The sequence below is a fragment of the Plantactinospora sp. CA-290183 genome (genome assembly GCF_050936375.1).
Taxonomy (GTDB): domain Bacteria; phylum Actinomycetota; class Actinomycetes; order Mycobacteriales; family Micromonosporaceae; genus Plantactinospora.
In genome coordinates this window covers 1-43,425 of the sequence record NZ_JBNJMX010000027.1, presented here as the reverse complement: position 1 = coordinate 43,425, position 43,425 = coordinate 1, and the positions used below count along the sequence as shown (strand labels likewise).

Here is a 43,425-nt window from a genome sequence, read left to right as displayed (position 1 = left end):
GCGACAACAGCCCGGTCGTGCACGGCGCCTCGGCGAACCACTCCTACGCCCGGCCGGGCACCTACACCGCCCGGCTGACGGTCACGGACAGCGCCGGAGCCACCATGTCCGCCCACCTGGCCGTCACGGTCGGCTGAGGGGTAAGGAAGGGCCCCCGCTTATCGCTTTTTGTATAGGAAGGGGCCCTTCCTAACACCCGGGGGCGGGTCCGGCGCGTGGCGAGGGACACAGCCGTACCCGCCCTGACCAGTTGGAATGTCCGGCCGACGGTTGAGTAGGCTGAGCACGACCATCCAGAGCGACCGAGAGACCTGGCTCGTCGACGTCGCAGCAACCCCCCACCACGGGTGCGGGTGCTACCGCCAGGACCGATGGAGGAACCCTTCGTGCGTAGGTCCCAGATCGAGCCGGCGAGCCGGCTGCACGTCACCTGGCACCGGTGGCGCCGACACGTCGATCTCTGCCGTACCAGCACCATGCTCTGTCGCGGCCACGGCTGACCCACGCCCGCCGGGACGTGCTCCGCGCCGCTCCGGCTGATCGCGACCGCCGATCGGCGGCACTGAACCATCTCCCCATCACCCCTGAGGCGGCACCGTCGGCACGGCCCGTACCGGGTCGTGGCCGGCGCACTGCCGCCCGACATGTCACGGAGTTTCCGCACATGCGCCTGAAATCTGTTCCCGCCCGACTGCTCTCGGCCGTCGCCGCCGTCACCCTGCTCGGCGCCGCCGCCGCGTGCGGCTCGTCCGACACCGGCTCGGCCGACAATCCGTACGACCTGCTGCAACCCGGCACCCTGCGGGTCGGCACCCTGACCGACGCCCCGCCGAACGTCTTCCTGAAGGACGGGAAGTTCACCGGCTTCGACAACGACCTGCTGACGGCGGTCGCGGCGAAGATCGGCCTGAGGGTGGAGTTCGTCGGCACCGAGTTCTCCGCGCTGCTGGCCCAGGTCAACAACCACAAGTTCGACGTCGGCAGCTCCTCCATCACCATCACCGAGGCCCGGAAGAAGACGGTCGACTTCGGCAACGGGTACGACTTCGGCTACTTCGGACTCGACGTACCGGCCGGCTCGCCGATCACGGGCTTCGGGCAGTTGCCGGGCAAGCGCGTGGTGGTGGTCCAGGGCACCGTCCAGGACGACTACGCCACCAAGGAGGGTCTGGACCCGGTGCGGGTGCCCGACTACAACGGCGCGATCAACCAGCTCAAGGCCAAGACCGCCGACGCGTGGATCGCGCCGGCCGAGATCGGCGAGAAGTCCGCACAGGACAGCGGCGGGAAGATCGTGCTGGTCGAGAAGCAGCTCAGCTCGGCGCCGACCGCCTTCGCGGTGGCCAAGGGGAACGACGCGCTGCGCGAGGCCCTGGACAAGGCTCTGGACCAGGTGATCCAGGACGGCACCTGGAGCCGGTTGCAGGACCAGTACTACCCGGGGCGGCCGATTCCGCAGAGCTTCAAGCCGGGCAGCGGCACGGTGTCGTACCCGCCGGTCAAGGCCGGCTCGGCCCCGGCGAGCCCGGCGGCCGGCGGGGGTAGCCCGGCCGCGTCCGCCAGCCCGGCGGCCTGACCCGGTGGGCGGCCGGTTCACGGACCCGCGGGACGGGTGAGGCGATGGAGACCCTGAGGACGCTGTGGGAGACGTTCTTCGACCTGGAGTCGATGCGCGAGGCGCTGCCCGAGATGCTGACGGTGGGGCTGCGCAACACCCTGCTGCTGGCGCTGATCTCGGCGGTCATCGGCACGCTGCTCGGCATGCTGCTGGCCGTCGCCGGCCTGGCCCGGACCCGTTGGCTGCGCTGGCCGGCGCGCGTCTACACGGACGTGTTCCGGGGCCTGCCGGCCGCCGTCACCATCCTGCTCATCGGGGTCGGGTTGGCGCCCCTCGGGCTCGCCTGGTGGGGCCCCAACCCGTACCCGTTGGGCATCCTCGCGCTGTCGCTGATCGCGGCGGCGTACATCGGGGAGATCTTCCGGTCCGGCATCCAGAGTGTGGAGGCCAGCCAGCTGGAGGCGACCCGGGCGCTGGGGCTGTCCCACGCCGCCGCCATGCGCCTGGTGATCATCCCGCAGGGCGTACGCCGGGTCCTGCCGGCCTGGGTCAACCAGCTCATCGCGCTGATCAAGGACTCCAGCCTGGTGTACTTCCTCGGCCTGGTGGCGAGCCAGCGGGAGCTGTTCCGGATCGGCCAGGACTACGCGGCGAACACCGGCAACGAGTCGGCCCTGCTGCTCGCCGGCCTCTGCTACCTGGCCATCACCGTGCCGCTGACCCACCTGGTCAACTGGGTCGACCGCCGGCTGCGGGACGGGCGGGCCGGCGGGCCGGAGGACGACGACCCGGTGGCGCTGGCCGGCGGGACCGCGCTGCCCGCCGGCGGGAGAGGAGCGACGCATGCCTGAGCACGGTCAACCGGCCCGGCTGGACGTGGCGGAGACCGGGGGCACGTACGAGTCGGTGAGCGTGGCCACCCGGGACGTGCACCTGGCCTTCGGCCGCAACCAGGTGCTGCGCGGGATCGACCTGGAGGTCGGACGCGGTGAGACCGCCTGCGTGATCGGCCCGTCCGGATCCGGGAAGTCCACGCTGCTGCGCACGATCAACCGGCTGCTGGAGCCGGACCGCGGCGACGTCCTGCTGGACGGGGTCAGCGTGCTGGACCAGGACCCCGACGCGCTGCGCCAGCGGATCGGCATGGTCTTCCAGCAGTTCAACCTCTTCCCCCACATGACGGTGCTGCGCAACGTGACCCTGGCCCTCCGGCAGCTCAAGCGGCTCTCGGCGGACGAGGCGGCGGAGGTGGCGCTGCGCCAGCTCGACGTGGTCGGGTTGCGGCACAAGGCGGACTCCCGTCCCGGCCGGCTCTCCGGTGGGCAGCAGCAGCGGGTGGCCATCGCCCGCGCGCTGGCGATGTCGCCCCGGGTGATGCTCTTCGACGAGGCGACCTCCGCACTCGACCCCGAGCTGGTCAAGGGCGTGCTGTCGCTGATGGCGGACCTGGCCGGGCAGGGGATGACGATGGTGGTCGTCACCCACGAGATGGGCTTCGCCCGGCAGGTCGCCGACCAGGTCGTCTTCATGGACCGGGGCCGGGTGGTCGAGGCCGGCGAGCCCGCCGCGCTGTTCGAGACCCCGCGCAGCGAACGCCTCCGGCAGTTCCTCTCCCAGGTGCTGTAGCTCGGACGTCGGATCGGTCACCGTCCGCGCAGGGCGTCGGCGAGGTCACCGAGGTACCGGGCCACGGGGCCGAGGGAGAGGACCCCGCTTCCGGCCCCGGCCAACTCGCCGGCGGCGGGCAGGAGTTCGCAGTGGACCCGTTCCATCGTGGTCCGGTCGCGCAGGGCGAGGGCGGCCCGGGCGGCGAGGCAGAGGCGTGCCTCGCGGAGCAGGTCGTGCGGCGACTCCGGCAGGGTCAGCAGCGCCGCGGCGGCCTCGTCGCGGCGACCTGCGGAGAGCAGGAGCAGGGGCCGGACCCACGGCTCGTACGGCCCCCAGCTCCCGCTCGCCCCCTCGTCCGGGTCCCCGGCGATCCGGATCTTCTCCACGTCTGCGATGGGCCCGGTCAGGCGCAGCGACAGCAGCGCGAGCGGAAGCAGCCCGTCGGCCATGCCCGGCATTCCGCTGGCGGCGAGCCGGGCGTACGCGGCGCGGTACCCGGCTTCCGCCTCGGCCGGGTGCCCGTCGACGGCCAGGCGCAGCGCGGCGTACAGGTCGGTGAAGACGCCCACCAGTGGCAGGTCGTACCGGTCGGCGAGCCGGTCCGCGGCCGTGGCGTGCGCGTCCGCGGCGGCGAAGTCGGCCAGCGCGCCGTGTGCCTGGAGCAGGATGAGGTGACCGAGGACCTCGAAGGTCACCAGCTCGTGCCGGGCGGCCAGGTCGACCAGTTCGGCGCCGATCCGGGCCCGCTCGGCGGCCAGCCCGGCCCGCTGGAAGGTGTGCATGAACCGGGCGTTGAGAGCCAGGGCCAGCAGGGCGGGAGCGCCCGTCCGCCGGGCGATGGCCTGCGCCTCGCGGGCCGCGCGCTGACCGCGGTCGGTGGTGGTGCCGCGCAGTTCCAGGGCGAGGCTGCTCAGTAGCCGGCTGCGCTGTTCCGCCCGATCCTCGCCGAGCAGGGCCAGGGTGTGTTCGGCGGCCCGGACTATCCGCCGGGAGAGTTCCGCGTCGTCATTGCGGGTCCAGATGGCGGGTACGTCGAAGGCGCCGATCACGCTCGCGGTCAGCTCGGGATCGTCGAGCCGCTCGGCCCCGGTGACGCCCTCGGCCCGGAGTCGACGTGCCTCGTCGAGGTGGCCGGTCACGGCCAGCGCCCGGCCCAGCCCCGTGACGGCCGCCAGCCGCTCGCGTACCTGGCCGTCGCCGGCCCGGTCGTGGGCGGCGACGGCCTGCCGCCACAGCCGGGCCGCCTCGTGCGGGTTGCTGCGCCGCTCGGCCTGCTCGGCCGCCAACCGTGCGTAGCGGGCGGCGCGGGGCGCGGTGCCCCGGCTCGCGGCCCGGTCGAAGTGGTGGGCGAGGGTGGTGACGTCGTCGGGGTGCAGCCGTTCCACAGCCTCGGCGGCGACGGCGTGCCAGCGGGCCCGGCGCAGCGCGGACAGGTCGTCGTAGAGCGTGTCGCGGACCAGGATGTGGGTGAACCGCGGCCGCCCGTCGGGGGCCTGTTCGGTGAGGAAGCCGGCCCGCAGGGCGCGGTCGAGGGCGTCGAGGACCGTCGCCTCGTCGCCCGCCACCTCCACCAGCAGATCCGGGTCGATGTCCCGGCCGATCACCGCCGCCTGCCGCAGCACCGTCTGCGCCGGCTCCGGAAATCCCGCCAGGCGGTGCCGGATGACGTCCCGCACCCCGGCCGGGACCTGCCGCAGCGCCCCGCTGCCCTCGGCGGCGAGCAGCCGCGCCAGCTCCCGGACGAAGAACGGGTTCCCGCCGCTGCGCCGGTGGATCAGCTCGGCGGTCGGCTCGTCCAGGGACTGACCGGCGACGGCCCGGACGAGTTCACCGGTGGCGGTCTCGGGCAGCCCGCCCAGGTAGACCCGGACGGGCTCGGTCGGGGCGAGCCGGGCGAGGCCGGCGGTCAGCTCCGGGGTGATCTCGGTGGCCCGGTACGTGCCGACGACCAGCACGGGCCCGGTGACCGGTTCCGCCCCGCCGACCAGCATGCCCAGCAGGTCCAGGGTGCCCTCGTCGGCCCGGTGCAGGTCGTCGACGACCAGCAGCAACGGCCGGTGGCCCGCCACCGCCGCCAGGCGCGACACGACGGCGCGACGCAGGTGGAAGCGGGCCACCGCCGGGTCTTCGGCCGGCTCCGGATCGGGTTGCCCGGACCCGGCCGCCGGCTCCTCGGCGGTCAACGCGTCGATGATCTGCGTCCAGGGCCAGGCGACCGGTGCGTCGTCGTACTCGGGGCTGCGGCCCCACGCCGTGGTCCAGCCGCGGACCGCCAGCCGTCGGGTGAGCGCCTCGGCCAGCGCCGTCTTGCCGGCACCCGCCTCCCCGGACAGCAGGGCGAGCGCGGGAGCGCCGGACCGGGCCACGCACTGGCCCGCCTTGTCCAGGCGGGCCAGTTCCTCGTCACGGCCGACGAGCTGCCGCGGCTCGTCCCGACCGGCCGTGGCGGGTGGCCGGAGGTACGCCGGCTGTGCCGGCAGGTCACCGACCGAGGGCGCGGCGGGCGGGTTGAGGTGTGGCGCCTGGGCGAGGATGTCGGCCTGGAGTTGCCGCAGGCGGGGGCCCGGGTCCACGCCGAGTTCCGCCGCCAGGGTCTGGCGGGCCCGGCGGAGTGCGGCCAGCGCCTCTCCCTGCCGGCCGGACCGGTACAGCGCGGTGGCCAGCAGTTGCCAGGTGTCCTCGCGCAGCGGATGGCTGTCGGCATGGGCCTGGAGTTCGAAGGCGGCCTCGGCGGTGCGTCCCAGCGCCAGCTGCGCCTCCGCGCGGCGCTCGACGGCCAGCATCCGCAGCTCGTCCAGCCGGTTGATCTCCCCGCGAGCCCAGCCCTCCCCGGCGAACTCGGCGTACGCGGGCCCGCGCCAGAGGGCGAGCCCGTCCTCCAGGCAGGCCAGCGCGGGCGCCGCCCGCCCCGCCGCCAGCAGCAGGGCGGACTCGCCGACCATCGCCTCGAACCGCCAGGCGTCCACCGCGTCCGGTGCGGCCCGCACCGCGTAGCCGGGCGGCGCGGTGACCAGGAGCCGAGCCGGCTGCCGCGGCGACCGGTCGGGCTCCAGGCTCCGGCGCAGGTCGGACACGAAGGTACGGATCGCCGCCACCGCACCGTCCGGGGGCACGTCCCACAGGTCGTCGACGAGCCGGTCCACCGACACGACCCTGCCCCGGGCGACCAGCAGGCGTGCCAGCACCGCACGGTGGCGCAGACCCCTCAGCGCGACGGGGCCGAGGTCGGTGGCGGCCACCACCGGTCCCAGCACGCCGAAGGCCACCGCCTGCGCCGTCGCCCGCCTGGTCATGGCCCCAATGTACGCAGCCGCTCGCCGTCGACTCATCCACTGCTGACCCGCTGCTGATCGCTGCCCGGCAACCTCGAATCCGTACGGCGCCGGAGGGCGGCCGGGGGCTTCCCGGCTGGCCGTCGGCGCGAAGGACGCCCGGCACAGGGGCGACAACCGGCACAGGAAGGCCTTTTCGTGGAACCCAGGATCACTGGATTCGACTACCAGCGCGTCACCGTCGGCGAGGGGGTGACGCTGAACGTCGCCGTCGGCGGCTCTGGCAGCCCGATCGTGCTGCTGCACGGCTTCCCGCAGACCCACCTCATGTGGCGGCACGTCGCGGCCGACCTGGCCGCCGACCACACCGTGATCTGCCCGGACCTGCGCGGCTACGGAGCCAGCGACAAGCCCGCCGACACCGACGGGGTCACGTACGCCAAGCGGACCATGGCGGCGGACATCGTGGCGCTGGCGCGGGCGCTCGGATACGAGCGCTTCGCCCTGGCGGGACACGACCGGGGTGCCCTGGTGGCGATCCGGGCCGGCCTCGACCACCCCGAGGCGGTGACCCAGCTGGCCTCGCTGGACGTGTTGCCCACCCTGGACATGTGGGACGTGCTGCACGGCCCCACCGCGGCCGTCGGTTTCCACCTCTACCTGATGGCCCAGCCGCCGGGCCTGCCCGAACAGCTGATCGGCGCCAGCGCGGACGCCTTCTTCGGCTACTTCCTGGACCTCTGGGCGCGGAACCCGGAGGCCATCCCCGCCGAGGTGCGCGCCGCGTACCTGAGGGCGTCGCGCGAGGCGGTCACCTCGATCGTCGCGGACTACCGGGCGTCGGCCGGCGTCGACGTCGCGCACGACCGGGCCGACCGGGCGGCCGGGAACCGGCTCGGGATGCCGGTGACCGTCCTTCAGCAGGACTGGGGCGGTGCCCTCGGTTTCGACGCGGCCGCGCTGTGGCGGGAGTGGGCTCCGGACCTGACGCACCAGACCATCTCCTGCGGCCACTTCATGGCCGAGGAGGCTCCCGCCGAGGTGGTCAAGGCGCTGCGTTCGCTGCTGGCCAGGTAGGCGGCGGGCGGCACATCCCCGGTTGGGCGTGATGCCTGCGAGGCATATTTATGCCGCAGAGGCATCACGCTCGATCGCGGTGTCACCTTCCGGGCGGCTGCGGAGGAACGGAACATTGACAGTGCTCTCTCGGAGGTTCAGAGTGTCCGAGAGAGCGCTCTCTCTCCACGCCACCGTCTCGATCCCGCGACCCCCACGACATACCGCGGGCCTCACCACAGGGAGCACCGATGGCCCAGGCTCTGCCCCCACCCGTCCACCGCCGGCGTCACCTCGACCGATGGCGCGTCCCGGCGCTCACCGCCGCCCTCCTCGCGCTGCTCGGCGGCTACCTGGCCGTGGCCGGCACGTCCGCCGCCGCCGCCGAGACCCTGCTGTCGCAGGGCAAGCCCGCCACCGCCTCCTCCACCGAGTCCGCCGCCACCCCGGCCACCGCCGCGGTCGACGGCAACACCGGCACCCGCTGGTCCAGCGCGTTCGCCGATCCCCAGTGGCTCCAGGTCGACCTCGGGGCCACCTCGCCGATCAGCCGGGTGGTCCTCAACTGGGAGGGCGCCTACGCCCGCACCTTCACCATCCAGACCTCGACCAACGGTTCGACCTGGACGACCGTGCACACCACCACCAACGGCACCGGCGGGACGCAGAACCTCACCGTCGCCGGCAGCGGTCGCTACGTCCGGCTGCACGCGACCCAGCGGGCCACCGGGTACGGGGTCTCGCTCTGGGAGTTCCAGGTCTACGGCGAGACCGGCGGCACCCCGCCGACCACCCCGCCACCCGGCACTCCGCCCCCCGGCGGCAGCGTGCTGCTGTCGTACCAGAAGCCGGCGGTCGCCTCCACCAGCCAGAACGACGGCGCCTGCTTCGAGTGCCTACCGGCACGGGCCTTCGACAACGACCCGGCCAGCCGGTGGGCGACCAGCGCGACCACCGGGTGGGTCGACCCGGGCTGGATCTACGTCGACCTCGGCGCCACCGCCACGATCAGCCAGGTGGTGCTCCAGTGGGATCCGGCCTACGCCACGGCGTACCAGATCCAGGTCTCCGCCAACGCCAGCACCTGGAGCACGATCTACGCCACCACCACCGGCCGGGGCTTCAAGGAGACGCTCAACGTCACCGGCACCGGTCGCTACGTCCGGATGTACGGCACCGCCCGGTCCAGCACCTACGGCTACTCGCTCTACGAGTTCAAGGTCTTCGGCACCGGCGGCAACCCGACCGCCCCGCCGCCGATGCCGCCCGACCCGACGTTCCCGGCCAACCAACTGGTCTGGAGTGACGAGTTCAACGGCGCGGCCGGCAGCAAGCCCGACCCGGCCAAGTGGACGATCGACCCGGGCACCGGCCAGAACAACGAGATCCAGTACTACACGAACAACAACAACGCCCAGATGAACGGCAGCGGAGCGCTGGTCATCGAGGCTCGCCGGGAGACCGCCGGCGGACGGGACTACACCTCGCACCGGATGAACACCGGCGGCAAGTTCACCGTCCAGTACGGCCGGATCGAGGCCCGGGTCCAGGTGCCCAAGGGCAACGGCCTGTGGCCGGCGTTCTGGATGATGGGCGCCGACTTCCTCACCGGCCGCCCGTGGCCGTACAACGGCGAGATCGACATCATGGAGGTCCTCGGCCGCAACACCCTGGAGGGCTACTCCACGCTGCACGCGCCGCAGTACAACGGCGGCGGCGGCTACGGGCAGAAGTACCCGGCGCCCGGCGGGGTGGACTTCGCCGCCGGCTTCCACGTCTGGGCCGCGGAATGGGACAGCCGGGGCATCACGTTCAAGGTGGACGGCCAGACGGTCTTCTACGCCAGCAAGGAGACCGTCGAGTCGACCCGTGGTCCGTGGGTCTTCGACCACCCCTTCTATCTCATCCTCAACCTCGCCGTCGGCGGTGACTTCCCGGGTCCGGTCGATGCGAGTACGCCGTTCCCGGCCCGGATGCTCGTCGACTACGTACGCGTCTACCGCTGAGCGGTCCGGACGGGCGGCCGGTGCCGGGCACCGGCCGCCCGTTCGGGTACGACCGCCGCCCCCCAGGGTGTCCGTCGTTCCGGTGCCGCGCTCCCGGAAATGTCCGGTCAATGTCCGGTTGCCGTCCTGGCCGGCCGGTTGACCATGGGACAGGGTGTACTCAGACAGGGAGCGGCGACACGCGGATCGAAGCTCACGGGGGGCCTCGACACGCGTGTCGCCACCCCCGCCGCCGGTCCGACGCCGCCACCAGCGCAACGGCGGTGTCGGGTCAGGGGCCGTTGACGCCGGCCAGTCGGGCGCGCATGTCGGCGGCGTCGGCGGAACCGAGGTCGGTGTAGAGGGCCAGGGCCCGGCTGTAGTGGTGGCGGGCGTGGACGGGGTCGGCGAGGGCGCGGTAGGCGAGCCCGAGCCCTGCGTGCGCGCGGGCCTGTTGGTCACGGCCGCCGGTCTCGGTCGCGTTGACCAGGGCGGCGGTGTGATGGGTGAGAGCGGCAGCGGGGTCGCCCGCCGCCTGGGCGGCTTCGCCGAGGCCGTTGAGGGCACTGGACTCACCGCCGCGCTCGCCGATCTCCCGGAAGAGGGCGAGGGCCCGGGTGTGGTCCTCGGTGGCCGGTCCGGACCGGCCCGACCGGGTGTGCAGGGTGCCCAGGCAGTCCAGCGTGGTGGCCTCGCCGCGCGGATTGCCGAGGTGGCGGTAGAGGTCCAGGGCCGCCCGGAGACGCTCGGCGGCCGGCTCGGGCTGCCCCAGCAGGAGCTCGATCTTCCCCAGGTTGTGCAGCGCGTTCGCCTCCCCGGTGCGGTCGCCGGTCTGCCGGAACAGGGCCAGGGCCAGGCCGAGGTGGGTCGCCGCCGGCTCGGGTCTGCCGGACAGGTGCTCGACGATGCCGAGGTTGCTCAGCGCCCGGGCCTCCCCGGTCCGGTCACCGGTCTGCCGGGCCAGCAGCACCGCCTGCCACTGGTAGTCGGCGGCCGCCGGATAGTCGCCCAGCCGCCGGTGCACCACGCCGAGACTGTTCAACGCCCGGGTCTGGCCGCCGCGGTCGTCGACCTGCCGGGACAGGGCCAGGGCCTGCTCGAAATGCTGCACGGCCGGCTCGGACTCGCCGATCCACAGCCGGGCGGCGCCGATGCCGAGCAGCGCACGGGCCTCCCCGGCCCGGTCGCCGCTCTGCCGGGCGGCATCCCGGGCGTGGGTGTGCACGGCCAACGCCTCGCTGTGGTGGCCACCGTCGAGGTAGCGGTACAGGACGGTCGAGAGTCTCACCGCCCGGGGTCGCCAGTCACGGGCGCTGGTGTCGACGGCGACCCCCACCAGGCAGGCCCGTTCGCTGTCCAGCCAGCGGCGGCTGGCATCCGCGCCGTCCAGGTCCGGCATCGCGGCGGCGGTTTCCGGGACCTGGGGGCGGTGCAGCGCCTCGGCCGGGTACAGGTGGTCCATCGCCGACGCGGCGGCGGCGACGTAGTAGTCGAAGAGCCGGCCGAGGGCCGTCGCGGGAGCGTCCGTGGGGTGCCCGTACCGGGTTTCGGCCGTGGCCAGGCTGGCGGCGTAGGCGCCGAGCAGGTCGTGCATGCCGTACCGCCCACCGCCGGTGGGGTGCACGAGGTGGGCGCGGACCAGCACGTCCAGCAGCTCGCGGGCGGTGTCGAGATCGGTGCCGGCGAGGGCGGCGACCGCGTACGCGTCGTAGTCGGGGCCGGGGTGCAGGCCCAGGAGCCGGAAGAGACGGCTCGCGTCCGGCGGCAGGTGCCGGACCGACCAGGAGAACACCGAGCGCACGTCGGCGTGCGGGGCACCGCCGGGATCGAGCAGGCTCAGCCGCCGCTTCCGGTCGGCCAGTTCGGCCACCAGGTCGGTGAGCGGGCGGGTGGGGCGGGAGACCGCCAGCTCTGCCGCGACCCGCAGGGACAGCGGCAACCGAGCGCACTGCGCGGCCAGGGTGGCGGCCGCCGTGGGCTCGGCCTCCGCCCGGCGGCCGATCAGCCGGCGCAGGAAGGCGATCGCGTCCGCGTCCGGCAGGAGATCGAGGTCGAGGCGCCGGGCGCCGTGCACGGCGACGAGCCCGGCGAGGCTGTCCCGGCTGGTGACCAGGACCGCGCAGGACGCGGTGCCGGGCAGCAGTGGTCGGACCTGTTCCACCGACGACGCGTTGTCGAGCAGGATCAACATGCGCCGATCGGCGAGCTCGGTGCGGTAGCGGGCGGCCCGCTCGGCCATGTCCACCGGGACGTCCCGGGCGGCCACTCCGAGCGCGCTCAGGAAACCGGCCAGGGCGTCGCCGGCGTCCACCGGCCGGTCGGTGTCGTAGCCGCGCAGGTTGACGTACAGCTGCCCGTCGGGGAAGCGGCCCCGGGACCGGTGCGACCAGTGGACCGCGAGGGCGGTCTTGCCGACCCCGGCCGTACCGGAGACGGCCGAGATGATCAGGGCGGTCGGTTCGTCCGCCACGCCCGCGACCAGCTCGTCCAGGAGCGCCAGTTCCGCGCCCCGACCGGTGAACGCGGACACGTCCGGCGGCAGCTGCGCCGGCACCCGGACGCTGGCGGCGGGCTGCGCCGGCACCGGGGCGCTGACCGGTGGCGCGGTGCTGCCGTCCCGGGCCGACTGGCAGAACCGGTCCCGGTCCTCGCCGGTCAACCCGAACGCGTCGGCGAGCAGGCGTACGGTCGGCGGTCGGGGGGCGGCGATCCGACCGGCCTCCAGCCTGCCGATGGCCCGCACGCTGAGGCCGGTCCGGGCGGCGAGGTCCTCCTGCGTGAGACCCAGTCGATGCCTGTGCGCACGAACGATGCCAGCGAACACTGCCGTCATCGTACGGGACATCGACCCGGCCGCCCGCGTCGAGGACCACCGGTGCGGTCAGAACGGGGTGACCCCGGCCGGCAGGGTCGAGTGCTCGGCGGCGGTCCGGACGTAGTCCAGCAGGATCCGCCGGAACGCCCGGGCGGCGTGGGTCGGCTCCACCTCCCGGCGTCGGGCCAGCGCGATCGTGCGCTGTACGCCGGGCGGGGCGAGCGGGGTGACCCAGAGTCGCGGCCGCCGGGCGACCACGATGCCCGGTACCAGCGCCGCCCCCAGCCCGGCCTCGACGAAGCTGAGCACCGCGTCCATCTCGCCGCCGTCGACCGCGAGCGACGGTTCGAAGCCCGCCTCCCGGCACGCCTGGATGGTGACGTCGCGCAGGTCGTAGCCCTGGCGGAACATCACCAGCGGCTGGTCGCGCAGGTCGGCGAGGCGTACCGTGCCGGTCGGACCGGCCATCGGCAGCGGGTTGACGGAGGCGACCACGAGGTTGTCCCGCAGGATCGGCTCGGTCCGCAGCGCCGGGTCCGGTCCGTGCCCGGGTTGGATGATCAGCGCCAGGTCGAGTTCGCCGCGCAGCAGGTCCCGGACCAGGTCCTGGGAGCCGCTCTCCTCGACCCGCAGGTCGACGGTGGGGTGGGCGTCGCGGAACCGGCGCAGCACCGCCGGGGCGAGCGAGGTGGCCAGGCTCGGGGTGGCGCCGAGGCGTACCCGACCACGGCGTAGCCCGACGAGCTCCTGGACCTCGCGGCGGGCGGTGTCGACGTCGGCCAGGATCCGTCTGGCGAGTGGCAGCAGCACCTCGCCGGCGGCGGTCAGCCCGATGTTGCCGCGGATCCGTTCGAAGAGCGGCGCGCCCAGGTCCGCCTCCAGCACGTGAATCTGCTTACTCAGCGAGGGCTGGGTGATGCCCACTATGTCCGCCGCATGGGTGAAATGGCGGGTTTCTGCGACGGCGACGAAGTACCTCAACTGCTGGAGCTGCACTCGCATAGCTTACAGCTATCGAAACTGCGCCTTCGATGCATTGGACGACTAACCCGAGGTCTCCTAGCGTCAGGAGGGTGGCGGTAACGGCGCGGTCCCCGATCCGGTCCAGCATCGGGCTGAAGGCCGTGATGGCGGTGACGGGCATCCTCCTGGTGCTCTTCCTCATCGCGCACATGCTGGGCAACCTGAAGATCTTCGTCGGTCCGACCTCGTTCGACCACTACGCGCACTGGCTCCGGGAGATCGGCGCGCCGGTGCTGCCCGACACCTGGTACCTCTGGATCCAGCGGGTCGTGCTCGGCGTCGCCCTGGTCGCGCACATCGTGGCCGCGACCGTGCTGGCCCGGCGGGCCCGGGGCGCCCGACCGGTCCGGTACGCACACCGGCCGAAGGTGCAGGGCAGTTACGCGGCCCGCACCATGCGCTGGGGCGGGGTGATCATCGCGCTTTTCGTGGTGTACCACCTGCTGGACCTGACCACGGGCGACCTGAACCCGATCGGTGACCCGCGCCGGCCGTACGCGAACGTGGTCGCCGACTTCGCCCCCGAGCGCTGGTACGTGACCCTGGTGTACGTCCTCGGGATCGTCACGCTCGGCTTCCACCTCCGGCACGGCGTGTTCAGCGCGCTGCGCAGCCTCGGCCAGCAGACCCCGCGGGGCGAGCGCCGCTCCCGGGCTGTCGCCCTGGGCTTCGCCGTCGCGCTCTGCGCTATCTGCTCGTGCCCTTCGCCGTTCTCGCCGGACTGGTGCGCTGAGCACGATGCGGCGGCTCACCGGGGCACCCCTCACCACCGGATTGGGACAGTACGGCGAGACGCCCACGACAGCCGAACGTGGACGCGACCCCAGTTCAGCCATGGCGACCTGATCAGCGACCAGTTCCCCGGACGGCCTGATCGAGATCCGCCGGCAGCGCCGCCGGCCTGGGCGCCAAGCTGGCCTGGTCTCAACAACCGGCAAGCTGATGGTGATCGGCTGTTCGTCGGCCTGGCGGATCGGCCGCGGCCACCCTCGGCGAGCTGGGCTACCGGGTCAAGTCCTACTGCTACCAGGACAGCCCGCGCCGGGCCCACTCGATCGCGGCGCAGGGCGGCATCAACGCGGCCAAGAACTACCGCAACGACGGCGACTCGATCCACCGGCTCTTCTACGACACCGTGAAGGGCGGCGACTTCCGCTCCCGGGAGTCGAACGTGCACCGGCTCGCCGAGGTCTCGGTGGAGATCATCGACCAGTGCGTGGCCCAGGGCGTCCCGTTCGCCCGGGAGTACGGCGGCCTGCTCGACACCCGCTCGTTCGGCGGCGCGCAGGTGCAGCGCACCTTCTACGCCCGGGGCCAGACCGGCCAGCAGTTGCTGCTCGGGGCGTACCAGGCGCTGGAGCGGCAGGTCGCGCTGGGCCGGGTGGAGATGCACACCCGGCACGAGATGCTGGAGCTGATCGTCGTCGACGGCCGGGCCCGGGGCATCGTGGTCCGGGACCTGGTCACCGGCGAGATCACGACCGAGTACGCCGACGCGGTGGTGCTCGCCACCGGCGGGTACGGCAACGTCTTCTACCTCTCCACCAACGCCAAGGGCTGCAACGTCACCGCCACCTGGCGGGCGCACCGCAAGGGCGCCTACTTCGCCAACCCCTGCTACACGCAGATCCACCCCACCTGCATCCCGGTCTCCGGCGGCCACCAGTCGAAGCTGACCCTGATGAGCGAGTCGCTGCGCAACGACGGCCGGGTCTGGGTGCCGAAGCGGGCCGGCGACGACCGGGCGCCCCGGGAGATCCCGGAGGACGAGCGGGACTACTTCCTGGAACGGATGTACCCGTCGTACGGCAACCTGGTCCCCCGGGACATCGCCTCGCGGGCGGCGAAGGCCGTCTGCGACTCGGGCCGGGGCGTCGGCACGACCGGGCTCGGCGTCTACCTGGACTTCGCGGACGCGATCGGCCAGCTCGGCCGGTCCACCATTGCCGACCGGTACGGCAACCTCTTCGAGATGTACCAGCGGATCACCGGCGAGGACCCGTACGAGGTGCCGATGCGGATCTACCCCGCGGTGCACTACACGATGGGCGGGCTCTGGGTGGACTACGACCTCCAGTCGACGATCCCGGGGCTCTTCGTGATCGGCGAGGCGAACTTCTCCGACCACGGCGCCAACCGGCTCGGCGCGTCCGCGCTGATGCAGGGCCTGGCGGACGGCTACTTCGTGCTGCCCAGCACGATCGCCGACTACCTCTCGGCGGGGCCGTTCGCGCCGCTGGACGAGAAGCACCCGGCGGTGGTGGCCGCCCGCGAGGACGTCGCCGACCGGGTGGCCCGGCTGCTCGCGGTGGACGGCGACCGCACGGTCGACTCGTTCGCCCGGGAACTGGGCCAGATCATGTGGGACCACTGCGGCATGGAGCGCAGCGATCCCGGGCTGCGCAAGGCGCTGGCCGAGATCCGTGCCCTGCGCGACCAGTTCTGGCAGCGGGTCAGGGTGCCCGGCGACGGCGAGGGGCTCAACCAGGCGCTGGAGAAGGCCGGCCGGGTGGCCGACTTCTTCGAGCTGGCCGAGCTGATGTGCGTCGACGCGCTGCACCGTGCCGAGTCGTGCGGCGGGCACTTCCGGGCCGAGAGCCAGACCCCGGAGGGCGAGGCGCACCGCGACGACGACCACTTCGCGTACGTGGCCGCCTGGGAGTTCGCCGGCGCCGACCGGCCGCCGGTGCTGCACCGGGAAGACCTGGTCTTCGAGTACGTCCACCCCACCCAGCGGAGCTACAAGTGAACCTGACCCTGCGCATCTGGCGGCAGCGCGGCCCCGACGACCCCGGCCGGATGGTGACCTACCCGGTCGCCGACATCTCCCCCGACATGTCGTTCCTGGAGATGCTGGACGTGCTCAACGAGCGGCTGACCCTGGACGGCGAGGACCCGGTCGCGTTCGACCACGACTGCCGGGAGGGCATCTGCGGCGCCTGCGGCATGGTGATCAACGGCGTGGCGCACGGACCGGAGCGGGCCACCACGGCCTGCCAGCTCCACATGCGACACTTTTCCGACGGCCAGACCGTCGACATCGAGCCGTGGCGCGCCAGGGCCTTCCCGGTGGTGAAGGACCTCGTCGTGGACCGGGAGGCGCTGGACCGGATCATCGCCGCCGGCGGCTACGTCACCGCGCCGGCCGGAAGCGCGCCGGAGGCGCACGCCCAGCTCGTCCGCAAGTCGGACGCGGACGCGGCGTTCGAGTCGGCCGCCTGCATCGGCTGCGGCGCCTGCGTCGCGGCCTGCCCCAACGGTTCCGGGATGCTCTTCACCGCCGCCAAGGTCACCCACCTGAGCCTGCTGCCGCAGGGGCAGCCGGAGCGCAACACCCGGGTCGTCGGGATGGTCGACGCGCACGACGCGGCCGGGTTCGGCGGCTGCACCAACATCGGCGAGTGCACGGCGGTCTGCCCGGTGGAGATCCCGTTGACCACCATCGGCCGGCTCAACCGGGACTACCTGAAGGCGACCCGGGACCGCGACGGCGCCCCCGGCACCTGAGGCCCGGCGGACGGCGGCCGGCGCCGGCGGGCCTGCGGATGCCACCGGATTCGCTATCGTGACCCGGCGGCACCGCGTGCGATCGGCGGCTCCTCCGGCGGGCGACGCGTCGCCGGCCGGAGCCGATCGGCGCAACCGACTCTCGACGGGAGAACGACGTGGCCATGGTGAATCGCAGGACCGCGCTGGGCATCGGCACCGCGGCCACCGCCGGTGCCGTGCTCGGCACCACCGAGGCGGCGTCGGCGGCACCGGGCCGCCCCCTCGCGCCGGCGACCCTTCCGGCCACCAACATCGACTTCCCCGGCGACCGGGTGGCGGAGGTCTACCGGCGGGAGATGCGGCGGGCCGGCGGCACCTGGTACTCGTACCTGAGCGTGGCCGGGGCGGACGGAGCTCCGCTGGTGGCCGTGCAGGAGCGTGCGGACACGGTCGTCGAGGCGTACAGCGTCAACAAGATCGCGGTCGCCACCGTGGTGCTCGACAAGGTCGACAAGGGCCTGCTCAAGCTCACCGACCGGGTCGAGGTGAGCACCGCGATCGTGGTGGCCGGCGGGGACGGCATCTTCAGCCTGGACGGCGCCTACCCCAGCTCGGTGACGCTCGGACACGTGCTCGCCGCCCTGCTGACCGTCTCGGACGACACCGCCGTACGGCTCTGCGGGTCGGTCTGCCCGGCCGCCGAGGTCAACCGGGTGCTCGTGGAGAAGGGCTTCCCGAACACCCAGGTCGAGCCGGTGGCCAACCCGAACCGCTTCTTCCTGGGTACGAGCACGGCGCGGGAGACCCACGACCTGCTCCAGGCGCTGGTGCGGGGCACGCTGCTCTCCGCCGCCTCCACCACCTTCCTGCTCAACCTGCTGCGCGCCCCGATCGCGTTCAACGACGGCATCCGGCGCACCATGTCCTCGGCGCAGCGCGGCCGGGTGGCGACCAAGGCCGGCTGGTTCGCCGACGCCCGCCACGAGGCCGGGATCATGTTCGACCCGGCGGGGTCGCCGGTCCTCACCTACGTGATGTTCTCCGACGGGCAGGCCGACGCGGACAACTTCGGCTCGACGCACCCGGCGGTGCAGGCCCGCGCGGCGATGGGCCCGGCGTTCCTCAACGCCATCAGCGGCGTGACCAACCCGGCCCTGCCCGCGCGGCGGGTGCCCCCGCAGCGCCCGAGCAACGGCGGCTGACCCCGCCGCAACCAGCCTGTCGATCCTCCGTCGAGCTTCCGGTGCGGCCGGGGCGCGGGCCCGCTCCGGCGTACCCTTCTCTGCGGGGGACGAGGGGGTGAGGCAGCGCGTGGGCGGACGGAGCGGTGCCGACGGCGGGGGCCGCCGGGCCCGGCGCGTCCTCGCGCTGGCCGCCCTGGTCGGGGCGGCGGCCTGGGCGGTCCGGGACGTCCCGGCCGCGCTCGGGCGGCAGCCCGACGGGGCCCGCGCCGATCGGGTGCGGCGGTCGCCGCAGTTCCGCGCCGGAGCGTTCCGCAACCCGGTCAGCACCCGGACCGTGCTGCCCGGGGCCAGCGGCGCCACGCTGCGGGAGCTGCTCTTCGGCGGCCGGTCCCGCCGACCTTCCGGCGCCGTCCCGGTGCACGTCCCGGCCGCCGTCGATCCGGCGACGGCGCCCGCCGGCGAGCTGAGCGTGCTCTGGTACGGACACGCGTCCGCGCTGGTGGAGATCGAGGGGCGCCGGGTGCTAGTCGACCCGGTCTGGAGCCAGCGGTGCTCTCCGTCGGCGCGGCTGGGTCCCCGCCGGCTGCATCCGCCCCCCGTGCCGCTGGACCGGCTGCCCCGGGTGGACGCCATCCTGATCTCCCACGACCACTACGACCACCTCGACATGGCGACCGTACGGGCGCTGCGGCGCGGGCAGTCGGCGCCGTTCCTGGTGCCGCTCGGGGTCGGCGCCCACCTGGAGCGGTGGGGCGTGCCGCCGGAGCGGATCATCGAGCTGGACTGGACCGAGCGCGCCTCGGTGGCGGGCCTGGAGTTCGTCGCCACCCCGGCCCGGCACTTCTCGGGCCGGGGCTTCGTCCGGGACCACACGCTCTGGGGCTCGTGGGTGATCGCCGGACCGACCCGCCGGGTCTTCTACTCCGGCGACTCCGGCTACTTCGAGGGTTACGCCGAGATCGGCGCGGCGTACGGCCCGTTCGACGTGACCCTCATCCAGGTGGGTGCGTACGCCACCGCGTGGCCGAACGTCCACCTGTTTCCGGAGGAGGCGGTCACCGCCCACCTGGACCTGCGGGGCGGCCTGCTCATCCCGGTCCACTGGGCGACGTTCAACCTCGCGCCGCACGCCTGGGCCGAACCGGTGGACCGGCTCTGGGCCGAGGCGAAGGCCCGGGACGTGCGGCTGGCGGTCCCCCGACCCGGTGAGCGGGTGGTCGTCGACCGGCCGGCGCCGGTGGACGGCTGGTGGCAGGCGCTCGGCTGACCGCTCATCCACTGTGGATTTGCGTGACATAGCACACCGGACGGATGCCGCACCGGGCCGGCCGTACGGTGACCATAAATTGGGCTGCAATCACGCTACGTGACAATGAATCGATGCCGCCGCGCCGTCGTCGCCGGACCACGCACGCCCCGCTGAGTGGGGCGGGTTGAACGGACAGTGCGCTTGCCGTACCGTCCTGACTCGACACTGAGCGCCACTGATCCGGCCTGCCAGCCGGTCCGCCGGCCGAGGATGATGGATGACCGACTACCCGGGTCAGCAGAGCGAGCGGCTGGCCGACGAACTGTTCCTCATCGCCCATGACGACTACAGCGGCAAACCGCTGACGGCCGCCAACCCCCTGGACACCGCACTGGCCGGGGCCATTCTCGGGGAGCTGATCCTCGACGAACGGGTCGGCATCGCCCGCTCCCAGGTCTACGTCGCCGACCGCCGGCCCTGGCGCGAGCCGGTCAGCGACCGGGTGCTCGCCGAGATCGTCCGGCGCGGCGACGGCCACCTGGCCCGGTCCTGGCTGGAGTTCCTGGCTCCCCGGGTCCGCGACCACGTCGGGGACCGGCTGGTCAACGCCGGCGCGGTCCGCCGCACCACCGTCCGCGGGCTCAACCTCCGGACCCGGATCCACTGGCCCGGCCTCGACCCCAACCGGGTCGCCCGGCCCCGGGTGCGACTCACCGCCATGCTGGAGCGCTCGGAGCAGCCACTGGACGCCCGTACCGCCACCCTGGCCGGGCTGGTCCGCGCCGGTGGCCTGATCCGCGCCCTCATCCCGACCGACCGGTCGATGCTGGCGGAGCGGATAGCCGCCGCCCGCCGCCTGCTGCCGACGGAACTGGCCGAGTTGCTGAACGCCGTCGAGGCGGTGCTCGGCAACGCCCCGGCGACCGCCCGACGCTGAGTCGAGCCACCCCGACGCCCCGGCCCGGCCGGCCGGACCTGTGAACCCGGGCCGGCCGGATCCCGGGCCGGGCGCGTCGCGACGCCGCGAGCGCCGGCCGCACCGACACCTCCGGGTGTACGGCACAATGCTTGCCGGAACCCGGTGGCAAGGCCGGGACCCGGCGCAACAGGCCGGGCCCCAGTGGAAAAGGCGGATCAGGATCGTGACAACCTCCGTGCACCAGCGCCCAGTGCACCAGCGGATCGCCGAGGAGCTCGGCGTACACGAGCGGCAGGTGCGGGCCGCGGTCGACCTGCTCGACGGCGGGGCCACCGTGCCGTTCATCGCCCGGTACCGCAAGGAGGCCACCGAGTCGCTCGACGACACCCAGCTGCGCAACCTGGAGGAGCGGCTGCGCTACCTGCGCGAGCTGGAGGAGCGGCGCGCGGCGGTGCTGGACTCGATCCGCGGCCAGGGCAAGCTGGACGAGGCGCTGGAAGCGCAGATCATGGCCGCCGACTCGAAGGCGCGGCTGGAGGACATCTACCTGCCGTACAAACCGAAGCGGCGGACCAGGGCGCAGATCGCCCGGGAGGCGGGCCTGGAGCCGCTGGCCGAGTCGCTGCTCGCCGACCCCGGCCAGGACCCGCGGAGCACGGCGACCGCCTTCGTCAACCCCGACGGCGGGGTGGCCGACCCGACCGCGGCCCTGGACGGCGCCCGCGCCATCCTGGTGGAGCGGTTCGCCGAGGACGCCGACCTGATCGGTTCGCTGCGCGAGCAGATGTGGTCGCGGGGCCGGCTGGTGTCCCGGGTACGCGACGGCCAGCAGGAGCCCGGCGCCAAGTTCTCCGACTACTTCGACTTCTCCGAGCCGTTCACCCGGATGGCCTCGCACCGGATCCTGGCCATGTTCCGGGGCGAGAAGGAGGGCGTGCTCGACCTGACCCTGGACCCGGAGGAGGCCCCGGCGCCCGAGGACGCCGTCGTCGGCCCCACCCGCTACGAGCTGGAGATCGCCGCCCGCTTCGGCGTCGCCGACCGCGGCCGGCCCGCCGACCGGTGGTTGGTCGACACGGTGCGCTGGGCCTGGCGTACCCGGATCCTGATCCACCTCGGCGCGGACCTGCGGATGCGGCTCTGGCAGGCGGCCGAGGACGAGTCGGTCCGGGTCTTCGCGGCGAACCTGCGCGACCTGCTGCTGGCCGCGCCGGCCGGCACCCGCCCCACCATGGGGCTGGACCCGGGGCTGCGCACCGGGGTGAAGGTGGCGGTGGTGGACGGCACCGGCAAGGTCGTCGGCACCGGCACGATCTATCCGCACGAGCCCCGCCGGCAGTGGGACGCCGCCATCGACGTACTGGCCCGGCTCGCGAAGGAACACCGCGTCGAGCTGGTCGCGATCGGCAACGGCACCGCCTCCCGGGAGACCGACAAGCTCGCCGCCGACCTGATCGCCCGGCACCCCGAACTGAACCTGACCAGGGTGATGGTCTCCGAGGCCGGCGCCTCGGTCTACTCCGCCTCCGAGTACGCCTCCCAGGAACTGCCCCAGCTGGACGTCTCGCTGCGCGGTGCGGTCTCGATCGCGCGCCGGCTGCAGGACCCGCTTGCCGAGCTGGTCAAGATCGACCCGCGCTCGATCGGCGTCGGGCAGTACCAGCACGACCTCTCCGAGCTGAAGCTCTCCCGCTCGCTCGACGCGGTGGTGGAGGACTGCGTGAACGCGGTCGGCGTCGACGTCAACACGGCGTCCGCGCCGCTGCTGACCCGGGTCTCCGGGATCGGCTCCGGGCTGGCGGAGAACATCGTGCTGCACCGCGACGCCAACGGCCCGTTCCGGACCCGGCAGGCGCTCAAGCGGGTCGCCCGGCTCGGGCCGAAGGCCTTCGAGCAGTGCGCCGGCTTCCTGCGCATCCCCGGCGGGGACGACCCGCTGGACGCCTCCAGCGTGCACCCGGAGGCGTACCCGGTGGTCCGCCGGATCCTCACCTCGACCGGCGGCGGGCTCGGCACGCTGATCGGGAAGACCAGCGTGCTGCGCGGCCTGAAGCCGACCGACTACGTCGACGAGACCTTCGGGCTGCCCACCGTCACCGACATCCTCCGGGAGCTGGAGAAGCCGGGGCGCGACCCGCGACCGGCGTTCCGGACGGCGACCTTCGCCGACGGGGTGGAGAAGATCGGCGACCTGAAGCCGGGAATGCTGCTGGAGGGCGTGGTCACCAACGTGGCCGCGTTCGGCGCCTTCGTCGACGTCGGGGTGCACCAGGACGGTCTCGTGCACGTCTCGGCGATGTCGCGGACGTTCGTGAAGGATCCGCGCGACGTGGTCAAGTCCGGCGACGTGGTACGGGTCAAGGTGCTCGACGTCGACGTACCGCGCAAGCGGATCTCGCTGACCCTGCGGCTGGAGGACGAGGCCGAGGGTCGCCCGCAACGGGACCGGGACGCCCCCCGCGACGGCCAGCAACGCCCGGGGCGCGGCGCCCAGGATGCCGGCCGCACGGGTGGCCGGTCCGGTGACGCTGCCCGGTCCGGTGGTGGCCGGTCCAGTGGCGGTGGCCGGTCCGGCGGCGGCGGTGGCGGTGGCGGTGGCCGGTCCGGCGGCGGTCAGGGCGGCGGCTTCGGCGGCGGGGCACTGGCGGACGCCCTGCGCCGGGCCGGCCTGGACAAGGGACTCGACGGAGGCCGCTCCGGCCGCTGACCGCGACGCCTCCGGCGGCGGATGCCCCGTCCGCGCCCGCCGCCGGATCACCCCCGACCCTGCCCCCGGCGGACCGCGCGGGTCACGGTCGGGGCGGCGACCCGGGTACGGCGTCCCCGCCGTGGCGCTTCCGCAGCGGTACGAACGGGAGTCGTCGGGTCGCGCCCTCGGTCCGACGGGAGGCGACCCGGTGCCACCACAGCCGCTGTACCAGCAGCGTCAGCACCCCGGCCAGCACGATCGCGGCAAGGTTGATCAGCAACTGGGCGATCGAGCCCATCGCCGCGCCCAGCGTGCCGTAGGCGGTGGCGACCGCCGCGTTCGCCGCCGCCGGCACGGTGGTGACGGAGATAAGCACGCCGACCAGCGAGCCGGACCGGTTGGCGGTGACCGAGAGCATCCCGGCGACCCCGGCCAGGAAACCGACCACCCAGGAGAGCGCGTCGGGGCGCCAGATGAAGTCGGTCAGCGGCCGGGGCCGCAGCAGCATCGACCGGTCGATCAGACCCACGGCGTCCAACGTCCAGGTGCTGAGCACGGTCACCGCCATCGCCACGAGGAATCCGCCGGCCAGCGCCAGGGCCGAGCGCCGCAGGATCGGGCGCCGCCACCGGACCAGCGCCACGCTCAGCGCCGCGAGCGGGCCGAACTCCGGACCGACCACCATCGCACCGACGATCAGGATCGGCTGGTCGAGCAGGACCCCGATGCCGGCGATCATCGTGGCGACGGTGAGCAGCAGCAGGTACGTGACCGAGAGCTGCGTCTCCTCACCGGTCTTCTGCGCGATCTCGTCCCAGACCACCGCGTCCGGACCCAGCCCGGGTGCGGCCCGTTCGGCCCGTTCGGCGGCGGCGGAGAGGGTCACGTCCACCCCGTCCCCGACGACCGCGCCGGAGCGGTCCACCCCGAGCGCCCGCAGCGCGTCCAGGACGGTGTCCGCCCCCTCCCGGACGACGTCGCAGAGCACCACGTCGCCCGGGGGCGTACGGGCGGCGCCGGGGAGCACGATGAGGTGGGTGACCGCGGGATCGGCGGAGAGCAGCGCCACCACCGCGCCGGACTGGTCGGTCGGCACGATGATCCTCAGGTGCAGCACCCACCCACTCCCCTCGGCCCGGCCCACCCTGGCGGGGCCGGTCGGGACGACTCTAGTGGTCGCCCGGTTCGACCGCCGGGTGTGCCGGACGGTCCCACCGGCCCGCCGACGGCGGGTTGTCCCGCTGCCCGGCCGCCGCGCCGGCCCGGCGTACCGCGAGAGTCTCCCGGATCCGGCGGCGGGCCGCCCGCCAGCGTCGCTCGTTCCAGCCGGCCGGCCGGCCAACGTGGGCGATCATGGCCACTTCCGATGCCCCCGGTCGTTCCATCATGCTCGGCACCATACGGAGCAGGTTGTCGAGATTTCGTAAAGGAAGTGGTGAAGAAGTCGTGCCTCGGCCCCCGCGAGCCGGCCCCGACGGCTTCCGCATGCCGACTTCATCACTTCTTCACCGCTCTGCGGCTCTAATCGACCCCGCCATGAGCAGGCAGAATGGGGAATCATGAGCGCGCGGATACTGGTCGCCGAGGACGACCCGAAGCAGGCCAACCTGGTCCGGCTCTACCTCGAACGCGAGGGGCACAGCGTGCTGGTGGTCGGTGACGGCCGCGCCGCCCTGGAGCAGTGCCGCACCCGCCGCCCGGATCTGGCGGTCCTCGACGTGATGATGCCGGTGCTGGACGGGCTCGACGTCTGCCGGATCCTGCGGGCCGAGTCGACCCTGCCGATCCTGCTGCTGACCGCCCGGACGACCGAGGACGACGTGCTGCACGGGCTGGACGTCGGGGCGGACGACTACCTCACCAAGCCGTACAGCCCACGGGAGCTGGCCGCCCGGGTACGGGCCCTGCTGCGCCGCGCCGGCGTGCTGAGCGGGGGCAACCAGACCGTGTTGCGGGTGGGTGACCTGGAGGTCGACCCCGGCCGGTTCGAGGTACGGATCGGCGGCCGGCTCGTCACGCTGACCGCGAAGGAGTTCGGCATCCTGGAGGTGCTGGCCGGCGAGCCGGGCCGGGCCTTCACCCGGGCACAGATCATCGACCGGGCCTTCGGTTTCGACCACTACGTGCTCGAACGCACCGTCGACGCGCACGTGATGAACCTGCGACGCAAGATCGAGGCCGATCCCGCCGAACCGCGCTACGTCCAGACGGTCTTCGGTCGCGGTTACCGGCTGGCGGAGCCGCCCGCCGGGCGGGGCCCCGGCGCCCGGGTGCCGGACGAGCGGGCCGGGACGGACCGCCGGCCGTGAGCTTCCGGTTCCGGGTACTCGGTCTGATCATGCTCGTCGCGGTCAGCGCGACCGCCGCGACCGCCTGGCTGACCCTGCACCAGGCCTCCCGGCAGCTCGACTCGGAGACCGCCGACCGGGCACAGCTCGACCAGGTCACCGCGGCGCTGACCGACTACGGCCGCCGGCACGGCACCTGGGAGGGGGTACGGGATCTCGTCGTGGGGCTGCGGGAGCAGACCGGCCAGCGGATCCACCTGGTCACCGAGTCGGGCCAGGTGATCGTGGACACCGACCACGAGGAGCACCGTTCGGCCCGGAGCCTGGGTCCGATGAACGGCTTCGTCAACCCCCGGCCCACGCTCGACCTCTCCGACGTCCGGGAGAACGCGGCGGCGATCACCGCCAAAACCATCCAGCGGTACCGGACCGACGTGCGGATGGCGGCCTGCCTGACCCGCAGGAACGTCACCGTGACCCAGACGGCCGACGAGTACGGGGTGCCGCACTTCGAACCCGACGTGGGCGCTCCCGCCGCCTCCCAACTGATCAAGCAGTGTGAGCAACTGACCTTCGAGTCGCCCCGGGCGCTCGACGATGACCTGGCCCGGGTGGCCCAGTGCCCGCCCGTCAACGGGCCGGAGCCGGGGCACGACTGCCTGGCGGAGGTGTTCAGCGCCCGGACCCACGAGTTCGCCCCGGCGCCGGCCCGGGTCTTCCTCGGCGTCGGCGACCAGGGGCGGTCCCTGGTCGCGGCTCCGCTGCTCACCGCCGCGGCCGGGGTGGCGGCGGTGGCGGTCATCGCGACGGCCCTGCTCAGTCACCGGGTGCTCCGGCCCATCGGTACCCTCACCGCCGCGTCGCAGCGGCTCGGGCGCGGTGACCTGTCCAGCCGGGTTCCGGTGGAGGGCAACGACGAGCTGGCCGAGCTGGCCCGCTCGTTCAACCGGATGGCCGATTCGCTCCAGCGCGGGGAGGAGCGCCAGCGGCGGCTGGTGGCGGACGTCGCGCACGAGCTGCGTACCCCGCTGGCGAATCTGCGGGGCTATCTGGAAGCGCTCTCCGACGGGGTGGTCAACCCCGATCCGGAGCTGTTCGCCTCGCTACACGAGGAGGCCGTACTCCAGCAGCGCATCGTCGACGACCTCCAGGAACTCGCTCTCGCCGAGGCGGGGAGCCTGGCGTACCACCGGGGGCCGGTCGACGTCGCCGAGCTGCTGGAGACCTGCCGCACCGCCCACCGGGCCGGGGCGGAGTCGGCGGGAGTCTCGCTGACCGTCAGCGCCGGGTCGATCTCGGTCTACGCCGACCCGGACCGGCTGCGGCAGGTGCTCGGAAACCTGATCACCAACGCGCTCCGGGCCACCGGTCGGGGTGGCAGCGTGACCCTCAGTGCCGAACGCTCCGACGACACGGCGGTGGTACGGGTCTCGGACACCGGGTCGGGGATCGCCGCCGAGGCCCTGCCGCTGGTCTTCGACCGGTTCTGGCGGGCCGACTCGGCCCGTGGCCGCGCGACCGGTGGCAGCGGGCTCGGCCTGGCCATCGTCCGGCAGATCGTCACCGACCACGGCGGCTCGATCCGGGTGGCCAGCCAGGTCGGGTTGGGCACGACCTTCACCCTCACCCTGCCGGTCATGCCGGCCTGAGGGTGGCGGGCAACCGGTCAGACTAGCCGGATCATGCGGCGCTCTGGCGGGATATCGCCGGCATCGTGCGCCGTACCCGAATTCTCGGTGAGAACCGCCGAAAAACCGGGGTCGAGCCGTTAGAGCCATAGTTGAGCCTGGTAGAACCGGTTCATCCCCCTAAGTGGCTTTTGCGTTCGGAGGCACTCCCCGTGACTTTCCGCCGGTTCCCGCGCCCTGCTGCCCACCCCCGCCCGGCGGGTGCCGCCACCCGATGACCGCCGAGATACTGCTGTCACCCCCCGACATCGGGGCGCTGGAGGAGTCGTACGTCCTGCGGGCGATCCGCTCCGGGTGGGTCGCACCCGCCGGTCCCGAGCTGGCGGCGTTCGAGCGCGAGGTCGCCGACCGGGCCGGCACCCGGCACGCGGTGGCGGTCAGCTCCGGGACGGCCGCCCTGCACCTCGCGCTGCTGACCCTGGGCGCCGGCCCGGGGACGGTGGTCCTGGTACCCACGCTGACCTTCGTCGCGACCGCGAACGCGGTGGCGTACACCGGCGCCGAGCCGGTCTTCGTCGACTGCGACCCGACCACCGGGAACATCGACATCGGACTGCTGGCGGAGCTGCTCAACCGGCTGCCCGCCGCCGGCGAGCGGATCGCCGCGGTGATCCCGGTGGACATGTTCGGCGCCTGCGCGGACTACACCGCGCTGCTGCCGATCTGCGCGGCGGTGGGCGTGCCGGTGATCGAGGACGCCGCCGAGGCGCTCGGTGCCACCTACCGGGGACGCCCGGCGGGATCCTTCGGCCGGGTCGCGGCCCTCTCCTTCAACGGCAACAAGATCATCACCACCTCCGGCGGCGGCATGCTGGTCTCCGACGACGGCCCGCTGCTCGACCGCTGCCGGTACCTGGCGACCCAGGCCCGCCAGCCGGTGCCGCACTACGAGCACACCGAGATCGGCTACAACTACCGGCTCAGCAACGTGCTCGCCGCCCTCGGCCGGGCGCAGTTGGCCCGGCTCGACGAGATGATGGCCCGCCGCCGGGACCTGCGGGAGCGGTACGCCAAGCTGTTCGCCGCGGTGCCCGGCGTACGCCTGCTCGGCGACCACGACCCCGGAGCCAACTGCTGGCTCAGCGTCGTCGTGGTCGACCCGGACCGGGCCGGCTGGCACGCCGCCGAACTCGCCGCCCACCTCGCCGACCGGCAGATCGAGACCCGGCCGGTCTGGAAGCCGATGCACCTGCAACCGGTCTTCGCCTCGGCCCGGTCCGCGCTGACCGGCGCCGCCGCGCGGCTGTTCGAGCAGGGCCTCACCCTGCCCAGCGGATCCGCCCTGACCGAGCCGCAGATCGGTCGGGTCCTCGACGCCGTCAGCGCGTTCCTGGAGGCCCGGCGGTGACCGCCGCACCGGACACCCTGGACGCCGGCGGATCCACCGCCCCCGGCGCCGGTAGCGCCCCGACGGTCGCCGGGGACCGCGCCGGCCGGCTCGGGTACGAGCGCGGCAAGCGGCTCCTCGACCTCGTCGCCGCAACCCTGCTGCTCGTCCTCACCGCGCCGCTCGTGGTGGCGGTGGCCGTCGCGATCGCCGCGACGATGGGGCGGCCGGTGCTGTTCCGGCAGGTCCGGCCCGGCCGGCACGGTGAGCCGTTCGAGCTGGTCAAGTTCCGCACCATGCGCCCGGCGGACCCCCCGGCCGGCGTGCTCGGCGACCGCGAGCGGCTGACCGGGCTCGGCCGCTGGCTGCGCTCCACCAGCCTGGACGAGCTGCCCACGCTCTGGAACGTGCTCCGTGGCGAGATGAGCCTGGTCGGACCCCGCCCCCTGCTGGTGGAGTACCTGGACCGGTACACCCCCGTCCAGGCCCGCCGGCACGAGGTACGGCCGGGCATCACCGGACTGGCCCAGGTGCGGGGCCGCAACGAGTTGCCGTTCCCGGAGCGGTTCCGGCACGACGTGTGGTACGTCGACCACCGCAGCCTCGGCCTGGACCTGCGCATCCTCGTCGAGACCGTCGGCGCGGTGCTCCGGCGGCGCGGCATCACCGCGCCCGGTAGTCCCACCGCCGGCGAGTTCGTCGGCACCGGCCAGCTACCGGGCCAGGCCTCCGCGCCGGAACAGGACACCGCCACGGTGGGCGGCGGCGCCGGGCCCGACCCGTCGGGGCACCGCGGCGCGCCGGCGGATCGGTCCACCGGATGACCCGGGGCAGCCGGATGCCGCTGGACCTCGTCATCGTGGGCTGCGGCGGCCACGGCCGGGAACTGCTCGACATCGTCCGGGCGGTCAACGCGGCGTCGGTCACCGGGCCCCAGTGGCGGATGCTGGGCTTCCTGGACGACTGTCCGTCCGAGCTGAACCAGAAGCGGCTGCACCGGCTGGGGGTGCCGTACCTCGGGCCGGTCGAGTGGCTGCGGGAGGCCACGCCGGGCACGCACGTCGCGGTCGGGCTCGGCGATCCCCGGGTACGGCGCACGGTCGGGCAGCGCGTCGACACCTACGGGCTGCCGGTGGCGAGCCTGGTGCATCCCGCCGCGACCCTCGGGCCGGACACCGTGGCCGGAGACGGCCTGGTGGTCTTCGCCGGCGCGCGGGTCACCACGAACGTCACCCTCGGCCGGCACGTACACCTGAACCAGAACTCGACCGTCGCGCACGACTGCGTGCTGGCGGACCACGTCTCGGTCAACCCGCTCGCCGCGGTCTCCGGGGACTGCCGGCTGGAGGCCGGGGTGCTGATCGGCGCCGCCGCCGCCGTGCTCCAGGGCCTGCGGGTGGGCGCGGACGCGACCGTCGGCGCCAGCGCCTGCGTCGTCCGGGACAGCCGCCGGCCGGCGCGGTGGTCAAGGGAGTGCCGGCGAGGTGAGCAGCGCGCCCGAGCCCGTCGGAGAGGAGGGACCAGCGGTGCGGCGACGACTTCGGATCGCGGTCCTGCTGAAGACCAACAGCGGCGGGATGTGGATCCTGCCGCAGGTGACCGAGCTGCGTCGCCGGGGGCACGAGGTCGTCGTCGTGCTGCCGCCCGGCTCCGGCCGGCTGACCGCGGAGCTGACCAGGCACGGCTTCGACGTGCTCGGCTCGCCCTTCGACTTCCGGTTCCGGCCGGACCCGGCGACCCTGCGGGGGCTGTGGCGGCTGCGCCGGCTCGTCCGCCGGCTCCGGCCCGACGTGCTGCACTACCACCTGTACGCCTCGGCGCTCGCGGCCCGGGTGGCCACGCTGGGCCTACCGGTACGCCGGGTGCACATGGTCGCCGGACCGCTGTTCCTGGAGTCGCCGCTGATCCGGCCGGTCGAACGCCTGCTGTGGCGGCTCGACCACGTCACCATCTGCGGCACCGCGCACACCTCGGGGCTCTACGGCGCACTGGGTTGCCCGCCGGCCCGCCGGCCCGTGGCGACCTACGGCGTCGACCCGGCCCACTTCGCGGCGCCCCGGACGACCGCACCGGACGACCCCGCCGGCGCCGGCCGGGACGAGGTACGCGCCAAGTCCCGGGCCGAACTCGGCATCGACGCCGACGCGTTCCTCGTGGTCATGGTGGCGTACGTCTACCCGCCGAAGCGGCTGGCGCACCGGGGGCGGGCGATCAAGGGCCACGACGTCCTCCTCGCGGCCTGGCAGACCTTCCGGGCCGGGCATCCGCGGGCGCACCTGCTGCTGGTCGGCGCGGGGTGGACCGCCGCCGGTGAGGCGTACCGCCGCGACCTCGTCCAGCGGTACGGGGTGGCCACCGACCCGAGCGTCACCTGGCTGGAGTCGCTGGCCGACGTACGCCCCTGCCACCGGGCCGCCGACCTGAGCGTCAGCCCCTCCCTCTCCGAGGGGCACGGTGCCGTCCTGGAGGCGAGCGCGATGGGCGTACCCAGCATCGTCAGCGACGCCGGCGGGCTGCCCGAGACGGTCGAGGAGTCCTCCGGCTGGGTGGTGCCGCGCGGTGACCCGGCCGCGCTGGCCGCCGCGCTGGCGACCGCCCACCGCGAGTTCGCCGCCGGCCGGTTGGCGGCCTGGGGCGAGCGGGCCCGGCAACGCGCCCTGCGGCTCTTCGACAACCGGACCTCGGCGGTCCGGGTCGCCGACGTCATCGAGGAGACCGGGTCGGCCGGTCACCGCTGAGGACGGGCGGCGCCGTCAGCGCCGGATGCCGGCCCATTCGTGGTGGCGGCGGACGGTGGACAGGATGAAGTCGACCACCCGGCGGGACGTGTCCGGGACGCGGTAGTCCGCCGGACAGGGCACGCCGCCGGCCCGGACCTGGTCGACCACGACCGAGATCGCCTCGACCACACCCTGCGGATCGAGGCCGGTCATGATGATGCCACCGGCGTCCAGCGCCTCCGGACGCTCGATCGACTCCCGCAGCGTCACCGCCGGGAACCCGAGGATCGCCGCCTCCTCGCTGATCGTGCCGCTGTCCGACAGGGTGCAGCGGGCCCGGGTCTGCAGGTGCACGTAGTCGAAGAGCCCGAACGGCTCGTGGAAGGCGACACCGTCCAGCGCGGTGGCGTCGGCGGTCAGCGCCTCCAGCCGCTTGCGGGTGCGGGGGTGCGTGGAGACCAGCACCGGCAGCCGCCAGGTGCTCCGGACCGCGCGCAGGCACTCCAGCAGCCGGTGCAGGCGTTCCGGCTGGTCGACGTTCTCCTCGCGGTGGGCGCTGACCACGAAGTAGCCGTCCGGCTCCAGTTCGAGCTGGTCCAGGATGGTCGAGCCGGCGATGTCCGTACGGTGGTGCTCCAGCACCTCGCGCATCGGCGAGCCGGTGTGCGTGATCCGCCGCGGGTGCAGCCCCTCGGCGAGCAGGTTGCGGCGGGCGTGCTCGGTGTAGACCAGGTTGAAGTCCGCGACGTGGTCCACCAGCCGCCGGTTCGTCTCCTCCGGCACGTTGAGGTCGAAGCAGCGGTTGCCGGCCTCCATGTGGTAGACGGGGATCCGCATCCGGCGGGCCATCAGCGCGGCGATGCAGCTGTTGGTGTCCCCCAGCACCAGCAGCGCGTCCGGGCGCAGCTCCTCGATCGCCTCCTCCATGCCGATCAGCACCCCGCCGAGGACCCGCCCCAGCGAGGAGGTGTCGACCCGCAGGAAGCGGTCGGGCCGGCGCAGCCGGAGTTCGGTGAAGAAGACCTCCGACAGCGTCCGGTCCCAGTTCTGCCCGGTGTGCACGAGCACGTGGTCCACGGTCCGGTCCAGCCGGTCGAGCACCCGGGAGAGCCGGATGATCTCCGGTCGGGTGCCGACCACGGTCATCACCCGGGTCGCGGCGGACCGGCCCGCCCCGGCGCCGCCGCTCATCCGACCACCGCCGGCACCCGGTCGCCGACGGGCTCCGGATAGGTGTCCGGACGGTCCGGGTCGAAGAGTTCGTTGGACCAGAAGAGGGTGAGCAGTTCGTCGGTGCCGGTGTTGACGATGTTGTGCGCCCACATCGTCGGCATGTCCACCACCACCGGCTCCTCGCCGCTGACCGCGAAGCGGGTCACCTCGGTGTGCCCGATCCGGCGCAGGCTGATCTCGGCGGTGCCGCGCAGCACCGCGAAGCGTTCCACCTTGGCCAGGTGGAAGTGCTCACCCCGGACCACCCCGGGGTGGCTGGTGGAACAGAAGGTCTGCCCGGCACCGCCGTGCGCCCTGACCACCTCGACCAGTTCGCCGCGCCGGTCGGCGTGCCGGGTCAGCGGCAGCGGGTAGTGCGCCGGGAAGCAGTGCGACCGGTAGGTGTTGAAGAGCCGGACCTCGTGCCGGTCCGGCAACGGCGGGATCTCGCCGCTGCGGTACGTCGCCGCGATGTCCCCGAGCCGGTCCGCGAGGGCCCGTACGCCGGTGCGCAGCGCCGGCATGCTCGCGTCCCAGGCGCCGGTCGCGGGCGCGTCGACCAGCCGGGCGGCGGCGTCGCCGGCGTGCACCAGCGCCAGTTCCCGGTCGTCGCGGACCTCCGTCGCACCGCCGGTGGCGAGGGTGCGGCAGAAGGTGGCCACCACCGAGTTGTAGTGCGGCCGGCCGTGCTCGCCGTAGAGGTTCGGCAGCCGCAGGTCGACGAAGCCGGCGGCCGCCTGGGCCGCCGCGGCGACCAGGGTGTCCGCCGCCACCGACTTGGAGTCGCCGTACGGGGTGCCGTTGCCGGCCTGCACGGAGTTGGCGAAGACGATGCTCTTCGGCGGGTGCCCGCACCGGCGCAGCCCCCGGGCGAGCGTCGCGGCCAGTTCCACGTTGCCGGCCGCCACGTCGGAGGGGTCGCCGCGGTTGACCCCGGCCAGGTGCAGCAGCCGGTCCACACCGCCGACCTTCGCCGCGACCAGCGCCGGTTCCGCCAGCTCGGCCCGGGTCACGGCCACCGGCTCGGGCCAGCCCAGGGCCCGGGCCAGGACCCGTACGTGCCAGCCGAGGAAGCCGCCGGCACCGGTCAGCGCGAGCCTCATGACACCAGGGCGGCATCGCGGGCCGCCAGCTCGGCCCGTACCTCGGGCAGGGTGCGCAGCAACTGCCCGATCTCCGGTACGGCCAGCCGGGGCGCGTTGGCGGAGTTGAAGTCGGTCCCGTGCACGCCCTTCGGGTCCCCCTCCGAGACGTAGCGGGCGTAGTTGAGGTCCCGGTCGTCGACCGGTACCCGGAAGAAGTCGCCGAAGTCGTCCGCCCGGCTCAGCTCCTCGCGGCTGGCCAGCGTCTCGTGCAGCTTCTCGCCGTGCCGTACCCCGATCAGGTCCAGTTTGGCCGGCACGTCGAAGAGCTGGCAGAGCGCGACGGCGAGGTCCCCGACGGTGCAGGCGCCGGCCTTGCGGATGAAGATGTCCCCCGGCCGGGCGTGCAGAAAGGCGTGCTCGACCAGCTCGACCGAGTCCGCCAGGGACATCAGGAACCGGGTCATCGACGGGTTGGTGACGGTGGGCGCCCGGCCGGCCCTGATCTGTTCGATGAAGAGCGGGATGACCGAGCCGCGGGAGAACATCACGTTGCCGTACCGGACGCTGGAGATCGTCGTCCGGCTCCCCCGGTTGTTCCGGGCGTGCGCCTGGGCGACCTTCTCCATCAGGGCCTTGGTCATGCCCATCGCGTTCACCGGGTAGACCGCCTTGTCCGTGCCGAGCATGACGACGGAGCCCACGTCGTTGCGCTCGGCCGCCTCGACCACGTTGACGCTGCCCAGCACGTTCGTGCGGACCGCCTCCAGGGGGAAGAACTCGCAGGACGGGACCTGCTTGAGCGCGGCGGCGTGGAAGACGAAGTCCACGTCGCGGGTCGCCCGGAGCACGGTGTCGTGGTCCCGCACGTCGCCGACGTAGTAGCGGACCCGGTCGTCGCAGAGCGTCCGCCGCATGGCGTCCTGTTTGGCCTCGTCGCGGCTGAGCACCCGTACCTCGCCCACCGCGCGGTCGAGCAGCCGGCGGGTCATCGTCTGGCCGAAGGAGCCGGTGCCGCCGGTGATGAGCACCCGGCGATCGGCAAACAGTGCAGTCAACGTCGCTCCCTCGTCGTCACTGGGGGGTGGCAACCGACGTTCACCTGGTGACGCGTCGGGACGACCACATCACGGGCAACGAGTTGCGATGGTCCCGGAAACGCCCTGGCGCCCGGATACCGCACGCACCTCCCCGATATATGACAAATGGCCGAAAGTTGGCCCGTACTTCGTGAAAATCCCCGGAACGGCACGGATGAGCTGATAGAACGCTCATGGCCGCTCCGGCCGTACAGCAACGGAGGCTCGACTTGGACCTGGTCAACTCCGGCGACCCGCATCGTCGACCCGACCCGATCAGTGCCGTCCGGTGAGCGGCCGGATCCAGCAGCAGACCCCGAACCGGCCACCTCCGCCGCCCCGCCGACCCGTCAGGGTGGCGCACGTCATCGGCAGCCTGGACCGGGGCGGCGCCGAGACGGTGTCCCTGGACATCTGCCGCTCGCTACCGCCGGACGAGGTCGAGCAGACCTTCATCACGCTGGGCGGGCGGGAGGGCAGTCTGGCCGAGGAGTTCCGGGCCGCCGGCGCCCTGGTCCGGCAGTGCCCGCTCTCGCCGGTGCACTCCTTCGCGCCCCGACTGTTGCGGGGACTGCGGTCGGCCCGCCCGGACGTCGTCGTCGCACACGTCAGCCTGACCAGCGCGGTCGTCCTGCTGTTGGCGCAGGCCGCCCGCGTGCCGGTACGGGTGGCGCGGATGTGGAGCGAGGGCGACGGGCGGCCGGACACGCTGCCGTGGCGGGTCCGGCGGACGTTCCTCAGACACCTGCTGCGCCGCACCGCCACCGACGTCGTGGGGGTGACCGCCGCGGCGCTGGGACTCGCCGCCCCGCCGCTGCGCGACGCCCGCTACCGGGTGCTCTACAACAGCGTCTCGGTCGAGCGGGTGGAGGGCTGGGAGCGCCGGCCCGCGCGTGAGCGGTGGAACCTGCCGGCCGAGGACCCCGTGCTGCTGCACATCGGGCGGGCCGCGGCGGTGAAGAACCGCCCGTTCCTGGTCGACGTGCACCGCGCCGTCCGTGCGCGGTGGCCGGAGACGAGGCTGCTCGCCGTCGGTCCGGGCGGCACCGACGACCTCACGTCCGCCCACCCGCGGATCGGCGACGACCCGTACGTCGTGCTCGCCGGCGAGACCGAGGAGATCGCCTCGGCGCTGGCCGCGGCCGACGTACTGCTGCTGCCCTCGCACTGGGAGGGCATGCCCGGCGTGGTCCTGGAAGCCCTGGCCGCCGGCGTGCCGGTGGTGGCCACGGACCTGCCGTGCCTGCGGGAACTGGCCGCACACGTGTGCGGGCTCAGCCTGCTGCCGCTGTCGGCCGGCCCGGACCGCTGGGCCGACGCCGCGATGCGACAGGCCCGGGCGTCCGCCGGCGCCCGCCGGGAGATCCGCCAGAGTCTCCGGTCGTCGCCGTTCCTGCTCGATCGTGCGGTGCGGGAGTGGAGAGCCCTGTGGCGGACAGATGCGCGGTGAACCCGTGGCGATGCCCCGCGCCGGCCGGCGCGGCGGAACCTGGGGCCAGACACCGAGACACCGAGAAGACAGGGGGCTGAGGTGAGCGCGGTTGGCGGTACGCACCGGATCCTTGACCCGATCCAACCCGGCAGGACCACCGCCAGGTGGCGGCCGAGGGACGACGGCGCCAGCCTGGCTCTCTCCTGCCTCCTGGTGACCACGACCAGCACCACACTGGCGCTGGTCGACCCGAGGCTCCGCCACTGGTTCCTCATCCCGGTGACGGTGTGCGGCGTACTCATCGGCATCGACGCGGTGGACTGGACGCTGCGCCGACGCGACATATTCGACCCGCAGGCGGTGCTGGGGCTGCTGGGCGTCCACCTCTTCTACCTGGCGCCGATCCTGAACGTCATGCTCGACTACTGGCCCCGCTTCGTCGTCGGCCCCGCCGACTGGCGGGAGGCACTCGGCATGATGGGGCTGCTGAACGCCGTCGGCCTGTGCCTCTACCGACTCGTCCTGGCCGCCCCCGACCGGGCGCGGTCGTCCACAGGCCGGTCCAGACAGTTCAACCTGGACGCGTTCTACAAGATCGGTCTCTTCGCCGCCGCGGTCAGCGTACTGGCGTTCTGCGCCGAACTCGTCACCCTGGGCGGGGTTTCGGGCTACCTGAGCACCGTGACGGAAGGGTCGGAACGCTCCCAGCTCAGCGGGCTGGGCTGGCTGCTGATCATCGCCGAGGCCTTCCCGATGCTGATCTTCGCACTCGTCGTCGTACGCTGGCGGCACGAGCTCGCCCGGAACCGGTTGGCGCTGGTCCTGGTGCTGGTCGGCCTCGCGGCCACGCAGTTCTTCGTGGGCGGGCTGAGAGGCAGCCGCAGCAACGCCATCTGGCCGATCCTGATCGGGCTGACCCTGATCCACCTGCTGGTGCTGAGGGTCTCCAGGAAGTCCCTCTTCATCTTCGTCGCGTTCCTGGCCGTCTTCATGTACGTCTACGGGCTCTACAAATCCGTCGGGCTGGAGGTGCTCGACGCCGCCCGGGGCACCCGAAGCGTCGAGGAACTGTCCACCGAGAGCGGCCGGAACGTGCCCACCCTCCTGCTGGGCGACCTCTCCCGGGCCGACATCCAGGCGCTGGTGCTCGACCGCCAACGCACCACGGACGCCGAGCCCGCCTACGGGATCACCTATCTCGGGGACGTCTCGTTCCTGGTGCCCCGGGCGATCCTGCCGGAACGGCCGAGGGACAAGGTCGCGGTCGGCACGGACCTGATCTTCGGGCCGAGGGCGTTCGAGTCGGGGATCAAGTCGAGCCGGGTCTACGGTCTCGCCGGGGAGGCCATCATGAACTTCGGACCCCTCGGCGGCGTGGCCTCCTTCGCGTTCCTGGGGATGGTCGTACGGCTCCTCCGGCGGTACTACGCGCGGGCGCGGCAGGAGGCGGCCCTGGCGCCGAAGCTGCTGGCCCCGATGCTCTGGGCGTGCACGTTCCTGCCCACCGCCGACCTCGACAACAACGTGTGGTTCCTGATCAAGTTCGTCCTCCCCCTCGCCGCGGTGGTGTGGCTGGCGCAGTGGCTGCGGCCGACGGCCCCGCTTCCCACGCCGGGGTCGCGGCGGCCGGTGGCGGTACCGGGCCTGCCCGGTCGAGGCACCTGACCCTAGTTCCGGCCCGCCCGCCCGGCGCCGCCGACGTGCGCCAGCGCGTGCCGTTCGATGACGTCGCCCAACGCCAGGGTGATCTGCGGGCTGAGATGGTGCCGGTCGATGTAGACCAGCGTGTCGCCGATGATCGGCGGGCACTCCCGCGCGGAACACAGGTGGTCGTTGAGGTCGAGTACCTGCCGTCCCCGGCCGCGTACCAGCTCCGCCTCGGCGCGGCTGAGGTCGGCGTCGACGGCGGTCGAGCGGAGCAGCGCACAGGACATCGCGGCCGAGAGCCGGGCCGACAGGCAGCTCGGGACGTCGACGTCGGCGGCGGGGGTGTCGGCCAGCACCGTCAGGCCCGGCACGGTGGAGAGCCGGTCGAGCGTCCGCGCCAGGCCGGCCAGCCACTCGTGGCGGGGAACGGGCCCGTCGTGGGTGGCGTTGGTGCTGTTCGCGAGGAGCACCAGGTCCGGTTGCTCGGCGCCGATCCGGTCCAGGGCCCGGGAGCGCCACTCGTCGCACTCGCGGTACTCCCGGCCGAGGTAGACGCTCGTCTTCCGTACGCTCGCGCTCGGGCATCCGGACTTCGTCAACGACACCAGGCGGAACCCGCGCCGGTCGGCGACCGCTCTCAGCGGCGGGAACCAGTGGGCGGCGTGCGAGTCGCCGAAGAGGACCAGGGTGACGTCCGAGTCGGCCCGCCCGTACACGCAGTCGTGGACGACCTCGTCCAGGAAGTCCGCGTGGCAGCCGTCGGAGAAGACGGGCGGGAAGTCGGCGGCGGCGGACCGCAGCGGTGGGACGAGATTGCTCGGCACGTAGCCGGTCCAGTCGGCCCGGTCGATGGTGGAGCCGGCGATGGATTCGGCCGTACGGTCGACGTGCAGCGCCGGCGGTACCGCGAGCAGCACGGCGACGGCGGCGCCGGCCACGGTGCCGGCGGCGCCCATCGCCAGCGACCATCCGGGCCGCGCGCCGAGCCAGCGATGCTGCCGTACCGGGTTCTCCACCAGCCGGTAGGTCAGCCACGCGACGACCACGGTACCGGCGAGCACGGCCGCCCGGGCCGGGCCGGGCAGGGAACCGCCGCGGACTCCTCCGGTCAGGACCAGCAGCGGCCAGTGCCACAGGTACACCGAGTACGACAGCCGGCCCACGAAGGTCAACGGCGCGCTGGCCAGCACGGCCTGCAACGGCCCGGGCCGACCCGTGCCCGCGGTTATCAGCAGGGCCGCACCGGTCACGGGGAGGGCCGCCGCCCAGCCGGGAAAGGTCACGTGCCCCACCAGCAGCGACGGCGCGACGACGACGAGCGGGAGACCGCACCAGCCGAGAGCCCGCAGCCACCGCGCCGGACGGTGGCCCGTCCGACCGGTGAGGAGGGCGAGCAGACCGCCCACGGCCAGTTCCCAGGCCCGCGTCGGCAGGCTGAAGAACGCCCACGGCTGGGCGAACGTCGTCAGGACCACGCAGAGCCCGAACGACCCGACGAGCACGCCGGCGACCACCACGCGGGCGGCGGTCAGCACCCCCAGCCGGCGCAGCACGAAACAACCGCCGATGAGCAGTGCCGGCCACACCAGGTAGAACTGCTCCTCGACCGCCAGCGACCAGTACTGCTGGTACGGCGACGCCCCGACGTGATCGTTCAGGTAGTCCGTGTCCCGCACCGCGAACCAGTAGTTGGCCAGGTAGCCCAGCGTGGCAAGGGCGTCCCGCCGCAGGTCGAGCAGCCCCAACGGCGGCGTGAGGAGCTTCGCCAGGCCGAAGGTGGCGAGCGCCACCACGATCGAGGCCGGTAGCAGCCGACGGGCCCGGCGGGCGTAGAACCGGGACAGGTTGATCCGCCCGGTCGTCCGCCGTTCCCTGACCAGCAGCCCGGTGATCAGATAACCGGAGATCACGAAGAAGACGTCGACGCCGACGAAGCCGGCGTCGAATCCCGGGGTCTCGGCGTGGTACAGCACCACCAGGATGATCGCGACCGCCCGTAGACCCTCGATGTCGGGGCGGAAGGACGACGCCCGGGACACCGATGGTGCTTCCCGTACGGAGTTCGACACCGTTGCTCTTCCCGACGACCGGCGCTCAGCCAGGTCGCACCGGGGTACCCGCCGGTCCGGGCTCGGCGTCCACGTCGCGGTGCCCGGCCCGCGGCCGGACGGATCGGCCGACCTCGCGCGCCTGCCAGTCCCGGTACCACTCGAAGGTGCGGCGCACCCCCTCCTCCAGCGACACCGCCGGCCTGAACCCCGTCAGTCGACGCAGCTTCTCCAGGTCCGGGCAGCGCCGGTGGACCGAGCCGGGCGGGGCGGGCATCGGCCGCAGCACCGCGGTCGCCCCGGCCACCCGCAGCACCAGCCTGGCCAGGTCGGCGATGCTGGTCTGGGCCGCGTCGCTTCCGATGTGGACGATCTGTCCGGCCGCGGCCGGACAGTCCATCAACCGCAGCATCGCCTCGACCGCGTCGTCGACGTAGCAGAAGGCGCGATGCTGGTCGAAGCCCCACACCCGGAACGGGTCCTCCCCGCTCAGCGCCCGCAGCGACATCTCCGGGACGACGTGGTCGGCACCCATGCGCGGGCCGTACACGTTGTGGAACCGCCCGATGACGGCGGGACAGGTCTTCGCCCGGGCGGCGTGCACGAGGGCGACCTCGCCGAGGAGCTTGCTGACCGCGTACGCGAAGCGCGGCGCCGTCACGTCCGCCACCATGACGGGCACGTCCTCGCCGGTCGGCACCGGCACGATGCCGGCGTCCACCCCGCCGGCGTAGACCTCGCTGGTGGAGCTGAAGAACACCCGTTCCCCGGGCGCCACCCAGTCCAGCAGGTGCATCGTGGTGAGCGTGTTGACCCGGATCACCCGCGCCGGATCGGCCTCGACGTTGCGGACCCCGACCACCGCGGCCAGCAGGTAGATCTGGTCCCAGCCCCGGGGCAGTCGGGCCCAGGCGTCGGCACTGGTCAGGTCGGCGGAGATCACGTCGACCGCCGGGTGCGCCCGCAGCGCGGCCAGCCGCTGGTCGTCGCGGCCCCGGGAGAAGTCGTCGACGACGGTCACCCGGTGCCCGTCGGCGACCAGCCGGTCGGCCAGGTGCGCGCCGATGAAGCCCGCACCACCGAGGACGAGCGCCCGCATCATGCCCCCGCCGTCGGCACGCCGGCGTCGGCCACCGCGCTGTCGAGCGGAGCCGGCAGGTAGCCGATACCGGCGTAGCGGATGCCGGCGGCCGTGATGGAGCGCTCGTCGAGGATCCGCCACGAGTCGTAGACCAGCCTCGGCCGGTTCCCACCGAGCACCGAATCGACCTCGATCGCCCGGTAGTCGGGGTGGTCGTTGACCACGAGCACGGCGTCGGCCTCGGCGAAGGCCTTGTCGAGGCTGGTCGGCTCGCCGCCGTACCGGCGGATCACGTCGTCGGAGACCATCGGGTCGTGCCCCTGCACGAGCAGTCCGGCACCGCGGAACACCGGCATCATCGCGGCGATCGGGGTGCCGCGCATGTCGTCGGTGGGCGGCCACCCCTTGTACGCCCAGCCGAGTACGGCCAACCGGGCGCCCTCGGTCGCGCCGCGCTCCTGCCGGATCAGCTCCACCACCCGGGTCGCGACGTGCACCGGCAGGTACTCGTTCAGCCGTCGGGCCGCGCCGACCAGGAACGTGCCCGCCTCGCCGGCGCTGTCGACCAGGAGGTACGGGTCCTTGGACAGGCAGCCCCCGCCGACGTACCCGGGCCGGCTCAGGTCCGGTCGGGGATAGTCGAGGTTCGCGGCGTGGATGACCTCCAGCGGGTCGAGCCGGTGCCGCTCGGCGATCAGCGCCAGCTCGTTGCCGAAGGAGTAGATCAGGTCGGTGTGGCAGTTGTTCGCCAACTTGACCAGCTCGGCCGCCTCCAGGCTGGAGACCGGCACCACCTGGGTGGCGAATCCGGCGAAGAACGCCAGCCCCGCCCGCAGGCTCTCCTCGTCCAACCCGCCGACGACCTGGGGCAGCTCGACCAGCTCGCGCAGCGCCTGACCCTGGATCGTCCGCTCCGGAGCCATCACCAGCCGGGCGCGACCCCAGGCCGCCAGCAGCGGCGGCAGCACCACCCGGCGACTCGTCCCGACCGGCACGGTACTGCGGACCACCACCACGGTCTCCGGTCCGCACCACCGCCCGACCTGGTCGGCCGCGGCCGCGAGGTTGCCCAGGTCGGGCCGGCCCGCCTGCTCGTCGAAGGGGGTGGAGACGCAGATGACGGCGACGTCGACGTCCTCGGGCAGGGCGCTGCCGACGACCAGGGACCGCCCGAGGTGTTCGGCGAACGCCTCCTCGACGCCGGGCTCGAAGATGTGCGGCCGCCCGTCGCGCAGGGCCGCCAGCACCGCCGGTTGGGCATCCGCCCCGTACACCTGGTAACCCTTGCGCGCCAGCGCGGCGGCCAGGGTCAGGCCGACGTACCCGAGTCCGACCACTCCAATTTTCCGGTACAACTCTTCCGCTCCTTCCGAATGGACACCCCGGCCGTACCGGTCCTGCGGGATCCGCCGGCCCGGCCGGCCGCCGGGTCAGCTGCCGGGAGCCGGACACCTCGCCGACCGCGCCGTACGCCGGACGCGTCGCCGTCGACCTACCCGACCGGCCCGAGCCAGCTGGCCTTGACCGACTCCGCGAAGTCGTACGCGGGGACCCAGTGCAGCAACCGCCCGGCGCGGCGGATGTCCCCGCACATCCACCCGACGGCCGCCGAGCGCTCCGGCGCCGGTCGGTCCTCGCGGATCTCACCGGAGAACCCGGCGGTCTCGGCGAGCAGCAGCACGGCGTCCCGCGCCGACACCGCCCGACCGCTGGCGATGTTGTAGACGCGTTCGGGCAGCGTCTCGGCGAACGCCGCGACGGCGACCGCGGACGCCACGTCGCGGACGTCCACGAAGTCCCGGTACGCCGCGAGTGAGCCCAGCGAGATGTGCCCCGCGCCCGTGCCGCGGCGCAGCAGCGCACCCGCCCGGCCGAGCAGGGACTCGTCCGGCAACCCGGGACCGATCGGGTTGAAGACCCGCAGCACCACACCGTCCACCCGACCGGCGGCGCCGGCCAGTTCGACCAGCCGGGTGGCGGCCAGCTGGCTCACGCCGTACTCGCTGACCGGTACCGCCGGGTCGTCCTCGGCCACGAGGTGCCCGCGCGGCACCACGCCGTACTCGGCGGCCGACCCGAGCCGGATCAGCCGGGCCCCGGGTGCGTCCGCCGCGACGGCGGCGATGAGCTTGGCGGTGACCAGGGTGTTCGCCCGGACCAGGTCCTCGGCGCCGCCGACGAGCCGCCCGGTGCAGTTGACCACCACGTCCGGGGCGACGGAGCGCAGCAGTACGCCGAGTTCCGCGGCCTCGCAGCGCACCAGGTCGTACTGGTCGCGTCGTGGGCAGGTCAGCGACGCGTACGGGGCGAGCGCCCGGCGCACGTGCCCGCCGAGGAACCCGGACGCGCCGAAGAGGAGCACGCTGGTCGTTGGCTGGCCTGCACCAGGTAGTAGTAGACCGACTGGCGCCTCGAAGCCAGGTTGGCCTCGTCGTAGTCCTCGGGGCGGCCGATGTCGAGCCAGTAGCCCCGGAAGTCGTAGCTGGCCGGCCGTTCGTCACGGTCGAGCAGGTCCAGCACCAGCTGGTCGAAGCCGAACGCGAGCCCTTCCGGGTAGGCGGCGATCGTGCGGGCGGAGAGGGCGTAGACACCCATGCTGACCTGGTAGTCGAGGGTGGGCTTCTCACTGAACTCGACGATCCTGCCGTCCTGCACGGCGAGCACGCCGAAGTCGACGTGGACGGTGCGACGGCAGGTGGCGACGGTCAGTGGAGCGTCCGAACAGGAGTGGGTGTGCAGCAGGTCGGCGTAGTCGAGGTCGGTGAGGACGTCCCCGTTCATCACGAGGAAGTGCTCCGGCAGCCGGTCCCTGATCCCGAAAGCGGCCCGATCGTCGAGAGCGGGACGCGTTCCTCGACGTAGTCGACCCGGAGGCCGAAGCGCGATCCGTCCCCGACGCAGCGCGCGACTGCCGAGCCGAGGTGGCCGATCGCCAGGGTCGGGTAGCGCCTTGCGCTGCCAGCTGACGGTAGGA

At 73.3% G+C, this 43,425-nt stretch carries 31 protein-coding genes, 3 pseudogenes and 1 riboswitch; of the genes and pseudogenes, 21 read left to right on the top strand and 13 right to left on the bottom strand.

Going from position 1 to position 43,425, the window contains the following annotated elements; genetic code table 11:
- Positions 1 to 17 precede the first annotated feature (17 nt).
- The 4 genes from ACQEUR_RS22970 to ACQEUR_RS22955 all read left to right on the top strand — a co-directional run bounded on the left by ACQEUR_RS22970 (position 18) and on the right by ACQEUR_RS22955 (position 3,184).
- Entirely contained in the window at positions 18 to 137 is a 120-nt protein-coding gene (locus tag ACQEUR_RS22970; protein WP_433034688.1) for a PKD domain-containing protein, read from the top strand.
- Positions 138 to 286: 149 nt separating this feature from the next.
- Positions 287 to 378, top strand: a riboswitch (SAM riboswitch).
- Between the two features lie 286 nt (positions 379 to 664).
- Entirely contained in the window at positions 665 to 1,576 is a 912-nt protein-coding gene (locus ACQEUR_RS22965; RefSeq protein WP_433034684.1) for an ABC transporter substrate-binding protein, read from the top strand.
- Positions 1,577 to 1,620: 44 nt separating this feature from the next.
- On the top strand, positions 1,621 to 2,409 hold the full coding sequence (locus ACQEUR_RS22960) for an amino acid ABC transporter permease (protein WP_433034682.1): 789 nt from the start codon (positions 1,621 to 1,623) through the stop codon (positions 2,407 to 2,409).
- Positions 2,402 to 3,184: an amino acid ABC transporter ATP-binding protein gene (locus ACQEUR_RS22955; RefSeq protein ID WP_433034681.1), complete on the top strand. Its 783-nt coding sequence runs from the start codon at positions 2,402 to 2,404 to the stop codon at positions 3,182 to 3,184. Before ACQEUR_RS22960 ends, ACQEUR_RS22955 begins: the two co-directional genes overlap by 8 nt.
- Before the next feature lie 17 nt (positions 3,185 to 3,201).
- On the opposite strand, the gene ACQEUR_RS22950 is transcribed toward ACQEUR_RS22955, so the two are convergent.
- Positions 3,202 to 6,459 (bottom strand): BTAD domain-containing putative transcriptional regulator, encoded by a 3,258-nt coding sequence (locus ACQEUR_RS22950; RefSeq protein WP_433034679.1) that lies wholly within the window; start codon positions 6,457 to 6,459, stop codon positions 3,202 to 3,204.
- A 177-nt stretch (positions 6,460 to 6,636) separates the two neighbouring features.
- Between ACQEUR_RS22950 and ACQEUR_RS22945 the strand changes: the two genes are divergently transcribed.
- Both ACQEUR_RS22945 and ACQEUR_RS22940 read left to right on the top strand, forming a co-directional pair.
- Positions 6,637 to 7,515 (top strand): alpha/beta fold hydrolase, encoded by an 879-nt coding sequence (locus tag ACQEUR_RS22945; RefSeq protein WP_433034677.1) that lies wholly within the window; start codon positions 6,637 to 6,639, stop codon positions 7,513 to 7,515.
- Between the two features lie 230 nt (positions 7,516 to 7,745).
- On the top strand, positions 7,746 to 9,500 hold the full coding sequence (locus ACQEUR_RS22940; protein WP_433034675.1) for a discoidin domain-containing protein: 1,755 nt from the start codon (positions 7,746 to 7,748) through the stop codon (positions 9,498 to 9,500).
- A gap of 271 nt (positions 9,501 to 9,771) precedes the next feature.
- On the opposite strand, the gene ACQEUR_RS22935 is transcribed toward ACQEUR_RS22940, so the two are convergent.
- Positions 9,772 to 12,303: an ATP-binding protein gene (locus ACQEUR_RS22935; protein WP_433034673.1), complete on the bottom strand. Its 2,532-nt coding sequence runs from the start codon at positions 12,301 to 12,303 to the stop codon at positions 9,772 to 9,774.
- Positions 12,304 to 12,360: 57 nt separating this feature from the next.
- On the bottom strand, positions 12,361 to 13,296 hold the full coding sequence (locus ACQEUR_RS22930) for a LysR family transcriptional regulator (RefSeq protein WP_433034671.1): 936 nt from the start codon (positions 13,294 to 13,296) through the stop codon (positions 12,361 to 12,363).
- A gap of 125 nt (positions 13,297 to 13,421) precedes the next feature.
- Between ACQEUR_RS22930 and ACQEUR_RS22925 the strand changes: the two are divergent.
- The 7 genes and pseudogenes from ACQEUR_RS22925 (at position 13,422) to ACQEUR_RS22895 (ending at position 22,865) form a co-directional block, all read left to right on the top strand.
- Positions 13,422 to 14,050 (top strand): annotated as a pseudogene (locus tag ACQEUR_RS22925) (succinate dehydrogenase cytochrome b subunit).
- Positions 14,051 to 14,187: 137 nt separating this feature from the next.
- Positions 14,188 to 16,066, top strand: a pseudogene (locus tag ACQEUR_RS22920) (fumarate reductase/succinate dehydrogenase flavoprotein subunit).
- Positions 16,063 to 16,824: a succinate dehydrogenase/fumarate reductase iron-sulfur subunit gene (locus ACQEUR_RS22915; protein WP_433034669.1), complete on the top strand. Its 762-nt coding sequence runs from the start codon at positions 16,063 to 16,065 to the stop codon at positions 16,822 to 16,824. The pseudogene ACQEUR_RS22920 and the gene ACQEUR_RS22915 overlap by 4 nt, the downstream one beginning before the upstream one ends.
- A 164-nt stretch (positions 16,825 to 16,988) precedes the next feature.
- A complete protein-coding gene (locus ACQEUR_RS22910; protein ID WP_433034667.1) occupies positions 16,989 to 18,008 on the top strand; it encodes a serine hydrolase in 1,020 nt (339 codons plus the stop codon).
- A 166-nt stretch (positions 18,009 to 18,174) separates the two neighbouring features.
- Entirely contained in the window at positions 18,175 to 19,257 is a 1,083-nt protein-coding gene (locus ACQEUR_RS22905) for an MBL fold metallo-hydrolase (protein ID WP_433034686.1), read from the top strand.
- A gap of 259 nt (positions 19,258 to 19,516) precedes the next feature.
- The gene (locus tag ACQEUR_RS22900) at positions 19,517 to 20,176 is read left to right on the top strand and encodes a GOLPH3/VPS74 family protein (protein ID WP_433034664.1); all 660 of its coding nucleotides are present in this window, start codon (positions 19,517 to 19,519) and stop codon (positions 20,174 to 20,176) included.
- 127 nt (positions 20,177 to 20,303) lie between these two features.
- Positions 20,304 to 22,865 (top strand): Tex family protein, encoded by a 2,562-nt coding sequence (locus ACQEUR_RS22895; protein ID WP_433034662.1) that lies wholly within the window; start codon positions 20,304 to 20,306, stop codon positions 22,863 to 22,865.
- An 82-nt stretch (positions 22,866 to 22,947) separates the two neighbouring features.
- Here ACQEUR_RS22895 and ACQEUR_RS22890 read toward each other — a convergent pair whose 3' ends face one another.
- Positions 22,948 to 23,964 (bottom strand): DUF389 domain-containing protein, encoded by a 1,017-nt coding sequence (locus ACQEUR_RS22890; protein WP_433034660.1) that lies wholly within the window; start codon positions 23,962 to 23,964, stop codon positions 22,948 to 22,950.
- Positions 23,965 to 24,016: 52 nt separating this feature from the next.
- On the bottom strand, positions 24,017 to 24,202 hold the full coding sequence (locus ACQEUR_RS22885) for a hypothetical protein (protein WP_433034658.1): 186 nt from the start codon (positions 24,200 to 24,202) through the stop codon (positions 24,017 to 24,019).
- 204 nt (positions 24,203 to 24,406) lie between these two features.
- Between ACQEUR_RS22885 and ACQEUR_RS22880 the strand changes: the two genes are divergently transcribed.
- The 6 genes and pseudogenes from ACQEUR_RS22880 to ACQEUR_RS22855 all read left to right on the top strand — a co-directional run bounded on the left by ACQEUR_RS22880 (position 24,407) and on the right by ACQEUR_RS22855 (position 30,888).
- Entirely contained in the window at positions 24,407 to 25,156 is a 750-nt protein-coding gene (locus ACQEUR_RS22880) for a response regulator transcription factor (RefSeq protein ID WP_433034657.1), read from the top strand.
- Positions 25,153 to 26,784 (top strand): sensor histidine kinase, encoded by a 1,632-nt coding sequence (locus tag ACQEUR_RS22875; protein ID WP_433034655.1) that lies wholly within the window; start codon positions 25,153 to 25,155, stop codon positions 26,782 to 26,784. Before ACQEUR_RS22880 ends, ACQEUR_RS22875 begins: the two co-directional genes overlap by 4 nt.
- Positions 26,785 to 27,037: 253 nt before the next feature.
- Positions 27,038 to 28,171: a DegT/DnrJ/EryC1/StrS family aminotransferase gene (locus ACQEUR_RS22870; RefSeq protein WP_433034653.1), complete on the top strand. Its 1,134-nt coding sequence runs from the start codon at positions 27,038 to 27,040 to the stop codon at positions 28,169 to 28,171.
- Positions 28,168 to 28,974 carry a sugar transferase gene (locus tag ACQEUR_RS22865; RefSeq protein ID WP_433034651.1) on the top strand — a complete coding sequence of 269 codons (807 nt, stop codon included), beginning with the start codon at positions 28,168 to 28,170 and terminating at the stop codon, positions 28,972 to 28,974. Before ACQEUR_RS22870 ends, ACQEUR_RS22865 begins: the two co-directional genes overlap by 4 nt.
- A pseudogene (locus ACQEUR_RS22860) lies at positions 28,971 to 29,546 on the top strand (sugar acetyltransferase); the annotation flags it as partial. The gene ACQEUR_RS22865 and the pseudogene ACQEUR_RS22860, both read left to right, overlap by 4 nt.
- A 130-nt stretch (positions 29,547 to 29,676) precedes the next feature.
- Positions 29,677 to 30,888 carry a glycosyltransferase gene (locus ACQEUR_RS22855; RefSeq protein ID WP_433034649.1) on the top strand — a complete coding sequence of 404 codons (1,212 nt, stop codon included), beginning with the start codon at positions 29,677 to 29,679 and terminating at the stop codon, positions 30,886 to 30,888.
- Positions 30,889 to 30,903: 15 nt separating this feature from the next.
- On the opposite strand, the gene wecB is transcribed toward ACQEUR_RS22855, so the two are convergent.
- From wecB to ACQEUR_RS22840, 3 genes are read right to left on the bottom strand one after another with little or no spacing between them, the layout of a single operon-like run.
- Positions 30,904 to 32,061, bottom strand: a complete 1,158-nt coding sequence (wecB, locus tag ACQEUR_RS22850) for a non-hydrolyzing UDP-N-acetylglucosamine 2-epimerase (RefSeq protein ID WP_433034647.1) — start codon at positions 32,059 to 32,061, stop codon at positions 30,904 to 30,906.
- Complete coding sequence (locus ACQEUR_RS22845) at positions 32,058 to 33,185, bottom strand: NAD-dependent epimerase/dehydratase family protein (protein WP_433034645.1); 1,128 nt, start codon at positions 33,183 to 33,185, stop codon at positions 32,058 to 32,060. Before ACQEUR_RS22845 ends, wecB begins: the two co-directional genes overlap by 4 nt.
- Positions 33,182 to 34,222 carry a polysaccharide biosynthesis protein gene (locus tag ACQEUR_RS22840; RefSeq protein ID WP_433034643.1) on the bottom strand — a complete coding sequence of 347 codons (1,041 nt, stop codon included), beginning with the start codon at positions 34,220 to 34,222 and terminating at the stop codon, positions 33,182 to 33,184. Before ACQEUR_RS22840 ends, ACQEUR_RS22845 begins: the two co-directional genes overlap by 4 nt.
- Before the next feature lie 310 nt (positions 34,223 to 34,532).
- On the opposite strand from ACQEUR_RS22840, the gene ACQEUR_RS22835 reads away from it, so the two are divergent.
- Both ACQEUR_RS22835 and ACQEUR_RS22830 read left to right on the top strand, forming a co-directional pair.
- On the top strand, positions 34,533 to 35,693 hold the full coding sequence (locus tag ACQEUR_RS22835; protein WP_433034642.1) for a glycosyltransferase: 1,161 nt from the start codon (positions 34,533 to 34,535) through the stop codon (positions 35,691 to 35,693).
- Between the two features lie 195 nt (positions 35,694 to 35,888).
- Entirely contained in the window at positions 35,889 to 37,340 is a 1,452-nt protein-coding gene (locus tag ACQEUR_RS22830) for a hypothetical protein (protein WP_433034640.1), read from the top strand.
- 2 nt (positions 37,341 to 37,342) lie between these two features.
- Here the strand turns inward: ACQEUR_RS22830 and ACQEUR_RS22825 are convergent, their stop codons facing one another.
- The 5 genes from ACQEUR_RS22825 to ACQEUR_RS22805 form a co-directional block, all read right to left on the bottom strand.
- Positions 37,343 to 39,391, bottom strand: coding sequence for an acyltransferase family protein (locus ACQEUR_RS22825; RefSeq protein WP_433034638.1), 2,049 nt, complete (start codon positions 39,389 to 39,391; stop codon positions 37,343 to 37,345).
- 25 nt (positions 39,392 to 39,416) lie between these two features.
- On the bottom strand, positions 39,417 to 40,472 hold the full coding sequence (locus ACQEUR_RS22820; protein ID WP_433034636.1) for an NAD-dependent epimerase/dehydratase family protein: 1,056 nt from the start codon (positions 40,470 to 40,472) through the stop codon (positions 39,417 to 39,419).
- Complete coding sequence (locus tag ACQEUR_RS22815; RefSeq protein ID WP_433034634.1) at positions 40,469 to 41,806, bottom strand: nucleotide sugar dehydrogenase; 1,338 nt, start codon at positions 41,804 to 41,806, stop codon at positions 40,469 to 40,471. The genes ACQEUR_RS22820 and ACQEUR_RS22815 overlap by 4 nt, the downstream gene beginning before the upstream one ends.
- A 137-nt stretch (positions 41,807 to 41,943) precedes the next feature.
- Positions 41,944 to 42,813 (bottom strand): NAD-dependent epimerase/dehydratase family protein, encoded by an 870-nt coding sequence (locus ACQEUR_RS22810; protein WP_433034632.1) that lies wholly within the window; start codon positions 42,811 to 42,813, stop codon positions 41,944 to 41,946.
- Positions 42,741 to 43,425, bottom strand: a 685-nt coding sequence (locus tag ACQEUR_RS22805; RefSeq protein ID WP_433034630.1) for a sugar phosphate nucleotidyltransferase, incomplete at its 5' end; no start/stop codon positions are given. The genes ACQEUR_RS22810 and ACQEUR_RS22805, both read right to left, overlap by 73 nt.

Coding starts and splice junctions, on each gene's coding strand:
- ACQEUR_RS22965 (WP_433034684.1), top strand. CDS start 665: ATGCGCCTGAAATCTGTTCCCGCCCGACTGCTCTCGGCCGTCGCCGCC.
- ACQEUR_RS22960 (WP_433034682.1), top strand. CDS start 1,621: ATGGAGACCCTGAGGACGCTGTGGGAGACGTTCTTCGACCTGGAGTCG.
- ACQEUR_RS22955 (WP_433034681.1), top strand. CDS start 2,402: ATGCCTGAGCACGGTCAACCGGCCCGGCTGGACGTGGCGGAGACCGGG.
- ACQEUR_RS22950 (WP_433034679.1), bottom strand. CDS start 6,459: ATGACCAGGCGGGCGACGGCGCAGGCGGTGGCCTTCGGCGTGCTGGGA.
- ACQEUR_RS22940 (WP_433034675.1), top strand. CDS start 7,746: ATGGCCCAGGCTCTGCCCCCACCCGTCCACCGCCGGCGTCACCTCGAC.
- ACQEUR_RS22930 (WP_433034671.1), bottom strand. CDS start 13,296: ATGCGAGTGCAGCTCCAGCAGTTGAGGTACTTCGTCGCCGTCGCAGAA.
- ACQEUR_RS22910 (WP_433034667.1), top strand. CDS start 16,989: ATGGTGAATCGCAGGACCGCGCTGGGCATCGGCACCGCGGCCACCGCC.
- ACQEUR_RS22900 (WP_433034664.1), top strand. CDS start 19,517: ATGACCGACTACCCGGGTCAGCAGAGCGAGCGGCTGGCCGACGAACTG.
- ACQEUR_RS22895 (WP_433034662.1), top strand. CDS start 20,304: ATGCTTGCCGGAACCCGGTGGCAAGGCCGGGACCCGGCGCAACAGGCC.
- ACQEUR_RS22885 (WP_433034658.1), bottom strand. CDS start 24,202: ATGATCGCCCACGTTGGCCGGCCGGCCGGCTGGAACGAGCGACGCTGG.
- ACQEUR_RS22880 (WP_433034657.1), top strand. CDS start 24,407: ATGAGCGCGCGGATACTGGTCGCCGAGGACGACCCGAAGCAGGCCAAC.
- ACQEUR_RS22870 (WP_433034653.1), top strand. CDS start 27,038: ATGACCGCCGAGATACTGCTGTCACCCCCCGACATCGGGGCGCTGGAG.
- wecB (WP_433034647.1), bottom strand. CDS start 32,061: ATGAGCGGCGGCGCCGGGGCGGGCCGGTCCGCCGCGACCCGGGTGATG.
- ACQEUR_RS22845 (WP_433034645.1), bottom strand. CDS start 33,185: ATGAGGCTCGCGCTGACCGGTGCCGGCGGCTTCCTCGGCTGGCACGTA.
- ACQEUR_RS22820 (WP_433034636.1), bottom strand. CDS start 40,472: ATGATGCGGGCGCTCGTCCTCGGTGGTGCGGGCTTCATCGGCGCGCAC.